The 57671-nt window shown below is 35.7% G+C and carries 59 protein-coding genes, 1 tRNA gene and 1 riboswitch (1 of these 61 running past the window's edge); of the genes, 43 read left to right on the top strand and 17 right to left on the bottom strand.

Annotated features, from left to right (window positions below):
• On the bottom strand, nt 1-327 hold the start of the coding sequence (gene odhB / locus ORL93_RS23340; RefSeq protein WP_006094002.1) for a 2-oxoglutarate dehydrogenase complex dihydrolipoyllysine-residue succinyltransferase. It extends 918 nt beyond the left edge of the window; 327 of the gene's 1245 nt are visible here — the first part of the coding sequence; the start codon lies at nt 325-327; its stop codon lies off the left edge, out of view.
• Between the two features lie 156 nt (nt 328-483).
• Nucleotides 484-3369 carry a 2-oxoglutarate dehydrogenase E1 component gene (locus ORL93_RS23335; RefSeq protein ID WP_097794774.1) on the bottom strand — a complete coding sequence of 962 codons (2886 nt, stop codon included), beginning with the start codon at nt 3367-3369 and terminating at the stop codon, nt 484-486.
• 879 nt (nt 3370-4248) lie between these two features.
• Between ORL93_RS23335 and ORL93_RS23330 the strand changes: the two genes are divergently transcribed.
• The 8 genes from ORL93_RS23330 (at nt 4249) to ORL93_RS23295 (ending at nt 9252) form a co-directional block, all read left to right on the top strand.
• On the top strand, nt 4249-4455 hold the full coding sequence (locus ORL93_RS23330) for a helix-turn-helix transcriptional regulator (protein WP_018764075.1): 207 nt from the start codon (nt 4249-4251) through the stop codon (nt 4453-4455).
• Nucleotides 4456-4474: 19 nt separating this feature from the next.
• Nucleotides 4475-4852 carry a hypothetical protein gene (locus ORL93_RS23325; protein WP_033795973.1) on the top strand — a complete coding sequence of 126 codons (378 nt, stop codon included), beginning with the start codon at nt 4475-4477 and terminating at the stop codon, nt 4850-4852.
• Between the two features lie 46 nt (nt 4853-4898).
• Nucleotides 4899-5084, top strand: a complete 186-nt coding sequence (locus ORL93_RS23320) for a DUF3976 domain-containing protein (RefSeq protein ID WP_018764077.1) — start codon at nt 4899-4901, stop codon at nt 5082-5084.
• Between the two features lie 220 nt (nt 5085-5304).
• Complete coding sequence (locus tag ORL93_RS23315; RefSeq protein WP_097794773.1) at nt 5305-6639, top strand: 3D domain-containing protein; 1335 nt, start codon at nt 5305-5307, stop codon at nt 6637-6639.
• Between the two features lie 317 nt (nt 6640-6956).
• Nucleotides 6957-7610 carry a hypothetical protein gene (locus tag ORL93_RS23310; protein WP_265959579.1) on the top strand — a complete coding sequence of 218 codons (654 nt, stop codon included), beginning with the start codon at nt 6957-6959 and terminating at the stop codon, nt 7608-7610.
• Nucleotides 7611-7828: 218 nt separating this feature from the next.
• On the top strand, nt 7829-8056 hold the full coding sequence (locus tag ORL93_RS23305; protein WP_255262409.1) for a hypothetical protein: 228 nt from the start codon (nt 7829-7831) through the stop codon (nt 8054-8056).
• 272 nt (nt 8057-8328) lie between these two features.
• A complete protein-coding gene (locus ORL93_RS23300; protein WP_255262410.1) occupies nt 8329-8739 on the top strand; it encodes a radical SAM protein in 411 nt (136 codons plus the stop codon).
• Between the two features lie 237 nt (nt 8740-8976).
• Nucleotides 8977-9252, top strand: a complete 276-nt coding sequence (locus ORL93_RS23295; protein ID WP_176524618.1) for a DUF1292 domain-containing protein — start codon at nt 8977-8979, stop codon at nt 9250-9252.
• 239 nt (nt 9253-9491) lie between these two features.
• Here the strand turns inward: ORL93_RS23295 and ORL93_RS23290 are convergent.
• A tRNA-Val gene (locus ORL93_RS23290) sits at nt 9492-9564 on the bottom strand.
• A 288-nt stretch (nt 9565-9852) separates the two neighbouring features.
• Here ORL93_RS23290 and ORL93_RS23285 point away from each other — a divergent pair.
• From ORL93_RS23285 to calY, 9 genes are all read left to right on the top strand, one after another.
• Nucleotides 9853-10395 (top strand): hypothetical protein, encoded by a 543-nt coding sequence (locus ORL93_RS23285; RefSeq protein WP_265959578.1) that lies wholly within the window; start codon nt 9853-9855, stop codon nt 10393-10395.
• A 118-nt stretch (nt 10396-10513) separates the two neighbouring features.
• Nucleotides 10514-10735: a hypothetical protein gene (locus tag ORL93_RS23280; protein WP_006094068.1), complete on the top strand. Its 222-nt coding sequence runs from the start codon at nt 10514-10516 to the stop codon at nt 10733-10735.
• A 160-nt stretch (nt 10736-10895) separates the two neighbouring features.
• Nucleotides 10896-12164 carry a D-alanyl-D-alanine carboxypeptidase family protein gene (locus ORL93_RS23275; RefSeq protein ID WP_265959577.1) on the top strand — a complete coding sequence of 423 codons (1269 nt, stop codon included), beginning with the start codon at nt 10896-10898 and terminating at the stop codon, nt 12162-12164.
• 135 nt (nt 12165-12299) lie between these two features.
• Nucleotides 12300-12875, top strand: a complete 576-nt coding sequence (gene sipW / locus ORL93_RS23270; protein WP_097794756.1) for a signal peptidase I SipW — start codon at nt 12300-12302, stop codon at nt 12873-12875.
• Between the two features lie 203 nt (nt 12876-13078).
• Entirely contained in the window at nt 13079-13126 is a 48-nt protein-coding gene (locus ORL93_RS31585) for a hypothetical protein (RefSeq protein WP_371388584.1), read from the top strand.
• Nucleotides 13127-13370: 244 nt separating this feature from the next.
• Complete coding sequence (locus ORL93_RS23260; protein ID WP_240516944.1) at nt 13371-14207, top strand: DUF4047 domain-containing protein; 837 nt, start codon at nt 13371-13373, stop codon at nt 14205-14207.
• A 161-nt stretch (nt 14208-14368) separates the two neighbouring features.
• On the top strand, nt 14369-14959 hold the full coding sequence (locus ORL93_RS23255; RefSeq protein WP_006094072.1) for a CalY family protein: 591 nt from the start codon (nt 14369-14371) through the stop codon (nt 14957-14959).
• A gap of 73 nt (nt 14960-15032) precedes the next feature.
• Nucleotides 15033-15701: a TasA family protein gene (locus ORL93_RS23250; RefSeq protein ID WP_265959576.1), complete on the top strand. Its 669-nt coding sequence runs from the start codon at nt 15033-15035 to the stop codon at nt 15699-15701.
• A 230-nt stretch (nt 15702-15931) separates the two neighbouring features.
• A complete protein-coding gene (gene calY, locus ORL93_RS23245; RefSeq protein WP_003196030.1) occupies nt 15932-16525 on the top strand; it encodes a biofilm matrix protein CalY in 594 nt (197 codons plus the stop codon).
• A gap of 97 nt (nt 16526-16622) precedes the next feature.
• On the opposite strand, the gene ORL93_RS23240 is transcribed toward calY, so the two are convergent.
• Together ORL93_RS23240 and ORL93_RS23235 are read right to left on the bottom strand one after the other, a co-directional pair.
• Entirely contained in the window at nt 16623-16946 is a 324-nt protein-coding gene (locus ORL93_RS23240; RefSeq protein WP_003196031.1) for a helix-turn-helix domain-containing protein, read from the bottom strand.
• An 82-nt stretch (nt 16947-17028) separates the two neighbouring features.
• Nucleotides 17029-17160 carry an anti-repressor SinI family protein gene (locus tag ORL93_RS23235; RefSeq protein WP_003196032.1) on the bottom strand — a complete coding sequence of 44 codons (132 nt, stop codon included), beginning with the start codon at nt 17158-17160 and terminating at the stop codon, nt 17029-17031.
• Between the two features lie 367 nt (nt 17161-17527).
• Here ORL93_RS23235 and ORL93_RS23230 point away from each other — a divergent pair, with 367 nt between their 5' ends.
• The 11 genes from ORL93_RS23230 to ORL93_RS23180 all read left to right on the top strand — a co-directional run bounded on the left by ORL93_RS23230 (nt 17528) and on the right by ORL93_RS23180 (nt 31376).
• Nucleotides 17528-19915, top strand: coding sequence for an immune inhibitor A domain-containing protein (locus tag ORL93_RS23230; RefSeq protein ID WP_006094074.1), 2388 nt, complete (start codon nt 17528-17530; stop codon nt 19913-19915).
• 328 nt (nt 19916-20243) lie between these two features.
• Nucleotides 20244-21611, top strand: coding sequence for an aldehyde dehydrogenase (locus ORL93_RS23225; protein ID WP_265959575.1), 1368 nt, complete (start codon nt 20244-20246; stop codon nt 21609-21611).
• A 235-nt stretch (nt 21612-21846) separates the two neighbouring features.
• On the top strand, nt 21847-22830 hold the full coding sequence (potA, locus tag ORL93_RS23220; RefSeq protein WP_006094076.1) for a spermidine/putrescine ABC transporter ATP-binding protein PotA: 984 nt from the start codon (nt 21847-21849) through the stop codon (nt 22828-22830).
• Nucleotides 22827-23672, top strand: a complete 846-nt coding sequence (gene potB / locus ORL93_RS23215; protein ID WP_018764143.1) for a spermidine/putrescine ABC transporter permease PotB — start codon at nt 22827-22829, stop codon at nt 23670-23672. The genes potA and potB overlap by 4 nt, the downstream gene beginning before the upstream one ends.
• Before the next feature lie 6 nt (nt 23673-23678).
• Nucleotides 23679-24479, top strand: a complete 801-nt coding sequence (gene potC / locus ORL93_RS23210; protein WP_003206425.1) for a spermidine/putrescine ABC transporter permease PotC — start codon at nt 23679-23681, stop codon at nt 24477-24479.
• A 35-nt stretch (nt 24480-24514) separates the two neighbouring features.
• On the top strand, nt 24515-25564 hold the full coding sequence (locus tag ORL93_RS23205; protein ID WP_003196038.1) for a polyamine ABC transporter substrate-binding protein: 1050 nt from the start codon (nt 24515-24517) through the stop codon (nt 25562-25564).
• A 225-nt stretch (nt 25565-25789) separates the two neighbouring features.
• Nucleotides 25790-26437 (top strand): phosphatase PAP2 family protein, encoded by a 648-nt coding sequence (locus tag ORL93_RS23200; protein ID WP_006094077.1) that lies wholly within the window; start codon nt 25790-25792, stop codon nt 26435-26437.
• Nucleotides 26438-26761: 324 nt separating this feature from the next.
• On the top strand, nt 26762-28957 hold the full coding sequence (locus ORL93_RS23195) for an MMPL family transporter (protein ID WP_097794753.1): 2196 nt from the start codon (nt 26762-26764) through the stop codon (nt 28955-28957).
• A gap of 282 nt (nt 28958-29239) precedes the next feature.
• A complete protein-coding gene (locus ORL93_RS23190; RefSeq protein WP_003206419.1) occupies nt 29240-29656 on the top strand; it encodes a hypothetical protein in 417 nt (138 codons plus the stop codon).
• A 100-nt stretch (nt 29657-29756) separates the two neighbouring features.
• Nucleotides 29757-30680 carry an RluA family pseudouridine synthase gene (locus ORL93_RS23185; protein WP_003196042.1) on the top strand — a complete coding sequence of 308 codons (924 nt, stop codon included), beginning with the start codon at nt 29757-29759 and terminating at the stop codon, nt 30678-30680.
• Between the two features lie 90 nt (nt 30681-30770).
• Complete coding sequence (locus tag ORL93_RS23180; protein ID WP_097794752.1) at nt 30771-31376, top strand: DUF1648 domain-containing protein; 606 nt, start codon at nt 30771-30773, stop codon at nt 31374-31376.
• 368 nt (nt 31377-31744) lie between these two features.
• Here the strand turns inward: ORL93_RS23180 and ORL93_RS23175 are convergent, their stop codons facing one another.
• The 4 genes from ORL93_RS23175 to ORL93_RS23160 form a co-directional block, all read right to left on the bottom strand.
• Nucleotides 31745-32575: a CAP domain-containing protein gene (locus ORL93_RS23175; protein WP_265959573.1), complete on the bottom strand. Its 831-nt coding sequence runs from the start codon at nt 32573-32575 to the stop codon at nt 31745-31747.
• A gap of 458 nt (nt 32576-33033) precedes the next feature.
• Nucleotides 33034-34362 (bottom strand): (Fe-S)-binding protein, encoded by a 1329-nt coding sequence (locus ORL93_RS23170; RefSeq protein ID WP_265959572.1) that lies wholly within the window; start codon nt 34360-34362, stop codon nt 33034-33036.
• A complete protein-coding gene (glcD, locus tag ORL93_RS23165) occupies nt 34359-35771 on the bottom strand; it encodes a glycolate oxidase subunit GlcD (RefSeq protein WP_265959571.1) in 1413 nt (470 codons plus the stop codon). Before glcD ends, ORL93_RS23170 begins: the two co-directional genes overlap by 4 nt.
• 177 nt (nt 35772-35948) lie before the next feature.
• Entirely contained in the window at nt 35949-37064 is a 1116-nt protein-coding gene (locus ORL93_RS23160) for a CdaR family transcriptional regulator (RefSeq protein WP_006094082.1), read from the bottom strand.
• A gap of 137 nt (nt 37065-37201) precedes the next feature.
• Here ORL93_RS23160 and ORL93_RS23155 point away from each other — a divergent pair, with 137 nt between their 5' ends.
• The 9 genes from ORL93_RS23155 (at nt 37202) to ORL93_RS23115 (ending at nt 45500) form a co-directional block, all read left to right on the top strand.
• Nucleotides 37202-38173, top strand: a complete 972-nt coding sequence (locus tag ORL93_RS23155) for a YncE family protein (RefSeq protein ID WP_097794748.1) — start codon at nt 37202-37204, stop codon at nt 38171-38173.
• Nucleotides 38170-38844: a response regulator transcription factor gene (locus ORL93_RS23150; RefSeq protein WP_018781063.1), complete on the top strand. Its 675-nt coding sequence runs from the start codon at nt 38170-38172 to the stop codon at nt 38842-38844. The genes ORL93_RS23155 and ORL93_RS23150 overlap by 4 nt, the downstream gene beginning before the upstream one ends.
• 1 nt (nt 38845) lies before the next feature.
• Nucleotides 38846-40246 (top strand): sensor histidine kinase, encoded by a 1401-nt coding sequence (locus ORL93_RS23145; RefSeq protein ID WP_003206404.1) that lies wholly within the window; start codon nt 38846-38848, stop codon nt 40244-40246.
• Between the two features lie 313 nt (nt 40247-40559).
• Nucleotides 40560-41249 carry a FadR/GntR family transcriptional regulator gene (locus tag ORL93_RS23140; RefSeq protein ID WP_255258758.1) on the top strand — a complete coding sequence of 230 codons (690 nt, stop codon included), beginning with the start codon at nt 40560-40562 and terminating at the stop codon, nt 41247-41249.
• A gap of 171 nt (nt 41250-41420) precedes the next feature.
• The gene (locus tag ORL93_RS23135; RefSeq protein ID WP_003206400.1) at nt 41421-42140 is read left to right on the top strand and encodes a (Fe-S)-binding protein; all 720 of its coding nucleotides are present in this window, start codon (nt 41421-41423) and stop codon (nt 42138-42140) included.
• 16 nt (nt 42141-42156) lie between these two features.
• Complete coding sequence (locus tag ORL93_RS23130; RefSeq protein WP_006094085.1) at nt 42157-43578, top strand: LutB/LldF family L-lactate oxidation iron-sulfur protein; 1422 nt, start codon at nt 42157-42159, stop codon at nt 43576-43578.
• Nucleotides 43578-44288: a LutC/YkgG family protein gene (locus ORL93_RS23125; protein ID WP_006094086.1), complete on the top strand. Its 711-nt coding sequence runs from the start codon at nt 43578-43580 to the stop codon at nt 44286-44288. The genes ORL93_RS23130 and ORL93_RS23125 overlap by 1 nt, the downstream gene beginning before the upstream one ends.
• A gap of 53 nt (nt 44289-44341) precedes the next feature.
• Nucleotides 44342-45124 carry a prepilin peptidase gene (locus ORL93_RS23120; RefSeq protein ID WP_265959570.1) on the top strand — a complete coding sequence of 261 codons (783 nt, stop codon included), beginning with the start codon at nt 44342-44344 and terminating at the stop codon, nt 45122-45124.
• Nucleotides 45125-45188: 64 nt separating this feature from the next.
• Nucleotides 45189-45500 carry a cyclic-phosphate processing receiver domain-containing protein gene (locus ORL93_RS23115; RefSeq protein WP_033794431.1) on the top strand — a complete coding sequence of 104 codons (312 nt, stop codon included), beginning with the start codon at nt 45189-45191 and terminating at the stop codon, nt 45498-45500.
• A gap of 29 nt (nt 45501-45529) precedes the next feature.
• On the opposite strand, the gene ORL93_RS23110 is transcribed toward ORL93_RS23115, so the two are convergent.
• The 7 genes from ORL93_RS23110 to phaQ all read right to left on the bottom strand — a co-directional run bounded on the left by ORL93_RS23110 (nt 45530) and on the right by phaQ (nt 51162).
• Nucleotides 45530-46381, bottom strand: coding sequence for a formate/nitrite transporter family protein (locus tag ORL93_RS23110; protein WP_006094088.1), 852 nt, complete (start codon nt 46379-46381; stop codon nt 45530-45532).
• A 313-nt stretch (nt 46382-46694) separates the two neighbouring features.
• Entirely contained in the window at nt 46695-47492 is a 798-nt protein-coding gene (locus ORL93_RS23105; protein WP_265959569.1) for a TerC family protein, read from the bottom strand.
• Nucleotides 47493-47583: 91 nt separating this feature from the next.
• Nucleotides 47584-47750, bottom strand: a riboswitch (yybP-ykoY riboswitch).
• Between the two features lie 38 nt (nt 47751-47788).
• Complete coding sequence (locus ORL93_RS23100; protein ID WP_097794745.1) at nt 47789-49108, bottom strand: TrkH family potassium uptake protein; 1320 nt, start codon at nt 49106-49108, stop codon at nt 47789-47791.
• Nucleotides 49109-49223: 115 nt separating this feature from the next.
• Nucleotides 49224-49409, bottom strand: coding sequence for an alpha/beta-type small acid-soluble spore protein (locus ORL93_RS23095; RefSeq protein ID WP_000241213.1), 186 nt, complete (start codon nt 49407-49409; stop codon nt 49224-49226).
• Nucleotides 49410-49598: 189 nt separating this feature from the next.
• Nucleotides 49599-50042: a MaoC family dehydratase gene (locus ORL93_RS23090; RefSeq protein WP_097794744.1), complete on the bottom strand. Its 444-nt coding sequence runs from the start codon at nt 50040-50042 to the stop codon at nt 49599-49601.
• 101 nt (nt 50043-50143) lie between these two features.
• Nucleotides 50144-50668 (bottom strand): polyhydroxyalkanoic acid inclusion protein PhaP, encoded by a 525-nt coding sequence (gene phaP, locus ORL93_RS23085; RefSeq protein ID WP_097794743.1) that lies wholly within the window; start codon nt 50666-50668, stop codon nt 50144-50146.
• A gap of 41 nt (nt 50669-50709) precedes the next feature.
• On the bottom strand, nt 50710-51162 hold the full coding sequence (gene phaQ / locus ORL93_RS23080; protein ID WP_003196063.1) for a poly-beta-hydroxybutyrate-responsive repressor: 453 nt from the start codon (nt 51160-51162) through the stop codon (nt 50710-50712).
• A 198-nt stretch (nt 51163-51360) separates the two neighbouring features.
• Here phaQ and phaR point away from each other — a divergent pair, with 198 nt between their 5' ends.
• The 5 genes from phaR (at nt 51361) to ORL93_RS23055 (ending at nt 56632) form a co-directional block, all read left to right on the top strand.
• Entirely contained in the window at nt 51361-51843 is a 483-nt protein-coding gene (phaR, locus tag ORL93_RS23075) for a polyhydroxyalkanoic acid synthase subunit PhaR (protein ID WP_097794742.1), read from the top strand.
• Nucleotides 51844-52003: 160 nt separating this feature from the next.
• On the top strand, nt 52004-52747 hold the full coding sequence (locus ORL93_RS23070; RefSeq protein WP_003196065.1) for an acetoacetyl-CoA reductase: 744 nt from the start codon (nt 52004-52006) through the stop codon (nt 52745-52747).
• A gap of 83 nt (nt 52748-52830) precedes the next feature.
• Nucleotides 52831-53916, top strand: a complete 1086-nt coding sequence (gene phaC / locus ORL93_RS23065; RefSeq protein ID WP_097794741.1) for a class III poly(R)-hydroxyalkanoic acid synthase subunit PhaC — start codon at nt 52831-52833, stop codon at nt 53914-53916.
• Between the two features lie 149 nt (nt 53917-54065).
• Complete coding sequence (locus ORL93_RS23060; protein ID WP_265959567.1) at nt 54066-55259, top strand: NAD(P)/FAD-dependent oxidoreductase; 1194 nt, start codon at nt 54066-54068, stop codon at nt 55257-55259.
• A 23-nt stretch (nt 55260-55282) separates the two neighbouring features.
• Entirely contained in the window at nt 55283-56632 is a 1350-nt protein-coding gene (locus ORL93_RS23055; RefSeq protein ID WP_097794739.1) for a TrkH family potassium uptake protein, read from the top strand.
• A gap of 37 nt (nt 56633-56669) precedes the next feature.
• On the opposite strand, the gene ORL93_RS23050 is transcribed toward ORL93_RS23055, so the two are convergent.
• On the bottom strand, nt 56670-57005 hold the full coding sequence (locus ORL93_RS23050; protein WP_029426995.1) for a DUF3905 domain-containing protein: 336 nt from the start codon (nt 57003-57005) through the stop codon (nt 56670-56672).
• A 173-nt stretch (nt 57006-57178) separates the two neighbouring features.
• Here ORL93_RS23050 and ORL93_RS23045 point away from each other — a divergent pair, with 173 nt between their 5' ends.
• Nucleotides 57179-57331, top strand: a complete 153-nt coding sequence (locus tag ORL93_RS23045) for a hypothetical protein (RefSeq protein WP_000240797.1) — start codon at nt 57179-57181, stop codon at nt 57329-57331.
• Nucleotides 57332-57671 lie beyond the last annotated feature (340 nt).

Below are 57671 nucleotides of genomic sequence, written 5' to 3'. Positions count from 1 at the left end.
TGTTTTTGGAGCCTCAGCTTTAGGTGCTTCAGTAACTTCTTGTTTTGGTTGTTCTGGAGCTGCTGCTGGAGCAGGTGTACTTACTGCAGCGCCGTTTGCATCTAAAATTGCAATGATGTCGCCAACTTCAACTGTATCTCCAGGCTCTCCTAGTAGTTGTGATACAATACCTGAATCTTCTGCAATGATTTCAACATTGACTTTATCCGTTTCAAGCTCAACAACGCTGCCACCTTTCTCAACTTTGTCGCCTACATTGATAAGCCATTGTGAGATAGTTCCTTCTGAAATAGATTCTGCAAGCTCAGGTACTTTAATTTCGATCATTTTAAATGTCCTCCCCTTATTTGCCTAACGGTGTGTGTTTTGTCTTCTTTTTTCTTCGGTAATCTCAAAGTTTCCAGCTTGATTGGGCAGAAATTCTTTACGTTCTCGGGTGTAAGGAACTCTGCCCGCATGGGCTAGAGCAAATCACTTTCGTTTTTAGTTGCTATAAACTTCTATTTCTTGTTTATCTTGACGAAAGTTATACTTTGTATCTAATGCGTGTGCAACGATAAGTTCTTGTTCTGCTCGGTGTGCATGTGGATCGCCACCTGAAGGACTTGAACGGTCTGGGCGTCCAATGTAGCCTGTTTTTAATTTATCGCCAGCAAGTTCAAACAGAATTGGAGCCATGTAATGCCATGCACCCATGTTTCGTGGTTCTTCTTGTACCCAAATAATTTCTTCTAAGTTTTTAAAGCGTTTCATAATAGATTGAACTTTTTCAGCAGGGAATGGGTACAATTGCTCAATACGAACAATATGAACTTCATCTAAATTGTACTCATGTTTCCCGGATTCAATCTCTGCCGCTAAATCAATTGCCATTTTACCAGTTGTTAAGACAAGACGTTTTACTTTGTTTGGTTTTATGCCAAGGTTTTCTTGCTCTAACGCAGGTTGGAAACGTCCTTCACTTAACTGGCTACCTGATGAAGCTGTAAGTGGGTGACGCAATAAGCTTTTTGGTGTCATGATTACTAATGGACGAACAGCTTCTGTACCAAGGATTGATGCCTGGCGGCGCAAGATATGGAAGTATTGTGCCGCGCTTGTTAAGTTTGCAACAGTCCAGTTATTTTCTGCAGCTAGTTGTAAGAAACGCTCTGGACGTGCACTAGAGTGCTCTGGTCCTTGACCTTCATAGCCATGAGGTAAAAGAAGAACTAGACCTGATTTTTGTCCCCATTTTGCTCTTCCTGATGAAACATATTGATCAAATAATGCTTGCGCAGTATTTGAGAAATCACCGTATTGCGCTTCCCACATAACTAAAGTTTCTGGAGCGAATACATTATAACCGTATTCATAGCCGACAACAGCAGCTTCTGATAACGGACTGTTATGAACAGAGAACGATGCGCGTATATTCGGCAGGCGATGTAATGGTGAATATGTTTCGTTTGTTTCTGTATCATGCAGTACGATATGACGGTGTGCGAACGTACCACGCTGTGAATCTTGACCAGTTAAACGAATTGGCGTACCTTCTTGTAAAATAGAAGCGAATGCTAAAGATTCAGCAAGTGCCCATTCAATTTTACCGTTCTCTTCAAGAGCATCTTTACGGCGCTCAAGAATCTTCTTCACTTTCGGATATACGTTAAAGCCTTCTGGCCAAGTTAAAAGCCCTTCGTTAATTGCGCGAAGTGTTTCAAGTGGAAGACCAGTATCAATCGGCTGAATTCCTTTCGCAACAACGTCTGGAACTTTAACGTGAATTGCTGCGTCACTTGTATCTGCTGGTGGTACTTGTGCATATTCAGCTTTTAACTCTTCTTGTATAAACTGAGTAATTGTTTCAACCTCATCTGCATTTAGAACGCCTGCAGCTTCTAATTGGCTTGCATATAAAGCTCTTACAGTTGGATGGTTTTTAATTTTTTTATAAACTTGTGGTTGCGTAACTGCTGGATCATCCATTTCGTTATGACCGTAACGACGGTAACCGATTAAATCGATTAAGAAGTCTTTTTTGAACAGCATACGATATTGAATTGCAAGGTTAGCAGCAGCAAGACAAGCTTCAGGATCATCAGCATTCACGTGAACGATTGGAATATCGAATCCTTTCGCAAGATCACTTGAATATTTCGTAGAACGAGAATCATAGCTATCAGTCGTAAAGCCGATTGCGTTATTCGCGATAACATGAATTGTTCCACCAGTTTGGTATGCATTCAATCTGCTTAAGTTCAATGTTTCAGATACAATACCTTGCCCAGGGAATGCAGCATCACCATGAACTAAAATTACGAATGATTTTGAAACGTCTTGTTCAGGATAACCAGCTTGTTTACGATCTTCTTGAGCAGCACGTGCATAACCTTCAACAACTGGGTTAACAAACTCAAGGTGACTTGGGTTATTTGCTAATGTAACGCGTGTGCTAGCTTCTTCAGATCCGACAACTTGTTCTCTACCTAAATGGTATTTCACATCGCCAGTCCAGCCGACACTACTATTTATTACATCTTGTGATTTATCAGATTCAATAGTTGCATGTTTGAATTCTGCGAACATGTGACTATATGGTTTTTCTAATACATGAGCGAGTACGCTTAGACGACCGCGGTGAGCCATACCAATCATGACATCGTTTACGCCGCCTTTAGCACCTTCTAAAATAATTTCATCTAGTACAGGTACAAGCATATCAACGCCTTCGATGGAGAAACGTTTTTGGCCAACGAATGTTTTATGCAAAAATTGCTCGAAACCTTCAACAGCTGTTAAGCGTTTTAAGAGAGCAGTTCGTTTTTTATTTGTTAATGGTTGACGCAGGGAATTTGATTCCACCATTTGATGCAACCACGCGCGTTCTTCACTATCTTGTATATGCGAGAATTCATAGGCTAAAGATTTTGTGTAAACATCTTTTAATCTATTAATTACATCAAAAGCTGTGTGAACATCATTTGGTGCATCTGCCCATACTGTTTTAGCTGGAATCGCTTTCAAATCTGCATCGCTCAATTCGTTCATTGCTTTCTCGATGAGAGATTGTCCATCAGCAGGCTCTTCCATTGGATTAATATGAGCCGATGTATGACCGAATGAACGGATATGCTCAACAAGTTGAACGACTTTAAGAATTTTTTCAATGTTTCCTGTGTTTTGAGGAGAAAAATTTGTTTCCTTGTTGTCCCCTGTTACGACATCTGCTTGGAATGGAGGAGCTCCAAAAGTTTCAAAAAGCTCTTGTAATTCCGGATCAACAGAACCTTCTCCTGCCACGTAACGATCATACTGTTCAATAACATAGCCAAGGTTCGGACCATGGAATTTGGCCCAAGGGTTTGTCGTTGTATTCTTCCTCGTCATTTGTTTAAACCTCCCAATGCATGTAATCCTTCTTTCATAATGCGAAAGAATGCATTTTGCTCTTTTCATAATTGATCAACCAGTAATGAATGTAAATGTTATCTTTACTCTTATGTTATTACGATAATTTACATAATACCAAACATTATTACTTATCCGTTTTGTAAAAAAACATTCACAATTACTTATCACCCAAGTTAATCTTTCATGTTATAAAGTAATTTTAAGGAAAAAATAGGTGATTTCATCTGGTACATCCGCACTTGGAACGAAATCTTCCATATGAAAATATAAAATGAATTGTAAGAATGTTTCGTTAAAATATGGTTTGATTTATGTATATTAAAATAATAAGCGCTTTCAAGAATATTATACAACAATATAACAGGATATAGTATAAAAAATAAAAAATTATGAATTTATTGTTAACTTTATTTCAATAGTGTTAAATATTGAAAGGAAAAAAGAAAAATTTGCTTGTAAGTGATGATTATGATTTGAAAATGGTTCATAAATCGTTAGTTTTTGCAAATATAGCAGAAAATAGCTTAAAAAGGGTAGCCAGCTTCATTCGTATAGGAGAAAAAATGTAATATTTTAAAAAGATAAAGTGCAGATAACAATATTAATTTTTCTCATTACAGAGGGATAAATATAATGAAAACCATCTATATAAATAAAAACTATATGTTAGAGATGGAACATATCGTGATGCTCGTTCTCTATAGGATTCCATTTTAGTTATGACAATAGTCGTGATCAAAAAGAAAAGGCGGGAGTAAGAAGGATTGGAAAATTCATGTAAATAATGTAAAGGATACTTGACGTAAAGGGTGCTTTACATTTATACTCTGTTCAAGGAGGAGAGGGGGATTTTCCTTGGAAAACAAAATGGTAGAATACAGAAAAAAATTGGGACTGTCTCAAGAGAAGTTAGCCGAAAAACTTGGTGTTTCTAGACAGACGATTATTTCAATTGAAAAAGGAAAATATGATCCATCACTTCCTTTAGCATTCGAAATTGCGAAAGCATTTCAGACAACCATTGAGAATGTATTTATTTATGAAGGGAAAGAACGGGAATGATAGAGAAGGGGGAATATTAATGAATTATTCACAGAAGTACTTTTTGATTATTGGAATGTTTTTTTTAATTATGAGTGGATTCATGGTATTGGCAGGGATTATGACACATTCTGCGCCGCCAACTCCGACTTATACATTAGCATCGATGATGATTATGTGCTTTTGTTTAAGTTATCTTCACCCACAATTTAAAGAGAAAGACGAAAGGATGAAGTTAATCCGTCAAAAAGGGATGTTTTATTCTTTCTTTGCATTATTGATATATTTCATTATTTTTTCAATTGGGTTACATTTAGAAATCATTATATTGACAGCTGGAGAATTACTTAATATGTTAGCTGCTTTAACAATTAGTACGGTTTTTATTTCGTTTGTTGTTTTATCTAAAAGATATTAAGTGGAAAATAATGAATTATAGGTCTTACATATAGGAAGGAGAAAAAGTGCAATTTCTTTATGCGTTTGGTATAAGTATTATTTTAATGCTATTCATGTATTTCTTCGTTCGCAAAGATATTACGAAAGATAATACGCTGACAAAGAGAGGTTTTTATAAACTGATTGGATGTTTAGTGGCGATGTTTGTGGGGATTATTGTGTTGGTGGTATTGATGAGTAAGAAATTATAAATAGAAAAACCCTGTTTTATAAGCTAGTAAAAGAGGTAGAAGATAGCAGGAATAAAACAGAATCAAGTCCAGTGTGCAATAAGTTTGCATCTGGATTTCATTCTGTTTTATTTTTATTACATTTTTGTTACTACTCTTATTCTTATCTTAGAAACAATTATACTTATACATAGTATGACAATTTAGTCAATGGTCAAATTTAGGAAAAAGGAATGAATTTATGAAAAAACAAATTACAGCACTTTCTTTAGCTATGGTTCTGGGCTTCGGTTTCCAACCGATTGCTAGTTTAGCAGAAACATCAAATAACATAACGCAAGATTCTACTCAACAAGCTGGATGGAAATTAGAAAATGGTGAATGGTTTTATTATGAAAATGGTAGTAAAAAAACAGGTTGGATTGCATTAAATAATCAATGGTATTACTTAGATGAAGCAGCTGGCGGAGCGATGAAAACAGGTTGGTTGAAATACGGAGAAAATTGGTATTACTTGGATGAAGCAGCTGGCGGAGCGATGAAAGCAGGTTGGTTGAAATACGGAGAAAATTGGTATTACTTGGATGAAGCAGCTGGCGGGGCAATGAAGACAGGCTGGTTGAAAACAGGTGGTAGTTGGTACTACTTGGATGAGGCAGCCAGCGGAGCGATGAAAACAGGCTGGTTGAAATACGGAGAAAATTGGTATTACTTGGATGGAGTAGCTAGCGGAGCGATGAAGACAGGTTGGTTGAAATACGGAGAAAATTGGTATTACTTGGATGAATCAGCTAGCGGAGCAATGAAGACAGGCTGGTTGAAAACAGGTGGTAGTTGGTACTACTTGGATGCGGCTGGCGGAGCGATGAAAACAGGTTGGTTGAAATACGGAGAAAATTGGTATTACTTGGATGAAGTAGCTGGCGGGGCAATGAAGAAAGGTTGGTTGAAATACGGAGAAAATTGGTATTACTTGGATGGAGTAGCTAGCGGGGCAATGAAGACAGGCTGGTTGAAAACAGGTGGTAGTTGGTACTACTTGGATGCGGCAGCCAGCGGAGCAATGAAAACAGGTTGGTTGAAATACGGAGAAAATTGGTATTATTTGGATGCAGTAGCTGGTGGAGCGATGAAAACAGGCTGGTTGAAAGAATGGAGTAGTTGGTATTACTTAGATGCAGCAGCCGGTGGAACGATGAAAACAGGTTGGAATAAGATTGACGAAAAAATGAATTATTTCAAAGATAGTGGACAATGGATAGGAAATACGCGTGAGCTAACAGTTAGATCAACAGCATACTCAAACGACCCAGCAGAAAATGGTGCAAAGCCTGGTGAACATGTTTATACGAGTATGGGAGATGATTTAACTGCTAATCCAAATTTAAAAGTGATTGCTGTGGATCCTTCGGTTATTCCACTTGGCTCAAATGTATATGTAGAGGGATATGGGCCAGCTGGAGCTAGGGATACTGGTGGAGCTATTAAAGGGAATAAAATAGACGTATTTATACCTTCAAAGCAGGAAGTTTGGAACTGGGGAGTTAGAACAGTAAAGGTATATGTATTACCTTAAAGTTATTGTCGTTAATGTACATATTGTAAAAAAATCATTATTACTATAGTAATATGTTTTTATTAGAAACAGCTTTTTCAAGCGAAGACTTGAAGAAGCTGTTTTGTTTAGTGTTGACGCACCAAATTCTCTATTTGTAAAGTCATAAGAAAATCAGGCTTCTTCGAAATATGTGCATTTTGTAGTTACAATCTTTTTCCTTCAAAATCCGATGAATATATTATGAATATTAATAATATTCATAAAACTAACTTCTCGTTTATCTCTGAAAATTAATAAAATATTAATATAAAAGATGAAAAAAGAGAGGATACCTTATGAAACTATTGAAATCAAAAGCATTATGGGGAGCGGTTGGAGCGATTGTTGTTGCTTCCACTATAGCTTACAATGTAGGGACTATTCCTGGTGATGCAGAAGTAAATGGTAAGGTTACTACATATAAGAGTCTAGTTAGTAATATCGAACAGAAAGAGAATTTACTGGATAAGACAGAAAAAGAATTAAAGACTACAAAAGAAGGTTTGGACAAGCTGAATGCAGAGTTAAAGCTTCGCTCTGCGGAATTCGAAGGGGCTAAAAAATTAGTAGGGAACAAGATAAACATTGAGAATGAAATTAAGAACAAGCAATCTGAACTGGATGGTAAAAAGTCAGAGATAAGCAAACTAGATGGTGATATCAACGCTAAGAAAGCTGAGCTGCAGAAGCTTACGGAAGGTGTTGTATTGAAACAGCAAGAGCCTAAGAAACTCGGTGCAGGCTATTGGTCTGTAGGTAAAGATATTCCTGCAGGTAGATATAAGATAACTGGTAAGAGCAACCTCTTTGTATACAGTTCATCTGGAGGTACAAAGGTGAATGTGATTTTAGGTGGAGGAGACTTTGGACTAGAAAGTTATGTGGTTGCTATAGTCGATGGAGATATTATCGATACTCGCGGCGGTGCTACATTCCAAGCGATTCAATAATTATGATCAGGAGACTAGTCTCGTGGCTACCAATAGCTTACACTGAACGATATAAATCCTACGTAATGTGACTTTACCTCTTTTCTATGTTCTAGACAAAATAAAACGCCACTTATATTTATAGCTATCAATTTACCCTAAATAAGCCAGATGTTTTTCGACATCTGGCTTATTTGGGCATTCATTATATCAATGATCAGCAGGTTGGCACACTTTATATGCCTCGTACATTACCATTTCTTATTTCTGCTGAGGGATTAGATATAGGCCGGGATCGATTAACAGCCGTGAGCTCTAACTACCCAGTGCCGGAATTTCAGTTTAGTGGACAAATCGAGAGAGTGGTCATTGAACTGCATGATGATCAAGAATATAGCCAGTTTTTTAAACAGAACAAAAGAGATTCCATCCATATTAATATAAATGGGAAATTTATTTCTCTTTAAATGACCTGTGAAGATTGTAAGTATTCATTTAGAGGAAAGAGGTAATGTAATGGGTAGGTGCAACAGTTTTCATATTCTGGTGAAACCAACGGGTCCGATATGTAACCTGGATTGTAAGTACTGTTATTATACTGAAAAGGAAATTTATTTTCCTAAGGAGCATTCCTTTCGAATGTCTGATTCTGTTTTAGAGTCGTATATTAAACAGTATATCGCCTCCCAAGACACGCAAGAAATTGTCTTTGCTTGGCAAGGGGGGGGAACCAACATTAATGGGATTAGATTTCTTTCAGAAGGCTATATCTCTTCAAAAAAAGTATGCGGACGGTAAACAAATCACAAATACGATTCAAACGAATGGAACATTATTAAATGATCGTTGGTGTCAATTCTTTTCAGCTCATCATTTTTTGGTTGGTCTAAGCTTAGACGGACCCGAGCATATTCATGATATGTACCGAATTGATCGCGGGGGGAAACCCACATTTGAATTGGTAATGAAGGCAATTGTCATGTTAAAGAAACATGGCGTAGAATTTAACATACTTACTTGTGTTACGAGACATTCCTCTTATAGACCTTTAGAAATCTATCGTTTTTTTAAGCAGCAAGGCATTCAATATATACAGTTTATCCCTATTGTAGAAAGAGAGGTGAATCAAGGAGGTCTTTCGAAAATCTAAAATAGGATATTTCTAATTTTTTGAAACCGTTGGGACTTTAATTACTTTAGTTAATCCAATTATCTAATACGAAATATGTTAGTTTAGATTCACGAATGATATCCTTTTGGTTGGGTATTTACGCTGAGCAGCAAGAATTTGTTATTTTTTGCGCATTAATTTGATTTTTTTGTGGAAAGATATGTTAATAGGTATGCGATTTGAACGCTCTATTTTTTAGAGTATGAAAGGAGGAGTATGAATATGGTGGAAATTGAAGTAGGCGAAATTTTTACCCTTAGCGATGAGAGTGATCAGGAGCAGGAAGTTGAAGTGCTGGGAACGATGAATGTCGAAGGAGCAGAATACATTGCTGTCGGCTTTGTAGAGGACCTTCAAAAGGAAACAGATGAAGACATTGACATCTTCTTTTTAAGAGTAGAAGATGATGGTGAATTGTCATACATTGAGAGTGACAAGGAGTTTGGAAAAGTGTCTGCTGCGTTTGAGGAAATTATGGATGAGCAAGATTAATATTGGTTGGACAGAAGAGAGGGATAAATATATGCCCTCTCTTTGTGTATATATAGTTGAAAAATATTTCCCATGATTGATTATAAATAAAGGGAAAGTGACATTGATGTTTATTAAATAGCGCATTGAATTCTTTTGCATAGCTTGAATCAGCAGCCATGTTGGCTAAATCAACGAGTAAATCATCGTATAAAAATAGCGTTCTACCAATTGGTAGAACGCTATTTTACCGTATTTTATGACCCCGGAGAGGCTCGAACTCACGACCTCCACCCTGTCAAGGTGGCGCTCTCCCTGCTGAGCTACGGGATCATGATAAAAGTGATAATTTATATATGTCTGATAATTCTGTTGGTTTAATTATACAAAATTAAGTGGCACCTTACAATAGTTTTTAACTACAATGTTTAAAATGGAACCTGGTAGAATAACACATTTATATTTTGTTGGGAGCACATTTTCATGTAGTTTAATAGTAAATAGTAAGAGAATTACTCACTCATGAAGCTGAAGTGATTTTTTGCGTTTCATTAAGTTAAATATTAATTTTATCCTATAACACAATTTAAAATAGGAAATAATTTGAAGGGGCGTATCACTTTGTTTAGAAGGAGCGGAAAAGGAATTATTCTTGTTGGGTATCTTGTTTTATTTGGATTAATATTCGGTGGCATTATGTTGTTTTATAAAACAGATAAGAAAGAAATGAATGCTGAAAAGACTGAGCAAATCGAAGAGGTAGATAAATCAAAAGATATTGGAATGAAGATAAGAGAAACGCATAGTGATTTAAATACGATTACTGGTTGGGAAAGGTATGAAAATCTAGAGAAGACCGATGCTCCAGATTGGGAAGTGAACGAATGGGGATTCAAGTTAATTGATACCACTTTAAAAGAAGCTGCTTCGTTGACTAAAGGCAATTTAAAGGAAGATTTAGACCGAGCTAGAAAATTGCTTCATATTTCAATTCAAAATCATGATACAACAGCTTTAGTATATGTTCACCGTATTTTACATGATCTTGATATCGGACAAAACAGATCGGAAGCGAGAGATGTGTTTAACAGTGCAAAAGCTGGTGCTGGTGATGCTAGTGCAATACCTACTTATGAGGATTATATTAAGCAACATAGCAAATAAATATTAAATTTATATTTGTTTTGGTAGGATCTTCTTTTTACAATTTCGTGGAAATAGGGTATAACAGAAACAGAAAATAGGTTTATAAATACTTTATAGATTAAAGAGGTATATACAAATGGTAAGAAAATCTTTCAAGATACGTGTATCTAGAAATAGAACGATCTCAATAAATGGTGCGATTCTTGATGTTGATGTCTCTCATGATGAGTTTTTAGATGAGTTTATTGAATGGGTAGATTCAAAAGGTTGGTCCTTCATGGGAATGACCGATGAGATTACAGAAGAGGAAGCAGGGAATAATTTAATAGATTTATTGGCTGATGAGAAGGACAAGTAAGAATGAGTCCTTCTTATTTTTATGCGTATGATTATGTCTTTTCTTGTAAAATTATGATATAGTGAAAAACGGCAATTAATTTTCCATTTAAATACCAATTTAATGTCGGATTGGTAGAATTAGTATATAAAGCAAAAGAAAATAGAAAAGGGAGAGTCATATGGTAAATTGTAAGAAAATTTCGGTTTTTATTATGGTGATTTATTTATTCTTTTTAACGCCTATGACATTGTACGCTGAAACTGGAACTGAACCAGTGCCGGCACCTGGTCCGGGTCCAAATGTGTTTGGGCAGTTTGCAGTTTCAATTGATGCAAAAACAGGGGATGTTTTGTATGACAAAAATGCACATCAGCATGCATTTCCGGCAAGTATGACGAAAGTATTGACTGCTATTTTATTAATGGAGCATACGAAGCCAGAGGAGCAATTTACGTTTTCACAACCTGCATTAGATCAGGAAAAGAGTAATTATCAACTTGAATTTCAGATAGGTGAAACAATCAATCGTAATACAGCACTAACAATTTTAATGGTATTAAGTGCAAATGATGTTGCGTATGCAATTGGTGAACGTATTGGCGGAAGTATAGAAAACTTTGCGAATATGATGAACGAGAAAGCGAAGCAGTTAGGAGCAAAGGATAGTCATTTTGTAACGCCGAATGGTTTACATGATCCGAATCATTATACGACGGCATATGATATGGCAATGATCACGAGAGGGGTTCAACAATACCCTGAGATTTTACAAGCTATGAATACGAAACGAACAACGGTTACAACATCTAGACAAACGGTTTCTATTTTTAATAAGGCTACTTATTTCGAAAATCCATATAGTATTGGTGGAAAAACAGGTTTTACAAATGAAGCACGCAATACACTTGTATTATTAAATGAGAAAGATGGTAATCGTATTGTCAATGTTGTGATGGCGTCACAAAGACCAGAGATTTACGAAGATATGCGTCAAATTGCAGATCATTCTTTCTCACAATTTGCTAAGCAAATGGTTTTAGATAAAAATAATTGGCATCAGAAAGCAACATATTTAGATAAAAATATAGATTGTGAACTTGAAAAAAGTGCAGAATTGATGTTGAAGAAAGATGAAGGTAAGAATGTAAAAACAGTCTTTAGAACGGCTCCGGTTGATAAAGAAAAACTATATCAAAAGGGGATTCATCGCGGGGATGTAATTGGAATAGTAGACGTGACGAAAAACAATCAAAAGATTGAAAGTATTAATGTTCTTTCTAAGGAAGATGTTACATTTGCAATGCCGAAAAAAAATATAAAGCCAGCTGAACCTACGTATCCTTTTGGGTTGATGGTAAGTATTGGAGCTGGAATTATTGCTTTAATAATAATCGGTTTATATGTGGTAAGACGAGCTAAAAAGAATGCGGTTTCAGAAGTGGAATAGGCAATGATCAATTGCCTATTTTTTATTGCGTTTTTCATTCGTTCATTATAGTATTGACTTGAGTTCTTTTTTAAGAACAACTTAGGATATCCTAGTTTTTACGTGCATATACATAATAAAGAGGAGGAGATAATGATGAAACTAGTTTGGAAGATTATGAGTAACGTCATCTCATTTGTTTTATTTGCGTTAATGGTTTTTTTAGCGTTTATTGTCATCTCATCAAAAGCAAGCGGCGGGGATCCGACTGTAATGGGATATCAATTTAAAACAGTACTATCTGGATCGATGGAACCAACATTTTTAACAGGGTCAATTATTGCAATCGAACCAACGAAAGATGGATCTAAATATAAAAAAGACGATGTAATTACTTTTAAAGAAAGCGATAAAAAAATTGTAACTCACCGTATTATTGATGTGAAAAACGTAAATGGGAAAGTAATGTATGAAACGAAAGGTGACAATAATAATGGGCCGGATTTAAAACCAGTCTTAGCAGAAAATGTTATTGGGAAATATGGAAATATTACAGTTCCATATGTGGGATATTTGTTGAATTATGCGAATTCAAAAGCAGGAGCAGCCTTACTTTTAATTATTCCAGGCATATGTTTACTTGGGTACTCTGCAATTTCTATTTTTAGTGCAATCCGTAGCATTGATAGCGAAAAGAAAAAGAAATCTGCAGATGTAGGACAATCTATATAATTCCGTTATTTTCTTCATTTTAGAGATTATAAATATAAAGATATTATTGGGGAAACCTTCAATACCAGTTAATAATGATGCACTTTTGGAGTTATTAAAGGAGAAGGGAATTAAGGCGGGAAACAAGAATACATTTAAAGTGAAATTTGAGTTTGTAGATAATGGAAAAAAATTAAAATCGATTCCAAGGAGATACGCTTGAGCTGAAATGGACATTTGATGCACAGCAAACAGTTGGTAGCGAGAAATAATTATATAAATAGGCTATCAAATTGATAGTCTATTTATATATATTATTTTCGAACTATTATACGGAGATATGTATACGAGAGATTAGATTGATAGAATTAGGTTTTTTACCATGCAAAAAGGCCATATGCCACAAAAATGTAAAAAAATTCTATATTTTTTATTTGATTTTCGGATTTTATTCTATATAATGAAATTATGTTCTTTATAGAGAATTGAATGCGAGTAATGGGAGAGGTTGGAATGATGAAATCATCAAAAAAAATAAAAACAATACTCATGTTACCATGTATGTGTTCAATAGCTTTCTATATGGGATCACAAGTAGTTACGTATACAGAGGCTGCTTTTGTAAATGAGACAAAAATACATTCTACTGTTTCAACTGCAATTGTATTTCCAAAAACGATTGATACTTTGGTGAAAGAAACGCAACAGCATGAGAATTTGATTTTAAATGGAACTGAAGGAATGAATAAGGAAACGCAAGCTGATTCTGTAGAAGTACTCGAACAAAAAGCGCAGCAATGGAGAGAACAGTTTGAAAAAGTGAAAGTGGAACGTGAAGCCTTGCAACACATATATACAGAAATAGAAGATTATTATAAGCAATCAGTAGAAAATGTAAGAGTAAATAATAGCGATTCAAGTAAGCAAGTGCTTCAATATGTACAAGCGGGTTTTACTAAAGTAGGGAGTATTAAGGATAATGTTGATAAGCAAATATCAGTACAAAAAATGGAAGAATTTATTCTAACCCTACAAAAGAAAATAGAAGAGAAAAAAGCGCAACAGGTTAATAACACGTCTGGAAAAACAGAGCAAGAACAAGTCGTACCTTCTTCTGAGCAAAAAGAGTCAAACAGCCAGGAAGAAATAAAGCAACCATCAAACCCTACGCAAGAACAAGTCGTACCTTCTTCTGGGCAAAAAGAGTCAAACAGCCAAGAAGAAACAAAGCAACCATCAAACCCTACACAAGAACAAGTCGTACCTTCTTCTGAGCAAAAAAAATCAAACAAACAAGAAGAAATAAAGCAACCGTCAAACCCTAAACAAGAACAAGTCAATCAAGCTCAATAAGCGAAAAAGACCAATCCAGTATTACAACAGCCTGAAGAGAATAAAGAAGAAGTGCAGAAACAAGATTCAAGCGCTGTACATGAAAACCACTGATTTTTGGGTTATACCTTCTACAAATGTAGAGGTTAACATAAAAAAATGAAGTTCAGGGGGAATATGGAATGGGAATTAAGAAAAAATTAGGAATGGGTGTTGCATCAGCTGCGTTAGGACTATCTTTAATTGGTGGAGGAACATTTGCATACTTTAGTGATAAGGAAGTATCAAATAATACATTTGCAGCAGGTACATTAGATCTTTCTGTAGATCCAACTACGATTATTGATGTTGATAATATTAAGCCAGGGGATAAAATGACACGTGACTTTAAGCTTGTCAATAATGGTTCATTAGATATAAAAACTGTGAAATTATTAACTAATTATAATGTAATAGATTCAAAAGGAGATAATTCAGAAGACTTTGGTAAGCATATCCGTGTGAATTTCTTCTGGAATTGGGATAAATTAAGTGAGCCTATTTTCTCAACGACATTGGCGGATTTAAAGGCTATGTCTCCAGATGCAGTGGAAGAAAGTATTTTTGCAGGTTGGTTTGCTGAAAAAGGTGGTTTGAAGCATGGTGATTCCGATTATCTTTGGGTACAATATGAATTTGTAGATAATAAGCAAGATCAAAATCAATTCCAAGGTGATAAACTTGAGTTGAAATGGACATTTGAAGCAGAACAAACAGAAGGGTCAGAAAAATAATAGGATTGATAGAAAAAAGGTAGGTTTTTCCTGCCTTTTTTTCATACCAATTCTTGTTATATGAGGGATGCACATGAATAAGAAGCGGTTATTTATCATGAGTATATGTCTGATTCTAGTAGTTTTCATTGGTATTACAAAAAATATTGACCAAGTGTATGCAGAGGAGCGGCGAGAAATAGATATAAGTCTTGAGCCCAAAGAAGTACTATTTCATGTTTCAAATATGAAGCCAGGAGACTGGGCAAATCGAAGTATACGTATTAGTAATGAAGGAACAAAGAAATTATCATATAGTATAAAGAGCGAGGCTTCAGAGGGGGCTACGAAATTATATGAAGCTCTTACGGTCACTGTAAAAGATAAACAAGGAGTGCTGTACGAGGGAAGTCTAAAAGAACTTCAAAGTATGGAAAAGCGTACATTAGCAGTTGATAGAACTGACGAGCTTATCTATACGATACATGTTCCTAAAGAGTTAGGGAATGAGTATCAAGGATTACAAACAATAGTAAAATTTATTTTTTATGCAGAGGGACCAACCGGCAATGGTGAGGGTACCGAAAATGAAATGGGAATCAATCAAATGCAACCTCCTGCATCCATAAATTCTAATAGTAACTGGCAGCTACCACGTACAGGTACGCAGCAAAGCAGTATGATTTTAATAGGGTTTGGCTTAGTATGGTGTGGATTATATTTTTATAAAAAGTATATTCAAATGAAGTATCGGAAGGATTAAGTCTTTTTAAGGACGAATAGAGAATAGTTTCAAAATTAATATTATTTTATAGTTGCAATTACACCTATACGTTCTTTATAATGAACATAAGGTAGCTTTTAAAGAACAGATAAATTCAAGGGGTATTGTACATACATTGGCCGTAGAAAAATAACAGGCGTTCTATTGGTTATACCTCTTATCCTACATTAAGAGATAACAATAAAAAAAATAGCTAGGGGGAATTTACAGTGAGTTTAAAGAAAAAATTAGGTATGGGAGTCGCTTCAGCGGCATTGGGATTATCTTTAATCGGTGGAGGAACATTCGCTTACTTTAGTGACAAAGAAGTATCGAACAATACGTTTGCAGCGGGTACATTAGATCTTACTTTGGACCCTCAAACAATTGTAGATATTAAGGACCTTAAACCAGGCGATTCTGTTAAGAAAGAATTCTTATTAAAGAACAGCGGCACGTTAGCAATTAAAGATGTTAAATTAGCAACGAAGTATTCAGTTACAGATGCGAAAGGCGATAACGCTGGGGAAGATTTCGGTAAGCATATTAAAGTGAAATTTATTTGGAACTGGGATAAACAAAGCGAGCCTGTATATGAAACAACATTAGCAGATTTACAAAATGCTGATCCAGATCTTCTAGCAAAAGACATCTTTGCTCCAGAGTGGGGTGAAAAGGGTGGCTTAGAAGCTGGAACAGAAGACTATCTATGGGTACAATTTGTATTTGAAGAAAATGGTCAAGATCAAAATAAATTCCAAGGCGATAAATTAAACTTAGAATGGACATTCAATGCAAACCAAACTGAAGGCGAAGAGAGATAATCAATAAGGAAATAACAGACAAAAAAGCGGGGATTCCCCGCTTTTTTTTGTAACTAAAAAAAGAGTGCCCCCCAGTATGCACTTCTTTTCGTATATATTATTTCTGATTTCTCTTCCATTTTGTAAACTCTAAAAATTCACGAAATTGTTCTTTTGATACACCGGAGTTCATGGCTTCTTTGACGAGATGTGTCCATTCCGAATCCAATTGATTTTCGGATGGTATTTCGTCATGAAGGAGCGTATCCACGGGAATTTGCAGAACATTAGCAATTTTTTCAAGAAATTGAATGGAAGGGTTCTTTTGTAAATTACGTTCAATGGAACTAATATAAGACTTTGCAACACCTGCTTTTTCAGCAAGTTCTGTTAAAGAAATCCCTCTTTGCAACCGAAGGCGTTTTATACGTTCTCCTATCATCTTTGTGCACCTTTCTGTAAGTATGTAGTCGGCTTATGATGTCATTATTATAACACAAATTTCGTTAAAAAGAACGCCTCTGCTAGTTTCTGGTAGGCTGGTTCATACGTTGGAAAAAGTGTTCGATATCTTGAATAGCAATCCCAGCATCTAAAGCTTCAAGCATTAAATCAATCCAATCCTGATCTAGCGTATCTGCCTTTTCTTTGTACAAAGTGTATTCCTCCCTAATATGTAATGAATCGTACAAAATAAACAACCTTTTAAACACATTATAATATTTCGAAAAGTTAATTTGGTAAAAATAATGTTAATTTATTGTATATTTTGTAGGTAAAATCAATAAAAAGTTATTGTTTTGTCATTCTATAAAGAAATTGTAATAGTTTTATCAAAAATTATCAATATCTTCAGAAATAACTGATATATGGAGAAATATTTTTGTGGAAAACATGTAATTTTTACAAAAATGTTACGAAAGTTACAAAATAGCACAAAATCAAACAAAATATTGAAAAATTACTGAATTTTTATTATTATCTAAATATTGGTACATATTTTATTGGGGGAGGAAAAAAGGGATGAAAAAGAAACCGTTTAAAGTGTTATCAACACTTGCTGTAGCAGCTGTTCTTAGTTGCTCATTTGGGGCTGGTAGCCAGTCTGTTTATGCAGAAACACCTGCAAAAACAGTACCTACAAGTCCAATTGATGATCATTTAATTCCAGAAGAGCGCTTAGCTAATGCTCTTAAAAACCGAGGAGTGATTGATTCATCAGCTTCAAATGAAGAAACAAAGAAAGCTGTCGAAAAGTATGTAGAGAAAAAGAAGGGTGACAAACCTGGAAAAGAAGAAACAACTGGGGATTCTGTTACAAAAGAAGCGTCTGATTTCCTGAAGAAGGTTAAAGATGCAAAGGCAGATACAAAAGAAAAATTAGAAACACCAGCAAATGGTAATGGAGCTGGAGCAGTTCCCGCTAAAGGCGCATTAAATGGTAAAGTGCCAACTACTTCTGCAAAGGCAAAAGAGTATAATGGAAACGTTCGTAAAGACAAAGTACTTGTTTTACTTGTAGAGTATGCTGACTTCAAACATAACAATATTGATAAAGAACCTGGTTATATGTATTCTAGTGATTTTAACCAAGAACATTATCAAAAAATGTTATTTGGTGACGAACCATTTGCATTAGATGATGGAAGCAAAATTGAAACATTTAAGAAGTATTATGAGGAACAATCTGGCGGTAGCTATACAGTAGATGGAACAGTTACAAAGTGGTTAACAGTTCCAGGAAAAGCTGCTGATTACGGCGCAGATGCTGGAGATGGTCATGATAATAAAGGACCACTAGGACCTCGTGACCTGATCAAAGATGCATTAAAAGCAGCGGTAGATAGCGGTCTTGATTTATCAGAATTCGATCAATTTGATCAATATGATGTAAATAAAGATGGCAATCAAAATCAACCAGATGGCTTGATTGACCACTTAATGGTTATCCATGCTGGTGTTGGACAAGAAGCTGGTGGTGGCAAATTGGGTGATGATGCAATTTGGTCACATCGTTGGACAGTTGGTCAAAAACCATATGAAATAGAAGGTACAAAATCAAAAGTACCATACTGGAATGGGAAAATGGCAGCGTTTGACTACACAATTGAACCAGAAGATGGAGCAGTTGGTGTATTCGCGCATGAGTATGGTCATGATTTAGGTCTTCCAGATGAGTATGATACAAAATATTCTGGCGGCGGCGAGCCAGTTCAGTCATGGTCTATTATGAGTGGCGGTAGCTGGGCAGGTAAAATTGCTGGAACAACGCCAACAAGTTTCTCTCCGCAAAACAAAGAGTTCTTCCAAAAAACAATTGGTGGAAACTGGGCGAATATTGTGGAATTAGATTATGATAAGTTAAACCGAGGAATTGGTTATGCAACATACTTAGATCAAAGCGTAACAAAAACGGATCGCCCAGGTCTGATCCGTGTTAATTTACCGGATAAAGATGTAAAAGGAATTCAGCCTGCGTTTGGTAAGAAGTACTACTATAGTACAAAAGGTGATGATCTTCATACAACATTAGAAACACCTTTATTTGATTTAACAAATGCAACAAATGCAAAGTTTGATTACAAATCATTATATGAAATTGAAACAGACTATGATCTCTTAGAAGTACATGCAGTAGCAGAAGATGGGTCGAAAACATTAATCGATACAATTGGTAATAAAAATGTAAAAGGTGGTGCAGATACCACTCTTGGAAAATGGGTAGACAAATCTTATGATTTAAGCCAATTTAAAGGTAAGAAAGTGAAGCTTGTATTTGAATATATTACTGATGGTGGTTTAGCATTAGATGGATTTACTCTTGATAATGCAACATTAACAGTAGATGGTAATGTTGTATTCTCTGATGATGCAGAAGGTACACCAAAATTCAAACTAGATGGCTTCGTTGCTTCTACTGGAATTGAAAAGAAAAAGCACAACTACTATGTAGAGTGGAGAAACTCTGCTGGTGCTGATGAAGCGTTAAAATATGCTCGCGGTCCAGTATATAACACAGGTATGGTTGTATGGTATGCAGACTCAAGCTATACAGATAACTGGGTTGGCGTGCATCCAGGATACGGATTCCTTGGTGTAGTTGATTCTCATCCTGAAGCAATTGCAGGAACTTTAAATGGTAAGCCAACATTTAAAGATAGCACACGTTATCAAATTGCTGATGCAGCGTTCTCTTTTGATCAAACACCAGCATGGAAAGTTGTATCACCAACTCGTGGAACATTTGAATACAGTGGACTACCAGGTGTTGCGAAGTTCGACGATTCTAAAGCTTATATTAATAAGCAAATTCCAGATGCAGGACGCATTTTACCAAAACTTGGCCTGAAATTTGAAGTAGTTGGCCAATCGGATGATAAGTCTGCAGGTGCAGTTCGCTTATATCGTTAATTTATGAAGAAGCTGTTGAAGGTTTTCCTTTCAACAGCTTTTTTTATGAGCAAATGTATTTTATATGAAATGCAAACTCGTATATAATTAAACTTTAAGAATAGGAAAATGTTAAGTAAAAGGTGGAATATATATTGAAGAATCAATATAAAACCTTTTTTTAAGGTGGTAGAGAGGATCCGTCCAAGCATAGAAGCGGTCAGATCTTTTTCCTGCCCCATGCCAAGTGAAAACAAAGAGAGAAAATGAGTGTAGGTCACTTTTTGTTTTCATAACAGTAATGTATATGTTGAAATGGCAATATAAATATAGAAGGTGGGGATAGTAGATGGATATCACTTCTATTGTGAACGAGCAAAAGTCATATTTTTATAAAGGTCACACAAGAAATATAGAAGAAAGAAAGCAACATTTAAAAAGATTATATGAAGGGATTCAGCGTTTTGAATCTGATATTTTTCAAGCGTTAAAATTGGATCTAAATAAATCAGATCATGAATCATTTACGACAGAGGTTGGATACGTATTAAAGGAAATTTCATTTTTAGTGAAACATCTTTCTTCATGGAGTAAGCCGAAGCGCGTTCGTACCGCACTTACACATGTTGGTTCGAAAGGAAAAGTGGTTCCAGAGCCTTATGGTGTTACCCTTGTAATGGCTCCGTGGAATTATCCCTTTCAACTTGCGGTTGCACCCCTTGTAGGGGCAATAGCCGCTGGAAACACGGTTGTATTAAAGCCGTCAGAATTGACACCTAATGTTTCTAGTCTTCTTGCAAATATGTTACAAGAGTTATTTCCGGCTGAACTTGTTGCGGTTGTTGAAGGCGGTATTGAGGAGAGTACAGCACTGTTAAAAGAGCCGTTTGATTATATTTTTTTCACCGGTAGCGTTGGAGTGGGTAAAATTGTTATGGAGGCGGCAGCTAAAAGTTTGATTCCCCTTACGTTAGAGCTTGGTGGAAAGAGCCCATGTATTGTGCATAATGATGCAAAGTTAGAAATAGCAGCAAGGCGCATAGTTTGGGGGAAATTCTTGAATGCGGGACAAACATGTGTTGCACCTGATTACATATATGTTCATTCTTCTGTAAAAGAACCATTTATTGAAGCACTACGAATTGAAATTAAAAATCAATATGGCGAAAAACCACTGCAAAATGAAAATTACGTTCGGATTGTCAGTAAACGTCATTTTGAAAGATTACGTTCTTTCTTACAAGATGGTAGGGTTGAAATTGGTGGGAAATATAATGAGGAAACTCTGCATATTGAGCCTAGTATTATAACGAATATTACATGGCAGGATTCCGTTATGGAAGATGAAATTTTCGGTCCAATTTTGCCGATTATAGAGTATGAGAAAATAGAAGACATCGTGGAAAGAATTCAGCGACAACCTAAATCATTAGCTTTATATGTATTTTCAGAGAGTAAAGAAATTCAAAGACAAATTACACGTAATGTCTCATATGGCGGTGGGTGTATAAATGACGTTGTATATCATCTTGCTACGCCATATCTACCCTTTGGTGGTGTTGGGAGCAGTGGATTAGGAAGTTATCATGGAAAACAAAGTTTTCGCACATTTTCACACTATAAAAGCATTTTATCCCAATCTACAGTATTTGATATGAAAATTCGTTATTCTTCTACAAAAAGTGCTTTAAAATTCATACGAAAGTTGTTAAAATGATGATGGTGTTTATCAGTAGGCGTAGCCGTATGATAAAAACCCCTTCTCGCCTGAAGGGGTTTTTCTGTTCGACATATGTATCATGCGAAAATGAATCAAACATACTACATAAAGAATAGATAAGGACGCTGTTAAACAATCGTTTTTGTTTGGATCGAAACAAAAGAATTGATAGAAAACTAATATTTATTCATGAATATAAAGATTAAAAATTTGAGGTAGATAGGACGGGAAAATGAAAAAGATTATTAAAGTTGAAGCAGTAGAAAAACATTTTGGAGATCAAGTGATTATACCACCTCTTTCTTTAGATATTAAAGAAGGAGAATTTTTAACAATTCTTGGACCGAGTGGGTGTGGGAAAACAACGTTACTTCGTATGATTGCAGGTTTTGAAACTCCTACAAAAGGGAATCTCTTACTTGACGAGGATAGAATTAACGATTTACCACCTTATAAGCGTCATATGAACCTAGTGTTCCAGCATTATGCATTATTTCCACATATGACGGTGGAGAAAAATATTTGTTTTGGTATGAAGATGCAAAAAGTATCAGCGGCAGAACAAAAAGAACGTGCAGAAGAAGCGATGCGCTTAACGCAGCTCCTTGAATTCCGTAATCGTAAGCCTGCAAAACTTTCTGGTGGACAACAACAGCGTGTTGCAATTGCAAGAGCAATCGTAAATAATCCGCGTGTGTTATTACTGGATGAACCACTTGGAGCGCTTGATTTTAAGTTGAGAAAAGATTTGCAGCGTGAATTGAAAAATTTGCAGCGTAATTTAGGAATTACGTTCATTTATGTAACACACGATCAAGAAGAAGCAATGAGTATGAGTGATCGAATTGTTGTTATGAATAAAGGACATATTGAGCAAATCGGAACGCCAAAGGAAATTTATAAAGAACCGAAAACATTGTTTGTTGCGACGTTCATTGGTGAAAATAATATTATAAAAAATGGGGAAAGCTACGTAGCAGTGCGCCCTGAAAATGTAAAAATACGTTCGGTTGAGCAACCGATTTTAAAAGAATACCATCTTGGGCATATTGAAGATGTTGAATTTGTTGGAAATATGGAAAAGCTTTATGTACGCGATGAAAAAACATCAGAACTATTAATGGCATATCAAACTGCCGAAGAAGCAGCGCAGTGGAGTATCGGTGATAATGTATATGTAGGCTGGGAGCAAGAGGATGAGGTGACCTTAAATTGAAAAAAGGGAAACTACTCGCGTTACCTACAGTTACATGGTTGCTAATCTTCTTTTTATTTCCGCTTGTATTCGTATTAGCATTTGCGTTCTTACAGCGCGGAGCATACGGGACAGTGGAAATGCAATTTACATTAGATAATATATCGCGCGTGTTTGATCCGTTGTATATGAATACATTATGGGAAACAGTGAAAATTGCAGTTATTACAACAGTACTTTGCTTACTCATTGGTTATCCATTTGCATATACAATTACAATTGTTGATCGTAAATATCGTTCTATTCTTCTATTATTAGCAACGATTCCGTTTTGGATTAACTTTCTTGTGCGCTCATATGCATGGATTGTTATTTTACGTTCACAAGGTCTTGTAAATACATTATTGCTGAAGTTAGGCATTATTAATGAACCTTTAAATTTATTATATAATACACCATCTGTAATATTAGGAATGGTATATTCTTTACTTCCATTTATGATTTTACCAGTGTATGCAGCGATTGAGCAGCTTGATAAACGTAAGTTAGAAGCAGCATATGATCTAGGGGCAACACCAATGAAGGCATTTTGGAATGTGACATTGCCAATGACGATGTCAGGGGTCGCTACTGGTTCGATTCTAGTATTTGTTTCATCTATCGGAATGTTTGTTGTATCAGACGTCATGGGTGGATCAAAAGTAGCATTGATCGGAAACGTGATTCAAAACCAATTCTTAGGTGCGCGTGACTGGCCATTTGGATCTGCATTATCAATTATTGTTGTTCTGTTCTCTGTTCTGTTAATTTACTTATATTATCGTGCGACGAAAGTATATAAATACGGAAACGGAGGGGAATAGACAAAGATGAAGAAGTTTTTAGTATCTTATTCTTGGTTGATTTTATTGTTCTTGTATTTTCCAATGATGGTTCTAATGGTATATTCTTTTAACGATTCGCGTATTAACGCAGAATGGGAAGGATTTACCTTCCATTGGTATACAGATTTGTTTCAAAAGCAAGATGTCATTGATGCATTTGTAAATAGTATTACAATTGCAATCGTGACGACAGTTGTGACAACGGTTCTTGGCGTGATTTTTGCTGTTGCATTACATCGTTATAAATATCGTTTTGAAGGAGCAATTAATGGTCTTGTATATTTACCGATTCTAATTCCGGATATCTTAATGGGATTATCATTACTCATTTTATTTAGTCAAATTGGGATGGAACTTGGACAAGTTACCATTATTATTGCACATATTACATTTAGTATTTCGTTTGTTGTTGTGATTTTAGCAGCACGTCTTTCTGGTATGGGACGTGATTTAGAAGAAGCGGCGAATGATTTAGGTGCAACCCCATGGCAAACGTTTCGTTATGTAACGTTTCCAGGAATTGCACCTGGGGTTATTTCAGCGGCATTATTAACATTTACATTATCAATCGATGATTTTGTGATTAGTTTCTTCGTGTCTGGACCAGGATCAACAACATTGCCATTATATATTTACAGTATGGTGAAACGCGGAGTAACACCTGAAATTAATGCTCTTTCTACAATATTAATTGTTGTTATTGTTGGATTAATGGTTGCATCGGAAATATTCCGTAATAAAGGTGCAGATGGTGAAGAAAACTCTGGAGGACATCTTCCATTATAAGAGAGAATTACAAAGAACGAGGAGGCAATGAATCGATGAAATGGATGAAAACAATAGCTGGTGCAGCAATTAGCTTTAGCCTTGTTGCCGGTGTACTTGCTGGCTGTGGTGAAAAGAAAGAGGAGCTAAATATTTATAGCTGGGCTGATAACTTTGATGAGCAAGTGTTAAAGGATTTTGAAAAAAAATATAACGTGAAAATTAACTATGATAAATACGCAAGTAACGAAGAAATGCTTGCGAAATTACAAGCTGGTGGTGCAAAATATGATTTAATTCAACCGTCAGATTACATGGTTAAAACGATGGCAAAAATGGATTTATTAGAGCCATTGGACAAGAAGAACATTCCAAATGTAAAAAATCTTGTTTCAAATTTTAAAACACCTTCATTTGATCCAGAGAATAAATACTCGCTTGTATACACTTGGGGTGTAACAGGAATTGCTTACAATAAAAAGTATGTAAAAGAAGCGCCAACAAGTTGGAGCGACTTATGGAATGAGAAATATAAAGGACATGTTACTTTATTAAATGATTCTCGTGAAGTGTTAGGAGTGGGTCTGAAAAAGAACGGATTTTCAAACAGCACACAAAATGATGCAGAGTTAAAGACAGCAGCTGCTGACTTGCAAAAATTACTTCCTAACTTACTTGCATTTGATACAGATAATATTAAACAAAAGTTTATTACAGAGGATGCTTGGATTGGAACAGTCTGGTCTGGAGATGCAGCGTTCATTGCAAAAGATAATAAAGATGTAGAGTATGTTGTTCCAAAAGAAGGCGGTACAATTTGGGCGGATACATTAGCAATTCCAAAAGGTGCGAAACATAAAGATCTTGCCGAGAAGTTTATGAACTACTTAATGGATGAAAAAGTAAGTGTAAAAAACTATGAATCCATTGGATATAGTAATCCAAATGAAAAAGCATGGGAACTTCACAGTAAAGAGTATCGTGATAATCATATGATTTTCTTATCGAAAGACGAATTAGCTCGTACAGAGTGGCTTGTTGATGTAGACAATAAATTAAAAGAGTATGATCGTTACTGGACAGAGTTAAAAACAAAAGGAAAATAGAAACAGAGAACTGAATCTTTTAGGTGGGAGAGAGGGTACGGCCGGGCATAGAAGCGGTCGGATCCTTTTTTCGCCCCATGCCGCGTGAAAACAAAGGGAGAAAATGAGTGGAGATTCCTTTTTATTTTCATAGCCGCGATTTATGTGTTGGAAAAACAAACTGGATATATAATAAAATGCGGTTTCTAAATAGGAACCGCATTTTTTCATAATAGGAGGAAAAATTTGAAACGAAAATTACATCGATATGGGCTTGCTTGTATTCTCTTGTTGTTTGCTGCATTTGCTCTCATTGCTTGGAGAGTACAAGCAGATGGTGTAACAACACTTGATATATATGTGAAAGATCTTGTAAGAGGATTACAAACAGAAAGTTCACTTGTGTTTTTTACATATTTTACAAAAATGGGATCTGCAATTGGGATTATAAGCACGCTTATTCTTAGTCTGTTCGTGTTTTGGAAGAAACGTTACTATGCCGCGATGATTGTGTATCCTACGGCCGTGTTAATGACACATCTTGTGAATAAAGGAATAAAAGAAATGATGAAAAGAGATCGTCCGAGCTTAAATGAAGCGCTTGATGCCCTTGGATATAGTTTTCCAAGCGGCCATGCTATGCTATCAATGATTACGTATGGATTTCTTGCTTATATCATTGCTGCAAACGTAAAAAATGTGGCTGGGAAAGTTGTTATTACGATTGCGATGGCATTGCTAATCATATGGATTGGATTAAGTAGGATTATTTTATCTGTACATTATCCGACTGATATTTTAGCTGGCTATTGTTTAAGTGGTATGGCATTAATTATCGCTATTTATTTTCATCGCTTATTTTCGGAGCGATTTGGAACGAATCAAGAGAGATGAGACACGTCCGAAAAGGCTCAGATTACTGGGTTTTTCGGACGTTTTTTCTCATACCAAATTCTCTAATTGATTATGGTAATATGTGCTAAAATATATATAAATCCAAATGAAAAAACCGACATAAACCATTTTTTAGGTGGAAGAGAAGATCCGTCCGTGGATAGAAGCGGTCAGATCCTTTTTCAGCCCCATGCCAAATGAAAACAGAAAGAGAAAACAAGTAGCGGTCACTTTTTGTTCTTCGTCGCAGCAACTTATATGTCGAAAAATTAAAATGGATTTATATAGAAAGATTCACTAATTATATAAAGTAGGTGAAGATGTGTGAAGACAAATGTACATAAAATAGATAAATGGGGGAATTTCGGTAGTTTTCTTTATCAACTTCGCTATACAGTCATAATTACATTAGTTGTGTTAGCGATAGCACTCGGCATTTTCGCACCAAAACTTCCAGGGGTATTAGGGGGCGATGGTTTCCAAACAAAAGGAGACTATCAAACGACAAAAGCAATTTTAGATAAAGATTTTAAACAGTCTCAAGATACGCTCCTTCTTGTTTTCCAGAAGAACAAAGGAATTTCAAAAGAGGATTTTCAAAAAAGAATCGAAGACATTACAACAAGAATTCAAACGAAAGAAACGTATGATTCATTCCATCATCCATTAGAAAATAAAGAAATGTTACAAGACGATATTGCGTATGCGACAATTTTATTTTCCGGGAAAACAAGTAAAGAACGGAATGAAAAGACATTACAATTTGCAAAAGAAATAGAAAAGGAAAATAACGATACTTTGAAAGTATCACCAACAGGTTTTCCAAAGATTAATGAAGAAATTAATGAGCGGACACAAAATGATTTGAAAGTAGCAGAAATGATCGGATTGCCAATTGCCTTTCTTGTACTACTATTTTCATTCGGTAGCTTGCTTGCTTCCATCTTGCCGATTTTAAATGGGGCGCTGAGTGTTATTAGTACAATGGGCATTTTATATTTTATTGGTGTAGATAAAGAGTTATCTATTTTTGTATTAAATGTTGCACCTATGATTGGGCTTGCGCTATCAATTGACTTTGCATTGCTGTTTGTGAATCGGTTTCGAGAGGAAGTGGCATATCGGACAGTAAAAGAGGCGATAGCTGTCACATATCAAACAGCGGGGCGTGCTATTGTATTTTCAGGGTTATGTGTTTTTGTTGGTTTATCCGGTTTGTTTTTCTTTGAAATTGATTATATTCAGTCTGTTGCGATTAGCGGGATGATTGTTGTTGTAATGAGTATGTTATTTTCACTTACACTTCTTCCGGCATTGTTATCGTTAATAGGGAAGCGAATCTTGAAAAGGGATCAAACTGCACCTCGCACTTCAAATATGTGGCGTAAGTTCGCTCAATTTGTTATGAAGCATCCTATTATGATGATTATAGTTGTTACATTGTTTATTATTGTCTGTTTGTTGCCGCTTCGCACTGCTAATCTGCAATTTCCTGGTGTAGAAGCATTGCCAGAGAAAAGTGATACACGAATTGCATATGAAAGGTATGAAGAGTCATTTAACAAAATTGTAAAAACACATGCCGATGTTACACTAGTACTAGAGATGAAAAGTAATGTCATAGAGAAAGAAAATTTACAGAAGTTAGAAGATGTTATTCAAAAACTGAAAAAAGATAAGCATGTATATAAAGTAAAAAGTCTATATGACGAACTAAACGGTATGAAACCTGAACAGCTTGCTACATTGTTACAATCCCCACAGCGTACGCAAGTGGAACCTGTACTGGAAGCATATACAAAAGGAAATAAAACAACTCTTCAAATTTCCTTGGATACAAAGCCGAGAACGGAAACTGCGAAGCAATGGGTTCGTGATTTTAAAGACACGTATAAAGATGACAGTATTACGTATTATTTAGGTGGTATGACAACATTTCAACAAGAGTTAGAGGATGAAATTAAAGATAAAGTTGTGGTTGGGATGTCCGTCATATTCGGTTCCACTTTCTTTATTTTGCTCTTTGCATTCCGATCTATACTTATTCCAATTAAGGCCATTGTGATGAATGTACTTAGTTTAAGCGCAACCATTGGTATTGTGATTTGGCTATTTGAAGGTGGGCATTTTGGATTGGAAGAAAGTTCAGTTTTATTCGTGTTACCAATCTTTATATTCGGCCTTGTGTTCGGTTTAAGTATGGATTATGAAGTATTTCTTATTTCTCGTATTCATGAATTGTATGAAGAGACAGGAGATAATGATACGGCAACGTTAGAAGGACTTGTATCAACGAGTCGTATCATTACATCAGCTGCCCTCATTATGATTGTTGTAACAGGAGCATTTGCATTTACTGATATTTTACCAGTAAAGCAAATGGGACTCGGTGTGGCACTTGCTATTTTTCTTGATGCAACAATAATTCGACTTATGCTTGTACCAAGTTTAATGAAAATGTTCGGAGATTGGAACTGGTGGCTGCCGTTCCGAAAGAAAAAAGTAAAATCATCGGATTAAAAAAGCGCTCATCTTGTAGAGAGACCACTGAAAAACGGAAGTTTTTCAGTGGTCTTTTTTGATCCGCCATTCTTTCCATATATATTCATTTTGATTTACTGACATATCAATCGCAGATATGAACACAAAAGTGGATCTTCTCTCATTTCCTCTCTCACCCAAAAAGAAAAGTTTTTTAGCAGTTTCTCTTATAGGATGAGCGCTTTTTTTTATGAATAGCATCACCCTCTTTTTGCAAATAGTATGTGGTAAGAACAATACATATAAAAGCAGGTGAAGACAATGTTTCGCTATTTTAAATTTAAGTTAAATGATACTGTACAGTTTGCAGAAAATGATGGGCACATGTATCGCATTGTCGGCTATAGACTAGAAAAAGGGTTTTACCCAAAAGATGAATGGACTCATATTATTTATGAATTACTGAGGGAATTTGATGGGTACACAATGGATGCTGAAGAAGAGGAACTTGTGAAAGTAATTCAAGTGGAGGAAGAATATTATAAAATACATGAGATGTCCGGTTATCGGTACCCGGTGAAAATGAAATCGAAGCCAAAAGTTTCTCAGGAAGAAACGATAGATGATTTATTAGATGCTTACAATGACTATAAGCGATTAGCAGATTTTTTTAAAGATTTATCTTATGAGCAAAAAGCAGAACAAATGTTACGAGAAATGAAGAAATTACGTGCTTAGAGGGCAGTCTATGCAATAGACTGTCTTTTGCTTTAAACAATGCATAATGAATCATTTTCCGTTACAATAGTAGAATCAATAGAAATAAGGTGGATAAAGCATGGAAATGAAAAGAAAGGGAGAATGGTGTGAAATTACGGTTCCTGCTAAATGGAGCGGTATCAGCATTGATTCTTTGTTAAAAGAAGAATGGGGCGTCCCAAAAAAACTATTACATCAACTTCGTATGGAAAAAGGTATCATCGTCAATGGAGAACGAAAACGATGGAGTGAACCTTTAGCAGAAGGAGATAAATTGCAAGTTCATATGTTTATCCAGGAAGAATATGGTGTCCAGCCGGAGTTCGGTGATTTAGAAGTGATATTTGAAGACGATCACGTATTAATTGTAAATAAACCTGCGCATATGGATACGCATCCTTCTAGCAAAGGTGGAACAGGAACACTTGCAAACCTTGTTGCTTTTCATTTACAAATGCAAGGTGTGGAGACGAAAGTACGGCATATTCATCGATTAGATAAAGATACAACGGGTGGCGTTGTATTTGCAAAACATGGGATAGCTGGTGCTATTATGGATCGGTTATTAATGGAGCGTAACATTAAAAGAACGTATTTGGCATTGGTGGAAGGGAAAGTAAAAAAGAAGCAAGGGATAATTGACGCAGCGATTGGAAGAGATCGACATCATGCAACAAGACGCCGAGTTTCTTTAAAAGGCGATCAAGCGGTAACGCATTATCGGGTAGAGAAATATTTTAAGCATCAAGATGTAACGCTTGTAACGTTACAATTAGAGACAGGAAAAACACATCAAATTCGCGTTCATATGAGTCATAGTGGTCATCCACTAATTGGTGATACGTTATATGGTGGACAATCCACATATATGTCAAGTCAAGCCTTACATGCTATGCGGATTGCATTTTTACATCCAATTACAAAAGAGGAGATAACAGTAGAGGTTCCACTTCCTAGCTATTTAAATAACATCATGAAATCTTTCCAAACGTCGAACAAGTAAAGTTTTTTTGTTTAGTTGAGAAAGATATTTTTTGCAGGAAATTTTTTGTGAAAATCGAAGCCGTAAATAGAAAAGAGAGGTGAAGATTACTTGGTAAGATATAAATATATTATGGGTATATTTTTTGCTGGCCTTCTATTTACGTTGTTTCTATATCCAAATTTACCGAATTATCTAGCGGTGCACTGGAATCAGAATGGTGAGCCAAATGAATATGCGAGGAAGCAAGTGGTGGTATTATTTATTCCTTATCTTATTGTTTTTTTTCATGGTCTGTTGTATATAATCTCACATTACGTATATAAGTTTAATGAGAATGACCACTATATTGTGATGAGATTTAAAGAGAATGTATCGCTATTTTTATTGTTTATTCATATGTTTATTCTTGCTATTGGCACTGGAATAGATATACCATTTCAAACGGGTCTTATAATAGGGATTAGCGCGTTTCTTTTTATGGTTAGTAAAGGATTTAAAAAAGGAAGAAAAAAAGAAGAGGAGCCGATTGTGTTACAGAAAATACGTTTGTTTAGTCAGCGTATTTTTCAATACATGTCGCTTATCATATTAATTTGTTTGTTTTTGAAACTACAATGGGGATTGTATCTACTAATCGGTGTGATTAGCTGTGGGTCTATTGCTTTTATGTGTTGTATTTTGTATTCATATATACTAGAAAATTATGAAACATAAAGTAAAACTTTAATCAGTGGGGGCTTCTTTATCTCCTCCCGCTGATTATCGGCCCTCACCAATCGAGCTTTTCCGGGCAGTTGATCCCAAAAGCTAACGTCTTGTTTTCGCTGAATTTTGAGGTGGGGGTCTTACTGCTCGCGAATAGAGGCAAAAAAGGAGTCTTCTATAATAGGAGACTCCTTATATATATAAGTCCATTTTGATTTTCCAATATATAAGTCGCGGCTATGAAGACCAAAAGGAGACCTGCACTCATTGTCTCCTTTTGGTTTCACATGGCATGGGACAGAAAAAGGATCTGACCGCTTCTATGTGCGGCCAGATCCTCTCTCCCCCTCTAAAAAGAAAGGTTTTAATTCATATACTTACTTCGTAATAAATTGTTGTGTCCAGTAGTTTCCACTTTCAACATAACCAACACCGATGTGAGTGTAACCGCTATTTAAAATATTTGCACGGTGACCTTCACTATTCATCCAAGCTTGTACAACTTCTTCTGGTGTACGTTGGCCTTGTGCGATGTTTTCACCTGCAGATTTATAAGAAATACCGAACTTCTTCATCATATCGAATGGAGATCCGTATGTTGGGCTATTATGATCGAAGTAGTTATTTTTTTGCATATCTTCAGATTTAGCACGTGCAACTTTACTTAATTCAACGTCAACTTTTAATGCTGGTAAGCCTTGTTTTGCACGCTCAGCATTTGTTAATTCAACAACGCGTTGTTCAAATTCGCTTAAAGAGCCTTTTGCTTCTTCAGCTGGCTTATTTTCAGCCGGTTTTTGTGCTTCATTGTTATTAGTATTGTTGTTGTTGTTGTTGTTGTTGTTTTCAGCTGGCTTTTGAGCCTCTGGTTTTGCTGTTTCTTCAGCCGGTTTTTGTTCTACCGGTTTAGTAGTTTCTGGTTTAGTAACCTCTGGTGTAGTAGGTACGTTTGGTTGCTGACCAGGAATGAAGCAGTTCCCTTGTTGGAATTTTACTTGATTCCATTGTGCTAGAGAGTTAATTCCCATAGATTGTAAGTATTTTTGTAATTCTTGTTGATTCATATGTTGCATAAAGACTTTAGAATGCTGAATATTCTGAACTTTTATTGTGGATGATTGTACCGTTGCTGCCTCGGCACTAAGAGTAGATGCTCCGAATGTAAATGCAGTTGCTGCTGCTACAGATAATAAAACACGCTTTTTCATGATATGTGTCCCCCTATGTAAAAGTTTTTTAACTGTTCTCACACAGATTTATTTTTGACAGCCTGTCCGACTGACAAATTCATCGTAGCATACAAATTGCCGGAAAAAAGATGGAAAAAAATACATAGACTATAAAATTACCTATTTTATCCTAGATTTAAATAAGAGATGAAATGCGAGAAAACTAGATTGTAAAAGGAAATTTCAGCATTTTCTGCCTTGCTTATAAAGGTGATATTTTGGGTGAAATTACCTATTCAGGAAAGATGAAAACCATTTACATCAAGGGTTTTACCACTTTTTTGAGGAATATAATGGATGCTTTTTTACGAAGTTGTAATCTTTTTGTTGTTCTTTTTTTATAGACGGTAACATATTTTTAATCTTGTAGCGAATAAAAAAGCGGCTATCTCTTTACATAGAAGAAAGAGATAGCCGTTTTCACATTGTTACATATATTACGAGTTTGATTCAATTGCTTCTAATAATAAATCTACAATATGAATACCTCTCATTTTATGAGAAAGCTTTTCACGTTCAATGCCGAGTTTCATTTGTAGTAAGCACCCTGGATTTGCAGTGACAATTGTTGTTGCATCGGTTTCATGAACACGTTCCATTTTGTAATCTAAAAATTCCATGGATAATTCCGAATGTACAATATTATAAATACCAGCAGAACCACAGCAACGATCCGCTTCTTTCATTTCACGATATGTCACACCTTGAATTGCTTGTAAGAGCATACGAGGTTGAGAAGATGTCCGCATGACATTACGCAAGTGACAAGAGTCTTGATACGTAATAATTTGCGGAGGAAGGCGTAAATCAGTTCGTTTATGAAAATCTAATTCTACTAAAATAGCAGTGATATCTTTTATTTTCGTAACAAATTGTTTTGCGCGTTCTGCCCATTTTGGATCATCTTTTAATAAGTAGTCATAATCTACGAGATACGCGCCACAACCACCGGCGTTTGTAATAATATAATCAATTTTTAAATCTTCAAAGGCTTCGATGTTTCGTTTTGCAAGCTCTTTTGCGCCACTTTTTTCTCCGGCATGACCATGTAGTGCTCCGCAGCAACTTTGTTCTTTTGGAATCACAACATCACAGCCAGCAAGTTGAAGGAGTTTCATCGTAGCGTTGTTTGTTTCCAAAAACATTGTATCCATTAAACAGCCAGTAAAGAAAGCAACACGTTTTTTCTTTCTTGTTTCAGCTGGTAAAAATTCAGGGCGATTTTTCATTTCTTTCATCTTAGGTACTTTTGGTAAGACGAGATCCATTGTTGCGAGTGTTTCTGGGAACAACTTCATAATGCCTGTTTTATGTGTTAACGTTTGTAAGCCAGAGCGTTGATAAAAACCGATTAGTCCTGTTAATGTTCGCATGCGGTTTTGGTGCGGGAATAAGCCTTCGAATACAATTTTGCGAACAGCTTTGACGGGCATAGAGAACTTTTTATTTTGATTCATAATATCGCGTGCTTCTTCTAATAAATGTCCGTAATTTACGCCAGATGGGCAAACAGGTTCACAAGCGCGGCACCCAAGGCAAACATTTAATGTATTTTCAATATCTTCATCCGGCTCAATTAATCCATCGACAACGCCCTTCATTAAAGCGATACGACCACGCGGGGAATGAGACTCTTTATACCCAGATTGAATATAGGTAGGACAAGTTGGTAAACAAAATCCACATCGCATACAGTTTAATAATTCATCTTCATTCAGGCGTTCTTTAAATGCTTTTTGAATCTGTCCCTTATTTAATGTTGTCATCTTTCTACCACCACTCTTTTACGAGAGTCCTTGGCAAACATTTTTCCAGGATTCATAATGTTATGTGGATCGAAAGCTTGCTTAATACCTTTCATAGCAGCGATGCCTTCTTTTCCTAATTTCAACTCTAAATAAGGAGCTTTCATGGCACCAACGCCATGTTCACCTGTAATGGTACCACCAAGTTCAATTGCCTTTTCGAAAATTTCTGCAAAGGCTTGTTCAGCACGGTGCATTTCTTCAGCATTACGAGCATCGGTCATACATGTTGGATGTAAGTTTCCATCACCAGCATGCCCAAATGTACAAATAGAAATATCATATTTTTTAGCGATGGCATTAATTGCTTCAACCATAGGAGCAATTTGAGAACGTGGTACAGTAGCATCTTCTAAAATTGTGGTAGGTTTCAGTCTTGCTAGAGCAGAGAGCGCACTGCGACGCGCTGTACGGAGTGCATCTGCTTCTGTTTCATCCTTTGCAATACGAACATCAACCGCATGCATAGAACGGCAAACTTCAGCCATTTTTTCAATATCGCGGTTCACAACTTCAGGAGAGCCATCTTGTTCGATTAGGAGAATTGCTTTTACATCTGTTGGTAAACCAATCTGTGCAAATTCTTCTACCACTTCAATTGTTGGTTGATCTAAAAATTCAAGTGTTGCTGGAATAATTTTATTGGCAATAATTGCTGATACAGCACGAGCGGCTTCATTGATATCTTGATATAATGCAAGCATTGTTTTCTTTGTTTCAGGCATTGGAACAAGTTTTAAAATGGCTTCTGTTACAACACCAAGTGTGCCTTCAGAGCCGATGAATAGGCGAGTTAAATCATAGCCAGCTACATCTTTTGCTAATTTACCACCGGTGCGAATGATATCACCATTTGGCAAGACAATCTCAAGGCCCATAACATAATCTCGTGTTACACCGTATTTTAAACCGCGTAAGCCACCGGAATTTTCATTGATATTCCCACCGATTGTAGAAATCTTCATAGAGCTTGGATCTGGTGGATAAAATAGCCCTTTTTCTTCCACTGCTTTAATAATATCAAGTGTAATGACACCAGCTTGCACGGTAATTGTTAAGTTTTCTTCATCTATTTCTAAAATATGATTCATATGGCGGAAGATAAGAACAACTCCGCCTTCAAGTGGACATGTTCCTGCGCAAAGGTTTGTTCCAGAGCCTCGTACGTAAACTGGAACTTTATGATCGTTACATACTTTTAATATTTCAGCTACTTCGTTCGTGTTGCGTGGTGCGACAACCGCATCGGGCATCGCTTGGAAATTTGGAGTTGCATCGTAGCTATACGTTAAACGTCCCATGTTGGACGTATCTACATTATCTTTGTCAACAATGGATACGAATGAATCAATAATATGTTGTTCTAACATTAGAAAATCCCCCTCAAACTGTTAACTTGTTTATCCTATTCATAAGAGTTTGACTCATTTCATCATTCAGTGACTATTTACTGAATGATGAAAATAAGAATATACACGTTGTAACAGTGTTTTCATTATAATCATAAAAAAGTAGGGGATTTCTTTCTATGTATAATCAACTGAAGATTAATTGTTTTTGCTGTCTTTTTTTGTATGATTATCTAATAAAAGAAGTGCAAAGTATAAAATAATTAAATCTTTAAATTGTTTTGGGTCAAGTCCTGTATAATCTTCTATTTTTTTAAGTCTGTAATGTAATGTATTAATATGAATGTGTAACAGTTCTGCTGTTTGTTTATAGGATTGATTATGATCGATAAATAAGCGTAGTGTTTGCATGAGTTCAGTTGCAGGTAGCAAGTGATAAATGGTGCGTTGAAGAAATTCTTCACGAGTGTTAGCGGTAATATCTTGTAAACACATTTCTAAACGTAAATCTTCATTAAATATAATGCCTTTTGTTTTAAAGGCAACCGAAAGCGCACGCAATGCTTGTTCGTATGATACATGCATTTCATTTGGCATTACTGTTTGTCCAATACCAATATATAGTATAATCGGAAATAAAGATTCACAATCGTGTTTCAATCTCTTTAAAAATTGAAAAGTTCTTTTCTTTGCTTCCATTGTTGTAAATAATATAAAACGGTCATTTCCCCAGCGTACAAATAGTTCCTCTTTAGCTAACAAGTTACGAATATGCTGCCAAATTTTCCGTTGTAGCATTGTATCATCTTGATCAAATGAAAATAAAATAAGTTGTTTTTTCTTATGTAAATCGATACCGAGTGTTTTCGCACGGTCGAGAAAACTAGGAGACCAATCATTGCTTTGCAACCAATCAAAAACAAAAGCTTCATAGGAACGTTGCTCGAGTTCTAGTTGTTCTAAAAAATAATTTTCATGAATTAATAATTCGGTCATTTTTCGTAATATTTCCCCGTATTGTGAAATGTTTTCGGGTTCACCTGTAATGCCAATAACGCCAATTACTTCATCATGGAAAAGGAGAGGCAGATTCATTCCTGCTTTTACCCCTTGTAAATATCGTTCATCTTCTTTTGTAATGATGACAGTTTTCTTTTCTTTCGCACAGCGAAGGGCGCCTTCATGAAATTGTCCAATTCGTGCTGGATTTGTGCTAGCGATAATTGTGCCTTGTATATCAATAATTATAATATTTTCAGTAATTAGCCTTCGAACTTCACGGACAATTTTGTTTGCTAAATCGGGAAAAAGCATAATTTGCACACCTCTATTTCTATTTGTTGTACATTATATATGTAGTTTTATTAAGACTAGGAAGATTTCACACTTTCCTCACAAATATTTGCTATTTTACAATTATAACGAAATCATCTAAAGATGGAGGGAATCTTTTGAAGAAATACTTTTTTCTGCTATGTTTTTTGTTTCTGTTAGCAGGATGTCAGGGGAATTCATATACACCGATTGCTAAAAATAAAAGTATCATCATAACAACAAATATTAAAGAAGGTAGCGTTAGTTTTATTGATGAAAAGTCGAAAAAGACATTAACAACATGGGAATTAAAAGAACCTATTACAGGAATCGTGCTGCTGCCAAGTGGGGAAGACATGCTTGTATATGGTAAGCAGTTAGAATATGCATATATATACTCGTTAACAGAAGGAAACGAAGTGAACAAATGGAAAACGGGAAAAGGAATTACGAATGTCATCGTATCAAATGATGGAAAACAATTATTTATGGCCGATCAAAATGAACAAAAAGTACGATTCTTTACAATAAATGGAAAAGAGACAGAGAGTGTTTCGGTGGGAAAAGGCCCACTAACAATGGTGCAGAATGATAAACAATTACATGTATTAAATTTTTATGATACACAGTTATCAACAGTTGACTTAGACCAAAAGAAAGTTGTGCATTCATTTATGGTACCACCAGCATCAACAGGGGCAATGGTCAGCGCTGATGGAAAGGAAATATGGATTGGTGGACATGGAGATGGGAAGCAAGTGAATGAGAAAGTATTGGTTTATTCTTTAGCAGATGGACAGATGGTTCGCTCTTTACATGCACCATTTATGCCAGTTAGTCTTGCGGGAGATGAAAAATTCGTGTATGCATTAAGTCATGGATCAAATACATTAAGAAAATTTGATGCGCGAACATATCAAGAAGTAGGAGCTCTTGAGGTAGGATCTAATCCATTTGCTTTTTTGAAAAGTGGGAAAGAAGGTTATGTAGCTAGCTATGATAGTAATGAAGTGTATGTAATTGATATTCAGAAAATGAAAGTGAAACAAACGATTGCGGTTGGAAAGGGACCGTTTCAACTTACGCAGCGAGAAGGGAGAGAGAGATGAACAAACATAAAGTATTACTTGTAGATGATGAAAGTGATATGAGACAGCTTGTTGGCATGTATTTAGATAATTTCGGATATGAATGGGGAGAAGCAGAGAACGGAAAAGATGCGCTTCATATGCTTGATACAGATCATTACGATTTTGTTATTTTAGATATTATGATGCCACAGATGGATGGAATTTCAGTCTGTAAAGAAATTCGAAAAACATCGGATGTACCAATTATTTTTTTAACAGCAAAAGGAGAAGAATGGAACCGCGTTAATGGTTTACGGATGGGAGCGGACGATTATATTGTAAAGCCATTTAGTCCAGGTGAGCTCATTGCTCGTATGGAAGCTGTATTAAGAAGATATACGAAGCAAGAACAACAAGAAGAAGAACTTCAATTTGGTCCAATCGTAATTAACGAAAAAAGTCGTCGAATTGAAATAGACGGAGAGCCTATTTCTCTTACTGTAAAAGAGTTTGATCTACTTTATTTTCTTTGCGGGCATAGTGGACAAGTGTTTAGTCGTGAGCAATTACTTGAAAAAGTATGGGGATATGATTACGCAGGAAGTACGAGAACGGTAGATACACATGTGAAAACGATGCGTTTAAAACTTGGAGAAAGTGGAAACTACATTCAAACAGTTTGGGGTGTAGGTTATAAATTTGAGGTGTAACATGTTTACGATGGTACAAAAGCTTTGGCTTACGGTGGTATGTGCAGTATGTGTAACAGTTTCTTTTCTTTATTTCGTGTCCTTATATTCATATGAAAAGTTATATGTTCAAAACATTGAAGATTCGTTAGTAATGGAAGGGAAAAGGCTCGTATCTCAATATAAAAAGGACGAGGGTACGTTAGCGTTTGGAGAGAAAGTTCAGGCATTTGATCGTATCTCGAGTGCGGATGTACTTTTCGTTAGTAATCCTCGTGATTTAAGTGCTTGTATACCTTTTGATGTACATCATCATTCCCTTATTAGTGAGAGTGATAGACAAACATTGTTAGATGGAAAGACCGTTACGAAGGTTGGATATGAAGAACATTTCGAGCGTAATATTATGGGAGTTGTTATTCCTGTTTTAGAAGAAAAGAAATTAGTTGGGATTGTGTACTCATATATTCCATTAAAGAGTATTAAAGATTTAATCTATGATATGGGACTTATTTTAGCTCCATTAGCTTTCGTTATGATTTTACTTACAATATGGATTGGTAGAAAAATTATTATTGCGATTACAAAACCGCTCTCACAAATGGAACGAGTTGCAAATCATATGGCAACAGGAGATTTTTCTGAGCGTATTACGATTTCGTCGGAAGATGAAATAGGACGTTTAGGGAAAGCGTTTAATAAAATGGCAAATTCATTAGAAATGGAAGATGTCAAACGTAAGGAATTTTCAGCAAATGTTTCTCATGAACTGCGGACGCCGCTAAGTTATATTAAGGGGTATAGTGAAGCGATATTAGATGGAGTTGCAAAGGGACAGCAACAATCAAAATTTACACAGCTCATTCATAGAGAAGCTGGTCGTATGCAACGGCTTGTTCATGATTTATTGGATTTGGCGCAACTTGAAGGAGACCATTTTCCATTAAAAAAACAACCGATTGTATTTGCGCAGCTTATTGAAGATGTATTAGAAACGTACGAATTGAAATGTATGGAAAAAGAGCTGTATATTTCAACGGATCTTGATCCAGATATTATTGTAACGATTGATGAGGATCGGATGCAACAGGTGCTTCATAACTTGCTAGACAACGCTATTCGTTATACAAATCAAAATGGAAACATTTCTATACAATTGAAGAAAAAAGATAGGCAGTGTGAATTGAAAATAAAGGATACGGGAATTGGTATTGATGCTGAGCATTTAGAGCAGCTTGGCGAACGTTTCTATCGGGTTGATAAAGGGCGAAGTCGCAGGCATGGTGGAACAGGTCTTGGTCTTGCGATTGTCAAACAAATCGTGCATATCCATGATGGAGAATGGCGAGTCGAAAGTGAAAAAGGAAAGGGAACAACGGTTATTATAAAATTACCTGCGAATGAAGAAGGAAGTATGTTTTAGTTGTCAAATTCCCCACTTAAACGTAACACGTTTTGAAGTGGGGGTCTTACTATCCGTGAATAGAGGGGGAAATAGGAAATGAAGGCGAATAATACCAGATTAAATACCAGTTACAACCCGCTACTGGGTATAATAACCATCAATTTCCTCTATATAACAAAAATTTGGCTATTTTATGAACAAAACATTTGTACTTCTTACTAATTCGTTCTAAAATGGTTATGGATGCTATGTTCTTATAAATCGTTTGAATTGTTGTTTGGATGATACTGAGGTGATTTAACTGGAGTACAAATCTATTAAGCCGAAAAAAATTTACGAAGAAGTATCTGAAGCCATTTTAACGATGATAAAAAATGGTACATTAAAACCTGGTGACAAACTTCTTCCTGTTCATCAATTAGCCGAGCAGTTTCAAGTTGGCAGATCTGCAGTTCGTGAAGCGCTTAGTGCCTTGCGAGCTATGGGGTTAATTGAAATGAAACAAGGGGAAGGAACATATGTGAAGAACTTCGATTCTTCAGCATTGACAAAACCTTTAAATAACATGTTGTTAATGAAGAAGGAAGATATTTTAGATTTATTGGAAGTACGAAAAGTGCTTGAAGTCGGGGCAGTTCGGGCAGCAGCAGTAAAACGTACAGAAGATAATTTGAAAAATATGAAGCATTGGTTAGATGAAATGGAAAAAAGCATGGGGAATGAAAGGGCTGGTGAAAAAGCGGACTTTCATTTTCATATGGGAATTGCAGAATCTTCACATAACAACATCTTACTCGAACTTATGAATCATGTTTCGGAAATGATTGCTGAGACGATTGGTGAGTCGAGACGCATTATTTTATATGGTGAACAAACAACAGCAGAACGACTTTTAGAAGAGCATCAAGTTATTTATGATGCGGTATTGAAACAAGATGTGGAATCTGCACAGCAAGCAATGCTAAATCATTTAACAAATGTAGAGCATATTGTCACAGGTAGACAAGATATAAATTCGTGATTTAGTCTTTCAAAATTTCATTTTTCTGATAGAATAGAGAAAGATTGAGTAAGCGTTTTCTTTTTAGGGAGAGGTTTAGGTAGGTCAATTATGCCTAGCTTCTTCTTTCTGTTAAGTCATCTGATGACCATATGATTGTTGGCGAAGTTGTAATGAGGGGGAATTATAATTATGAAAGTTACTTTGTTTGTTACTTGCTTAGTTGATATGTTTGAAACAAATGTTGGTAAAGCAACGGTTGAATTGTTGGAGCATTTAGGGTGTGAAATTGAATTTCCAGAAGCTCAAGTTTGCTGTGGACAACCAGCATATAACAGCGGTCATGTAGAAGCAGCAAAAGAAGCGATGAAGCATATGATTGAAACTTTCGAAGATGCAGAATATATCGTTACACCATCTGGTTCTTGTGCGACAATGTTTCATGAGTATCCACACGTTTTTAAAGATGATCCGAAATGGGCACCTCGTGCACAAAAAGTAGCAGATAAAACATATGAATTAACACAATTTATTGTTGATGTGTTAAAAGTTACAGATGTTGGTGCGCACTTAGAAGGAACAGCGACTGTTCACAAATCTTGTCATATGACACGTTTGCTAGGAGTAAAAGAAGCTCCAGGGATTTTACTATCAAATGTAAAAGGGCTAACTGTAAAAGAACTACCAAACGTACAAAATTGTTGTGGTTTTGGGGGAACGTTTTCAGTTAAAATGACACCAATCTCTGAACAAATGGTAGATGAGAAAGTGGATAGTGTGATGGAAACAGGTGCTGATTATTTAATTGGTGCTGACTGTGGGTGTTTGTTAAACATTGGCGGACGTATTGAGCGCTTAGGTAAAGAAGTAAAAGTAATGCATATTGCTGAGGTATTGAATAGTCGCTCATGAAGGGGGAACATAAGCTATGTCTATGAAAATCAGTGAGAAAAAATTTAATGATCGCGTTGGCGATGGAATTCAAGATTCATTTATGCGCGGGGCAGTATCTTCTGCACAAACGCGTTTATATACAAATCGCTTAAAAGCAGCCGATGAATTAGGAAACTGGGAAGAATGGCGTGAACTTGGTGAACAAATTCGTCAGCATACGTTAGAAAACTTAGACTACTATTTAATGCAACTGAGTGAAAATGTATCTAAAAGAGGCGGGCATGTTTTCTTTGCAAAAACGAAAGAAGAAGCAGCACAGTATATTCAAGAGGTAGCAAAGAAGAAGCAAGCAAAAAAAGTTGTAAAATCAAAGTCGATGGTAACGGAAGAAATTAGCATGAACCATGCACTTGAAGAAATTGGCTGTGAAGTATTAGAGAGTGACTTAGGTGAGTACATTTTACAAGTAGATAACGATCCACCATCTCATATCATTGCACCAGCACTTCATAAAAACAGAACGCAAATTCGTGATGTGTTTAAAGAAAAGCTTGGGTATGAAAATTCTGATGATCCATATGAAATGACAAAGTTTGTTCGTAAACAACTTCGTGAAAAATTTATGGATGCTGAAATTGGGGTAACGGGATGTAACTTTGCAGTTGCAAATACAGGCTCTCTTTGTCTAGTAACAAACGAAGGAAATGCTGACCTTGTTATGTCTATTCCCAAAACACAAATCGCGGTAATGGGTATGGAACGTATGGTTCCAACTATGGAAGAACTAGATGTTCTTGTTGGTTTACTGTGCCGCAGTGCGGTTGGTCAAAAATTAACAAGTTATGTAACGGTAGCAGGACCGATTCAGGAAGAGGAAGTAGACGGACCAGAAGAATTTCATTTAGTTGTTGTTGATAATGGACGTTCTACAATTTTAGGTTCTGAATTCCGTCAAGTGTTGCAATGTATTCGCTGTGCAGCTTGTGTAAACGTATGTCCTGTATATCGTCATGTTGGGGGTCACTCTTATGGATCCATCTATTCTGGTCCAATTGGGGCAGTATTAACACCACTTTTAGGTGGATATGATGATTATAAAGAGCTTCCGTATGCTTCTAGTTTATGCGGAGCGTGTACAGAAGCTTGTCCGGTAAAAATTCCATTGCATGACTTGTTATTAAAACATCGCCAAGTCATTGTTGAGAAAGAAGGGCGAGCGCCACTTGCAGAAAAATTAGCAATGAAGATGTTTAGTATGGGTGCGTCTTCCGCATCTTTATACAAAATGGGATCTAAAATTGCTCCGGCTGCTATGAGTCCATTTACGTCTGGTAATCGTGTAACGAAAGGTGTAGGGCCGCTGAAAAACTGGACGGATATTCGAGAGTTCCCAGCTCCAAGTAAAGAAAGATTCCGTGATTGGTATAAAGATCATAAGAAAGGCGGGAATGACTGATGACAGGGACAATTCAAAACCGTGATTCCTTTTTAGACAACATTGCGAAAGAACTTGGGCGTGCGCGTAAAACAGAAGGAGTACAGCGTCCAGTATGGAAGAATAATGTAAACGTAGAAACGTTGAAAGATTATTCAGAGGAAGAATTGTTAGCAGTATTCAAAAAACAATGTACCAACATTCATACGACTGTAATTGAAACAACAAAGGATGAACTGAGTGCAGTAGTTCGAAAAGTAATTACTGAAAACGGCGGTGGACCTATTTTATTATCGGGGGACGAACGTTTTGATACGTACGGTTTGAATGCTCTATTTTCTATAGAACTTCCGAACGAAAATGTTGAAGTAAACACTTGGGATCCAGAGAAAAAAGAAGAAAATATTCGCTTGGCTGAAAAAGCAAATATCGGTATTGCTTTTAGTGATTACACATTAGCAGAATCCGGTACAATTGTCGTGCAAAGTCATAAAGGACAAGGTCGTTCTTTACACTTCTTGCCTACGATTTATTTTGCAATCATTCCACGTGAAACAATTGTACCACGTATTACACAAGCGGTTCATGATATGAATACGCGTGTAGAGAATGGAGAAGAAGTTGCATCTTGTATTAACTTTATTACAGGTCCAAGTAACTCAGCTGATATTGAAATGAATCTTGTTGTAGGTGTACATGGACCATTAAAAGCATATTATTTTGTAGTGTAAAATGGGGAAAAGCAGGCTAAGAAATGGCCTGCTTTTTTATTAGAACAAAGATAATGCGAAATGGAAGTGTCGCTCTCTTTTTGCTATATTTTTTGGGGGAAGGAGAGGATGGTGTGATATTTTATTTATATGCTTTTTTAATAGGGACGGTGCTAGGTTCTTTTTATACGGTTGTAGCAGTACGCATTCCTATTGGACAATCTATTATTGCTCCTCGTTCTTATTGTGATTATTGTCGTCATACGCTAAGGCCGAAAGAGCTTATTCCAATTATTTCTTTTTGTTTACAAAGAGGTCGCTGCATTCATTGTAAAATGAAAGTACCCTTTATTTATACATTGTTTGAGGTGATAACAGGGGGAGCATTTCTTTTTTTTACGTATGTGATTGGAATGGATAAAGAACTAATTCTTATATGGACGTTACTTTCTTTACTCATTATCATTACAATGACAGATTTGTTCTATATGTTAATCCCGGATGTAATTTTATTCTCTTTTGCTTGTTTATTTGTAATAGAACATATTTTTATTTCACTCGTTCCTTGGTGGGAGGGCTTGATTGGTGGAGGAACGATATTTATTGTGTTATATCTCGTCCAAATTCTATTTCCGAATGGACTTGGAGGAGGTGATGTGAAATTACTTTCGCTACTTGGATTTATAATAGGGGCGAAAGCAATTTTTATTGTGCTTTGTTGTGCTTCTAGTTTGAGTCTTTGTTTCTTTGGAATTGGTATGTTACTCAAGCGTATTACATCAAGACAACCATTTCCATTCGGACCGTTTATTGCACTTGGAACAATATGTTATTTGGCTATGATATATCTGGAATAAAGTGAAACTGTAATCAGTGGAGGTATTACTGTCCGCAAATAGCGGGATAAAGGAGAAGTAGAAAATGAAAGTGTATATGGATGATCAAAGACCTTGCCCCTTCGGTTATGTCTTAGCGACAACAGTCGAAACTGCTTTGAATTTTTTGCACAATTCTGATGTAGATATTATATCGCTCGATTATAATATGGGATGGCGTCAGAAAAATGGTTTGGATTTTTTAGAAGTTTTTTGTACGGAAGGCCTTTATGTACAGGAAATTCATTTACATACAAATGATTCAATTGGTATGCAGTACATGTTAGAACGGATAAATAAAGGAAAAGAAACGAGAGAGATTTCCTCAAATATACAGGTGAAATGTACTGGAAGTTAAAAAGCTCCAAGGGGATCCTTGGAACTTTTTTAGTGTTTCATCTGTGCTTGTAAAGGGATGATTTCTTCTTGTTGAACTGCTTCTAGGTTATCTTCTGCCGCTTTAGGTTCTGGATTTTTTTGAGTTAAATAATGATATACCATACCAACGAATACGGATCCGCCGATAATGTTGCCAATTGTAACCGGAATTAAGTTATGGATAGCACCAGCGAAAGAAATTGTATCAGGATGTGGTGATACTAAAGATAGTGCAAATAATGATAAGTTTGCAATACTATGTTCATAACCGGATAAGAAGAAAGTAAAGACAAGAAACATCATAATAAGTATTTTTGCTGTATCTCCTTTTACTTGAGAAGGTAGGAAACATGCAAGGCATACGAGCCAGTTACATAAAATCGCTTTGAAAAATAATTGCATTGTAGGTGTTCCCATTTTTACTGCAACGACTGTACTCATTAAATGTCCATGATTGATTGATTGGAAAATACCAGTTGCGTAAAATAACAATGCAAAAAATACTGCACCTGCTAAGTTACCTACATAACAAGCGATCCAATTACGAAGTGTATCGCCAATTGTTGTTTCCTTTCGCAGAGTTGCGACTGTAAAATACATTGTATTTCCTGTAAATAATTCAGCTCCGCCATATATAATTAATATAAGTGCAATTCCAAAAAACATAGAAGATGCTAAATATGTTGCGGGTGAATTTACAACATTGAAGAAATTCCCTAATTTAAAACATAGTACAATAGTAAAACCAATATAGATGCCAGCCAGTGCAGCGCGAATGAAATATTGCATTGGATTTGCATCCAACATTTGTTTCTTTTTCTGCGCAAGTTGTACAACGTAAGCTAATCCTTGTTCTAGCATAATTAATACGCTCCTTTAGTACATTGTCTGTAAGTACTCTTCATATGAATAAGGTACACGTATTTACTCTTAGTTTCAATAAGTTTGTGCAATATTTCACAAAAAGGACATACCTTCTAAATGAAAGCGTTAACAAATTGTGGTATGATATCATATGTTTGTAAAAATAGAGGGAAATGGCAACTTTTTATGTAATAAAATGAAACTTCTATCATTGGGGCGTTATCTTTCAAGGATGGCAAATGGATTAGTTATCCTCTATCTATTTTTGAAGGGGGGACTTTAGTGTGAGGTAAATGAAAAAACGCTGTTGTTACAGCGCTTTTTCATCCAAATTCTTTTGTGTATTTTGGACACTTGTATCTTTAGATAAGAACCAACCACCCATTGCAATTCCAATTAGTACAATCCAAAATCCAATTTTCCATGGTGCTGATTCTGGGAAACTGTGTGGAATAACATTTAAAGCAGGGTGTGCTAACGTATAAACTGCTAGTTTCACACCAACCCAACCAACAATTAAGAATGCAGCAGTTTCTAACCCTGGTTTACGTTTTAATATTTGTACGAAAGCAGATGCAGCAAATCGCATAATGATTAAACCAATGAGCCCGCCTGTAAAAATAACAAGAAATTGTCCTGTATCAAGACTACCAATTGTACCAAGGCCTGTTTTTGGTAAAGTCATCGCTAATGCAACAGCTGCTAAAATAGAATCAACGGCAAACGCAATGTCGGCAACTTCAACTTTAAATACTGTCCACCAAAAGTTTTCTTGTTTTTTCTTTATTTCGTTCTCTTCAGTTTCTTCATGTGTGTTCTTTTTAACATATGTTTTGAATAAATGGTTACCAGCGATAAACATTAAGTAAATCGCCCCCAGTGCTTGCACTTGCCATACGTCGACTAAGAAAGAGATCATAAACAATGATCCAAAACGGAACACGAAAGCTCCTGCTAATCCGTAAAATAATGCTTTTTTTCGTTTGTCTTCTGGTAAATGTTTTACCATAATGGCAAGGACTAGAGCGTTATCTGCTGCTAAAATTCCTTCTAGTGCAATTAAGATAAGCAATACCCAACCATACTCCAATAATAATGATAAATCCATGTACATTCTCCTCTCAATTGTATAAATCCTAAATAAGTGAAGAGGTGTCCCCACTGTTTAGTTTCCCCATACTCCAACCTATCAACGACGGAAGGAATTGGAAAAGAATACAAAAAAGACCTCTGCCGTTGATAGGCAAAGGTCTTGCTAGACATATGTAATAAAAATGCCAACAAAGCCGGAAGAACTGAGTTCTACGTAATGACGACTTTGTTTCCAAGAATATATTCTTGGACGCTACTCCCCTTTGGAAATATGCTATTGTATTTTCATTATATGGATAATGTAAATGTTTGTCAACCTGTTAAAATGTCTTCGTTTGGATATTTTATCTTTCTTTGTTTTTTATGTGCAAAAGAAAATGCTAATGTTAAAGGACCCATTTTTCCAAAAAACATCATAAAGATAATGGTTATCTTTCCGATTATTGTCAATTTCGAGGTAAGTCCCATACTGAGACCAACAGTCCCAAATGCCGAAAATACTTCAAAGGCACTCATTAAGAGGGGAACTTGTTCGGTGATACTTAAAATTAATATGGCGAAAAAAATAAATGAGATTGAAATGACTACAATGGCAAGTGATTTTACAATCAAACCATCTTTTATTGATTTTTTAAAGATGACAATGTCATCTTGCTCTTGTAAAAATTTAAGAACCCCGAGTAGCATAATTAAAAAGGTTGTTAATTTAATGCCGCCACCTGTTGAAGCACTACCAGCTCCAATGAACATGAGCAACATCATTAGTAAAAGAGATGGTTTTGTTAATTGTGCCATGTCTACAGTATTAAAGCCAGCTGTACGTGTGGAAATAGCTTGGAAATAGGCTGCTAGTCCTTCTTCAAACGGTGTAAATCCTTTCATAGAAATTGGATTATGGAATTCAAATATAAAAATTAAAATTGTAGCAGCAATATTTACAATAAGAGTAGATGAGAGCATAAGTTTAGAGTGTAATGTAAGGTTCTTAAAGTTGCGTTTTCTTTTTATATCCACTATGACTGTGAAACCAATTCCGCCTAAAATAATGAGAGAGGAAATGACTATGTTGACGAGTATACTATGAGATTGTGACATTAAATTATCAGTCCAAATGGAAAATCCGGCGTTGTTAAATGCTGAAATGGCATGAAAAAAACTATAATATAGTCCGTTAAAAACACCGTATTTTGGAACCCATTCAAAAGCAAGAAGAAGAGTAGCGAAACATTCAATGGTAAAAGAAAATAGAAATAATGATTTTGCGAGACGAATCACTCCGCCGATATTTGTTTGATTTAATGCTTGCTGTAGTAAAATTCGATTTTGGAGACCGATTTTTCTCCCGAGCATAATCGCGATTAATATAGCAAAGCTCATAATGCCGAGACCGCCAACTTGTATGAGTGTTAAAATGACAAGTTGCCCAAATAGGGTGAACACTTTTCCGGTGTCAACAACGCCGAGTCCTGTAACTGTAAATGCAGAAACAGTTGTAAATAATGCATCTAGCCAAGAAATTGAAGTTGTAGTGGAGATAGGCAGTTTTAATAGGCATGTTCCGATAATGGATAGTGCAATAAAAGATAACGTAAGTACACGAGGAGGACTCATTTTAATATTAATCCGTTTCATATTATATACCTTTCCTTTCGGCTTGCTCTTTGTAGTATGTCAAAAAGAATTACAATGTATGTTGAAAAGGAAAAGAGGCAGAATATATCTGCCCCTGAATCAATTATTTATAGAATTATCCACGTAATTGTTGTTGTGCTAAGGAAACGAGACGCTTTGTTACTTCGCCACCGACAGATCCGTTAGAACGAGATGCTGTATTCGAACCTAAGCTTACACCAAACTCTTGTGCAATTTCATATTTAAATTGTTCTAGCGCTTGCTCAGCACCAGGAACAAGTAATTTATTTGTTTTTACCATTGATAACACATCCTAATTTATATTCCAGTTTACTTGTTTTTAATGAGCAGTAAAGGAATGTTTTGCTGATACAAGCTAGCTCACTGTATAAACTGGTATCGTTAGTGTATGTGTTATATGTTTGGTCATACACGGAAGTAATCGGTGAGATTAGAAGTTATTGGATACGAAAAAAGAGTAGCACACATGCTACTCTTTTTTCATTATTGTTGCTGTACCTTCGACAACTATATCATTCCATTGATTATATACATTTGTTTGCAATGTAATAATTTTTTTATCATCACGTTTTTTGATAACTTTTGCGACTACGCGTAAGGTATCACCAATTTTTACAGGTGCACGAAATGATACATTTTGTGATAAATAAATTGTGTTTTTTCCTGGTAATTTTGTTCCGAGAATGGTCGAAATAAATCCTGAAACAAGCATACCATGTGCAATTCTTTCTTTAAACATTGTTGTTTTTGCAAAAGAGTCCAGAATATGAATTGGATTTACATCCCCGGTCAGTTTTGCAAAAGTGATAATGTCTTCATTGGTAATCGTTTTTGTTAAGGATGCTTGATCGCCAACTTGAATCTCATCATAATGAAGCTCTGGAACAGACTGCGCTTCTTGAAATGGATTCATTTTTTCCTCCTTCTTTTCCATATCGAAAAATGTAAGCCATCTTGATGCAATGGGAGGAAGAAAGAGTTTAGTTTGTTCTGCGGTAAGCTGCCACATTTTCCTTACTTGATGGAAGTAAATAGATTTTTTGAGTTTTCCTCGAACTTTTTTACGAGTTCCAGTTGTGTAGATTTGAATTCTTCCAAAAAACCTTCTAATTGTTTTTGACCCTCGTCACGTTGAAGTTGTTGTTGTTCAATGAATTGTTTTGTTGTTTCTTCAAACTTACCGTTCGTTTGAGTAAGAATCGATAAAGATGTTTTTGTTGGAGACACAGTAAGTTGATGCATATGATTAGAAAGTTCGTTCCATTTTTCTTGCCATTCGTTAATTTGTTCATTTAAGGAGTTGCCTGTGAATTGCTTCACGTATTCTGTATATTGACTATTAAATTGAGTAGTGAATTGTTGTAGTTCTTTTTCGAGTTCATCTACTCCTGCTGTTAATTTATGCAAAGCATCCTGCTGTTGTTTTAAAGTTTCTAAAGTAAGTTGCTCCAATTGTTTCCCTGCTGAAGAGAAAAGGGAAAGAGAATGTGACCAATTTTTCCAAAATGCATCGACCAGTTCGTATGGTTTAGTTTCCATGGTTTGACCTCCAAATATTTTTTGCATATTGTGAACGCAGATTATTCTGCTGTACCACCAGGTGAAGATGAAGATTTTTTTTCATCCTTTTCTGGAGAAGTAGAAAATGGAAAGAATGCATTGGTGTATAACGTAAAGAATGTTCGCAACATATTTTGGTAATGTTCAAAAGAGGTCGCGCATGTTGCTAAATATTGCTCTCCATATTCTGTTAAAGAATAAATTCGCTTTGCTGGCCCTCCTTCACTTGTATCCCAAGTGGAAGATATGAGGTTTTCTTTTTCTAACTTGCGCAAGGTTCTATAAACATTACCTTGGTCAACGGAAGAAAAGCCAATATCCATTAGCATTTGAATCAGTTTGTAACCGTGAAGACTCCAGTCTTTTAGACAGAGAAGTAAGAAGGGAACTAAGAAGTTTTTTGGCATGGAGTTTGGTTGTTTCGCTTGGTTTGTTTCCAAACTTTCTTGTTGTTCTGGTTCATTATGTAGCATGATTGTGCATCACCTCATGAATCAGTTAAATGGAATTTTTTGCTTATAAGTGCAATTTACACCTATCTGTTTTCTATGTCAATACATTTGTTGGAATATAGAAAAAAACAAAATACAGACTTGAAGTTTTATTCAGAATATTGGAAAATAGTGAATAGGTTGAATTGTTTCAAAAACGAATAAAGGAGTGTAGGAGAAGTGATTGATCAAAAATTCGATCCACTACAAGCATGGAAAGAAGCTTATGAACAGACCGAAACATTTTGGGGAAAAACGCTCAATGAAACAATCAAAACAGAAGAGTATTCTGCTTGGATGGGAAGCGTTCTAGATTTGAATTTGTTTTATCAGAAGATGTTGAATGATGCAACAAAAGGCTATTTAGAAAAAGTGAACATGCCAACCCAAGACGATATCGCAAGAGTAGCTACGCTTGTTATTAACTTAGAAAATAAAGTTGATAACATCGAAGAGTTTTTGGAAGAAAAAGCAGATTCTTTAGGACAATCTCCTACGCTAAAACGTGATGTAACAAAAGTGAAACAAGATATTCGTACATTAGAAGATAAAGTGGATAAGATTTTAGGATTACTTGAAAAACAAAATGAAGTGTTAGCAAAATTACAGGAACCAGCGAAAGAAGTGGCGAAATCGCCTCTGAAACCAGAGAATAAAAAGTAGTTAAGAAGTGTTGTTTATACGTTCAAAAAGGGAAAGTAAGAACCTCTTTTACGAATGGTATGAATAGCTGAAAATAGTTTGTATGTAGAATATCGTTTTAAAATATGTATCAAGGTGATGCATTCTTATATCTAATAAATTCAATAAAGGGGGAATAGAAATGGTTCAATTAAATGGTAAAGTAGCAATCGTAACAGGTGGGGCAAAAGGAATTGGTAAAGCGATTACAGTAGCATTAGCAAAAGAGGGAGCAAAGGTTGTTATTAACTATAATAGCAGTAAAGAAGCGGCTGAAAATCTAGTGAATGAATTAGGAACAGAAGGTCATGATGTATATGCAGTTCAGGCAGATGTTTCTAAGCTAGAAGATGCGAAGCGCCTTGTAGATGAAGCTGTGAATCATTTTGGTAAGGTAGATATTCTTGTAAATAATGCTGGTATTACAAGAGACCGTACTTTCAAAAAATTAAACCGTGAAGATTGGGATCGCGTAATCGATGTAAACTTAAGTAGTGTATTTAATACAACGAGTGCGGCACTTCCTTACATAACAGAATCAGAAGAGGGTAGAATCATTAGCATTTCTTCTATTATTGGACAAGCTGGTGGATTTGGACAAACAAACTATTCAGCAGCAAAAGCTGGTATGTTAGGATTTACAAAGTCATTAGCGCTAGAACTTGCGAAAACAAATGTAACAGTGAATGCGATTTGCCCAGGATTCATTGATACAGAAATGGTAGCAGAAGTGCCGGAAGATGTTCGTCAAAAAATCGTTTCTAAGATTCCAAAGAAACGTTTCGGACAAGCGGATGAAATTGCAAAAGGTGTTGTATACTTGTGCCGTGATGGAGCGTATATCACTGGTCAACAGTTAAATATTAACGGCGGATTATATATGTAATGAAGCAAGGAGAAAGTGCATATCCATAGCAGGAGTGCACTTCTTTCTTGAAGAAGGAAATCAGTTAAAAAGGAGATAGGAAAATGACTACATTCGTAACAGAATGGGAAAAGCAATTGGAACTATACCCAGAAGAATATCGAAAAGCATATCGTCGTTTTAAAAGAGCAAGTGAAGTTTTACTGCGTGAACCAGAGCCACAAGTTGCTTTAACTCCAAAAGAGGTCATTTGGACGAAAAATAAAACGAAGCTGTATCGTTACATTCCAAAGCAGGAAAAAACACATTCAGTTCCCATTTTATTGATCTATGCGCTAATTAATAAACCATATATTATGGATTTGACACCAGGAAATAGTTTGGTGGAATATTTAGTAGATCGTGGTTTTGATGTGTATATGCTTGATTGGGGCACATTCGGTTTAGAAGATAGTCATTTAAAGTTTGATGATTTTGTGTTCGACTATATTGCAAAAGCAGTTAAAAAAGTAATACGAACTGCAAAAGCGGACGAGGTATCTCTACTCGGATATTGTATGGGTGGTACGCTAACATCCATTTATGCGGCACTTCACCCACATATGCCGATTCGAAATTTAATTTTTATGACAAGTCCATTTGATTTCTCTGAAACTGGATTATATGGTCCATTATTAGATGAAAAGTATTTTAACTTAGACAAAGCAGTTGATACATTTGGAAATATACCGCCGGAAATGATTGATTTCGGAAATAAAATGTTAAAGCCAATTACAAACTTTGTTGGTCCGTATGTTGCTTTACTTGACCGCTCAGAAAATGAGCGCTTTGTTGAAAGCTGGAAGCTAATTCAAAAATGGGTTGGAGATGGTATCCCATTCCCAGGTGAATCGTATCGACAATGGATTCGCGATTTTTATCAAAATAATAAATTGGTTAAAGGTGAGCTCGTGATTCGAGGTCAAAAAGTAAAACTTGAAAACATTAAGGCAAATGTCTTAAATATTTCTGCAAAACGTGATCATATTGCATTGCCATGCCAAGTAGAGGCGTTGCTGGATCATATTTCTAGTACAGACAAACAGTATGTGTGCTTGCCGACAGGACATATGTCAGTTGTATATGGTGGAACGGCTGTAAAACAAACGTATCCTACAGTTGGAAATTGGCTTGAGGAACGCTCTAATTGAAGTGAAAAAGTGATTAATATGGCTTGAACACATATCTTTTTTGTTCATACGAATGAAATGGAAAATCCAGCTAGCATAGGCTAGCTGGATTTTTTTATGTAAAGTAACAAAAAATAAAAGGGAGGAAATTCAATTGTAGGAGAATAGTTATGAAATTAGCATTAGGGAAGTTATACTGGAATGAAGAAGCTTGTATGCCTTGTTATCCGATATTAGAAAATGATATGATATGTGATGTGCTTATTGTTGGAAGCGGAGAATCAGGCGCTCAAATTGCATATTTTTTAACAAAATTAGGAATGAGTGTCACGTTGATTGATAAACGAAAAATTGCACACGGAAGCACAGTTGCTAATACAGGATTACTACAATTTGTTCATGATAAGTCATTGACATCTTTGATTCATACATTTGGGGAAGCAAAAGGGGTGCGAGCTTATCAGCTTTGTTACGAGGCACTGCGAACATTGGAACAGGTTGTTCCAATGTTAGATATTGATCCTTGTTTTATTCCGAGAAGAAGCTTATATTATGCAAGTCAAAATGAAGATATTTCATTCCTTCAAGAAGAGTATCGTACATTACAACGTTACGGATTTCCTGTTGAGTATTTTACAGAATCTGATATTAAGAAACGATATTCATTTACAAAACCGGCAGCATTATATACAGGGGGGGATGCAGAAGTGAACCCGTATATGTTAGCTCATGGTCTTATACATAAAGCAAACCAGCTAGGTGCTTCTATTTTTGAAAATACAGAGGTTGTGCATATTAAGCCTGTTCAAAAAGATTTGGTTTCTTACACAAAAATAGGTAAGAAAATTGTAGCGAAAGCAGTGATTATGGCTACAGGATATGAAACACTATTTGGGAAAAAAGAAGCAAATACAACGGTAGAAACCTCTTATGCTATTGTTACAAATGAGCAAGAGCATTTTAATGGGTGGCACGAACAATCATTAATTTGGGAAACTGCTCGGCCGTATTTGTATTTTCGTACGTACAAAAATAGAATTATTGTAGGCGGATTAGATGAAGCGATGCAACTTCAGAAATTTGGTGATACAAAGTTATTGCATAAACGAGAATTGCTAACTAAAATTATACAAGAGATGTTTCCAAATCTTTCAAATATAAGAGCTGAATATTATTGGGCTGCTGCATTTGGCGGAAGTCATGATGGTCTTCCTATTTGTAAAGAAGATGATAAAGTCTCTAATTTGTATTATGCATTACCGTATGGGGGAAATGGAACTGTATATGGAATTGTATTTGCAAAACTATTTCAGCAGTTATTTACAAATAAAGAAAATGATGATTTTTCTTTGTTTAATCGATAGAAAAAAGGTAGCGAAGTGATGGGATGAGAGATATAAAGAAATTTTTGCAAAAATTGCGTCCGGTACAGCTTATTGTTTTATTTTATTTCATAGCAGTAATTGTTTCTGTAATTTTATTAAGTTTACCATTTGTCATTAAGCCAGGTGTAAAATGGACTTTTATAGATGCGTTATTTATATCTGTTAGCGCTGTTAGTGTTACGGGGCTTTCAGTGGTTTCTATTCCAGATACGTTTAATACGGCAGGTATTATGATTTTAGCGCTCGTATTACAATTAGGCGGTTTAGGAATTATGGCACTTGGTACATTTGTTTGGATGATAACAGGTAAGAAAATAGGTTTGCAGCGAAGACGATTAATTATGGCAGATCATAACCAAGGAAATTTATCAGGGCTTGTTGAGTTGATGCGGTCTATTTTAATTTTGATTATTTCGATAGAAGTGGTTGGGGCGCTTCTATTAGGAACAAGATTTTTACTCTATTTCCCAAGTTGGAAAGAAGCGTATTTTCATGGTTTTTTTGCCTCTATTAGTGCAACAACGAATGGTGGATTTGATTTAACTGGTCAGTCGCTTATTCCATATCAGAAAGACTATATTGTACAAATAATTCATATGCTTCTTATTATTTTAGGAGCAATTGGCTTTCCTGTGCTAATGGAAGTAAAACAGTATTTGAGTAAGGAAAAACATCAATTGTTTCGTTTTTCACTATTTACAAAATTGACAACAACGACATTTTTCTCGCTTATTATTGTGGGAACAATCGTTATTTTTTTATTGGAGCGAAATCAGTTTTTATTAGGGAAATCCTGGCATGAAACGGTATTTTATACGTTGTTTCAATCCGTTACAACGAGAAGTGGTGGATTAGCGACAATGGATATACGTGACTTGTCACAGCCGACGCTTTTATTTATGAGTGTTTTAATGTTTATTGGTGCTTCACCAAGTTCAGTTGGAGGGGGAATACGTACAACGACGTTTGCTGTGAATATTCTTTCCCTATATACGTTTGCAAAAGGTGACAGAACGGTACGTGTTTTTAAGCGGCAATTGCATGAGGAAGACGTTTTAAAAGCGTCCGTTGTTATGACTATGGGGATTTTATTATGTGCTTCTGCTTTATTTATTTTATCGATGACTGAAAATGCACCATTTATGAGTTTAATTGTTGAAGTATGTTCTGCATTTGGAACGACTGGGTTATCAACAGGTATCACTTCTGATTTAACAACTGCTGGAAAACTTGTATTAATTGTTCTCATGTTTATTGGTCGTGTTGGTATTTTAACATTTATTTTAGCAAGTGGTGGAAGGGAACAACCACCTCGCTATAAATATCCCAAAGAGAGAATTATTATTGGATAACATGAAACCATTCTACCTATAAAGGTAGAATGGTTTTTTAATCGTTAATACCAAATTGAGGGTGCATAAATGAATCTTCAACCCCGTCTGTTTTGTTTCGTAACACTTCTTGATTTTCTTCTGAAATCCATCCGATATCATTTGTTGGATGGATCCATTCTTCGCCAGCCATAATGGCCGGATCAACTTCATCACTCCAATTGTTAAGTGGGCTATTTTTAGAATTGTATTTACTATCTCCAATTACAACATCGTATTGATTAATAAAGGGGTGTTGCATTTGTTTTCCTGTTCCTTTAAAGGAGGGGAAATTCATTTGATGCGGCAAGGTTTCATCTAAAATGGGTGAATGAATTTGTTGTTTTTTCTTCAAAGTAATCGTTCCTTCTTTATTATAGTAGGAAATATGAAATTCCTGTTCAGATATAGTGTTTCCATATATACGTTGCTTTGTACTTGTTAACACTTCCCATCAATAATTTTTGAAAGTTTTCTCAAACTAATATAGAAAGTAAGATGTCATTACAGTGAAGGAAGGTATTGTAAGTGGTAAAACGAAAAGTAAAACAACATGCGGCAATGAATCATAATAAAACTCCAAAAGAAAGCCTACCGGATGCGGAATTTGCGGTAGAGTATGAAAATGAAAATCCAGCGAAATATGCAAATCGCAATTCAAAAAAGGGTAAGCAAAAATGAGGCGTTTTTTACAAACGCTTCATTTTTTTGTGGAATTTTTAATCTTTTCTTAATTAATTGTAAATTTTCTGTTTTTTTGTTGTGAAAAAATATGAAAAAACATTGAAGTAGCAACGTATTACACAAAAACAAACAACAAACAAAAGATTAATGTTAGTTTAATACTGTTTTTACACTTGGCGTTTATATTGGAGTTGTACATAAGAAAAATAAAAGACCTGTGGTGTGATGTCAAGTAATGATTCTAGTAATTTAAACACTTAATTTGTTATTTCAGCTTAAAAAAGGCAATACGAAACTAGACCATTAACAATTTGTAAATTAATGGAATATAGAAGGA

Origin of the sequence: Bacillus sp. DHT2 (assembly GCF_026241455.1) — a bacterium.
In the GTDB taxonomy this organism is placed as follows: Bacteria; Bacillota; Bacilli; order Bacillales; family Bacillaceae_G; genus Bacillus_A; species Bacillus_A pseudomycoides.
Note: the sequence above shows the minus strand (reverse complement) of the source record. Positions and strands in the feature narration are given on the sequence as shown.

What these genes read in the sequence shown, in the direction of transcription:
- ORL93_RS23095 (WP_000241213.1), bottom strand. Translation starts at nt 49,409, where the DNA reads ATGGTAAAAACAAATAAATTACTTGTTCCTGGTGCTGAGCAAGCGCTA.
- ORL93_RS23325 (WP_033795973.1), top strand. Translation starts at nt 4,475, where the DNA reads ATGAATTATTCACAGAAGTACTTTTTGATTATTGGAATGTTTTTTTTA.
- ORL93_RS23250 (WP_265959576.1), top strand. Translation starts at nt 15,033, where the DNA reads ATGAATAAGAAGCGGTTATTTATCATGAGTATATGTCTGATTCTAGTA.
- ORL93_RS23295 (WP_176524618.1), top strand. Translation starts at nt 8,977, where the DNA reads ATGAATATGGTGGAAATTGAAGTAGGCGAAATTTTTACCCTTAGCGAT.
- ORL93_RS23125 (WP_006094086.1), top strand. Translation starts at nt 43,578, where the DNA reads ATGACAGGGACAATTCAAAACCGTGATTCCTTTTTAGACAACATTGCG.
- ORL93_RS23280 (WP_006094068.1), top strand. Translation starts at nt 10,514, where the DNA reads ATGGTAAGAAAATCTTTCAAGATACGTGTATCTAGAAATAGAACGATC.
- sipW (WP_097794756.1), top strand. Translation starts at nt 12,300, where the DNA reads ATGAAACTAGTTTGGAAGATTATGAGTAACGTCATCTCATTTGTTTTA.
- ORL93_RS23190 (WP_003206419.1), top strand. Translation starts at nt 29,240, where the DNA reads ATGTTTCGCTATTTTAAATTTAAGTTAAATGATACTGTACAGTTTGCA.
- ORL93_RS23335 (WP_097794774.1), bottom strand. Translation starts at nt 3,369, where the DNA reads ATGACGAGGAAGAATACAACGACAAACCCTTGGGCCAAATTCCATGGT.
- ORL93_RS23315 (WP_097794773.1), top strand. Translation starts at nt 5,305, where the DNA reads ATGAAAAAACAAATTACAGCACTTTCTTTAGCTATGGTTCTGGGCTTC.
- ORL93_RS23205 (WP_003196038.1), top strand. Translation starts at nt 24,515, where the DNA reads ATGAAATGGATGAAAACAATAGCTGGTGCAGCAATTAGCTTTAGCCTT.
- ORL93_RS23135 (WP_003206400.1), top strand. Translation starts at nt 41,421, where the DNA reads ATGAAAGTTACTTTGTTTGTTACTTGCTTAGTTGATATGTTTGAAACA.
- ORL93_RS23115 (WP_033794431.1), top strand. Translation starts at nt 45,189, where the DNA reads ATGAAAGTGTATATGGATGATCAAAGACCTTGCCCCTTCGGTTATGTC.
- ORL93_RS23275 (WP_265959577.1), top strand. Translation starts at nt 10,896, where the DNA reads ATGGTAAATTGTAAGAAAATTTCGGTTTTTATTATGGTGATTTATTTA.
- ORL93_RS23225 (WP_265959575.1), top strand. Translation starts at nt 20,244, where the DNA reads ATGGATATCACTTCTATTGTGAACGAGCAAAAGTCATATTTTTATAAA.
- ORL93_RS23185 (WP_003196042.1), top strand. Translation starts at nt 29,757, where the DNA reads ATGGAAATGAAAAGAAAGGGAGAATGGTGTGAAATTACGGTTCCTGCT.
- ORL93_RS23240 (WP_003196031.1), bottom strand. Translation starts at nt 16,946, where the DNA reads ATGATAGGAGAACGTATAAAACGCCTTCGGTTGCAAAGAGGGATTTCT.
- ORL93_RS23105 (WP_265959569.1), bottom strand. Translation starts at nt 47,492, where the DNA reads ATGGATTTATCATTATTATTGGAGTATGGTTGGGTATTGCTTATCTTA.
- ORL93_RS23300 (WP_255262410.1), top strand. Translation starts at nt 8,329, where the DNA reads ATGGGATTAGATTTCTTTCAGAAGGCTATATCTCTTCAAAAAAAGTAT.
- ORL93_RS23060 (WP_265959567.1), top strand. Translation starts at nt 54,066, where the DNA reads ATGAAATTAGCATTAGGGAAGTTATACTGGAATGAAGAAGCTTGTATG.
- ORL93_RS23230 (WP_006094074.1), top strand. Translation starts at nt 17,528, where the DNA reads ATGAAAAAGAAACCGTTTAAAGTGTTATCAACACTTGCTGTAGCAGCT.
- ORL93_RS23110 (WP_006094088.1), bottom strand. Translation starts at nt 46,381, where the DNA reads ATGCTAGAACAAGGATTAGCTTACGTTGTACAACTTGCGCAGAAAAAG.
- ORL93_RS23150 (WP_018781063.1), top strand. Translation starts at nt 38,170, where the DNA reads ATGAACAAACATAAAGTATTACTTGTAGATGATGAAAGTGATATGAGA.
- ORL93_RS23090 (WP_097794744.1), bottom strand. Translation starts at nt 50,042, where the DNA reads ATGAATCCATTTCAAGAAGCGCAGTCTGTTCCAGAGCTTCATTATGAT.
- phaC (WP_097794741.1), top strand. Translation starts at nt 52,831, where the DNA reads ATGACTACATTCGTAACAGAATGGGAAAAGCAATTGGAACTATACCCA.
- ORL93_RS23055 (WP_097794739.1), top strand. Translation starts at nt 55,283, where the DNA reads ATGAGAGATATAAAGAAATTTTTGCAAAAATTGCGTCCGGTACAGCTT.
- ORL93_RS23260 (WP_240516944.1), top strand. Translation starts at nt 13,371, where the DNA reads ATGAAATCATCAAAAAAAATAAAAACAATACTCATGTTACCATGTATG.
- ORL93_RS23175 (WP_265959573.1), bottom strand. Translation starts at nt 32,575, where the DNA reads ATGAAAAAGCGTGTTTTATTATCTGTAGCAGCAGCAACTGCATTTACA.
- ORL93_RS23070 (WP_003196065.1), top strand. Translation starts at nt 52,004, where the DNA reads ATGGTTCAATTAAATGGTAAAGTAGCAATCGTAACAGGTGGGGCAAAA.
- ORL93_RS23145 (WP_003206404.1), top strand. Translation starts at nt 38,846, where the DNA reads ATGTTTACGATGGTACAAAAGCTTTGGCTTACGGTGGTATGTGCAGTA.
- ORL93_RS23160 (WP_006094082.1), bottom strand. Translation starts at nt 37,064, where the DNA reads ATGCTTTTTCCCGATTTAGCAAACAAAATTGTCCGTGAAGTTCGAAGG.
- potA (WP_006094076.1), top strand. Translation starts at nt 21,847, where the DNA reads ATGAAAAAGATTATTAAAGTTGAAGCAGTAGAAAAACATTTTGGAGAT.
- ORL93_RS23255 (WP_006094072.1), top strand. Translation starts at nt 14,369, where the DNA reads ATGGGAATTAAGAAAAAATTAGGAATGGGTGTTGCATCAGCTGCGTTA.
- ORL93_RS23305 (WP_255262409.1), top strand. Translation starts at nt 7,829, where the DNA reads ATGCCTCGTACATTACCATTTCTTATTTCTGCTGAGGGATTAGATATA.
- ORL93_RS23120 (WP_265959570.1), top strand. Translation starts at nt 44,342, where the DNA reads ATGCGAAATGGAAGTGTCGCTCTCTTTTTGCTATATTTTTTGGGGGAA.
- phaQ (WP_003196063.1), bottom strand. Translation starts at nt 51,162, where the DNA reads ATGCTACATAATGAACCAGAACAACAAGAAAGTTTGGAAACAAACCAA.
- phaP (WP_097794743.1), bottom strand. Translation starts at nt 50,668, where the DNA reads ATGGAAACTAAACCATACGAACTGGTCGATGCATTTTGGAAAAATTGG.
- glcD (WP_265959571.1), bottom strand. Translation starts at nt 35,771, where the DNA reads ATGTTAGAACAACATATTATTGATTCATTCGTATCCATTGTTGACAAA.
- potC (WP_003206425.1), top strand. Translation starts at nt 23,679, where the DNA reads ATGAAGAAGTTTTTAGTATCTTATTCTTGGTTGATTTTATTGTTCTTG.
- ORL93_RS23170 (WP_265959572.1), bottom strand. Translation starts at nt 34,362, where the DNA reads ATGACAACATTAAATAAGGGACAGATTCAAAAAGCATTTAAAGAACGC.
- ORL93_RS23130 (WP_006094085.1), top strand. Translation starts at nt 42,157, where the DNA reads ATGTCTATGAAAATCAGTGAGAAAAAATTTAATGATCGCGTTGGCGAT.
- ORL93_RS23310 (WP_265959579.1), top strand. Translation starts at nt 6,957, where the DNA reads ATGAAACTATTGAAATCAAAAGCATTATGGGGAGCGGTTGGAGCGATT.
- ORL93_RS23100 (WP_097794745.1), bottom strand. Translation starts at nt 49,108, where the DNA reads ATGAAACGGATTAATATTAAAATGAGTCCTCCTCGTGTACTTACGTTA.